47 protein-coding genes and 2 tRNA genes (1 of these 49 running past the window's edge) are annotated in these 57,671 nt (G+C 48.7%); 16 read left to right on the forward strand and 33 right to left on the reverse strand.

Features of this window, described 5'->3' with window-relative positions; genetic code table 11:
* The 4 genes from JI741_RS00005 to JI741_RS00020 all read right to left on the reverse strand — a co-directional run.
* Positions 1-721 (reverse strand): efflux RND transporter periplasmic adaptor subunit (locus JI741_RS00005; RefSeq protein ID WP_202006554.1); only part of this gene is annotated, 721 nt, incomplete at its 3' end.
* Positions 722-730: 9 nt separating this feature from the next.
* Complete coding sequence (locus JI741_RS00010) at positions 731-2,047, reverse strand: TolC family protein (protein ID WP_202006555.1); 1,317 nt, start codon at positions 2,045-2,047, stop codon at positions 731-733.
* Positions 2,048-2,169: 122 nt separating this feature from the next.
* Complete coding sequence (locus tag JI741_RS00015; protein WP_202006556.1) at positions 2,170-3,036, reverse strand: sigma-70 family RNA polymerase sigma factor; 867 nt, start codon at positions 3,034-3,036, stop codon at positions 2,170-2,172.
* 68 nt (positions 3,037-3,104) lie between these two features.
* A complete protein-coding gene (locus tag JI741_RS00020; RefSeq protein WP_202006557.1) occupies positions 3,105-3,353 on the reverse strand; it encodes a hypothetical protein in 249 nt (82 codons plus the stop codon).
* Between the two features lie 373 nt (positions 3,354-3,726).
* On the opposite strand from JI741_RS00020, the gene JI741_RS00025 reads away from it, so the two are divergent.
* Entirely contained in the window at positions 3,727-4,455 is a 729-nt protein-coding gene (locus tag JI741_RS00025; protein ID WP_202006558.1) for a Crp/Fnr family transcriptional regulator, read from the forward strand.
* 154 nt (positions 4,456-4,609) lie between these two features.
* Here the strand turns inward: JI741_RS00025 and JI741_RS00030 are convergent, their stop codons facing one another.
* The 5 genes from JI741_RS00030 to JI741_RS00050 all read right to left on the reverse strand — a co-directional run bounded on the left by JI741_RS00030 (position 4,610) and on the right by JI741_RS00050 (position 17,147).
* On the reverse strand, positions 4,610-6,076 hold the full coding sequence (locus tag JI741_RS00030) for a cellulase family glycosylhydrolase (protein WP_202006559.1): 1,467 nt from the start codon (positions 6,074-6,076) through the stop codon (positions 4,610-4,612).
* A gap of 84 nt (positions 6,077-6,160) precedes the next feature.
* On the reverse strand, positions 6,161-7,657 hold the full coding sequence (locus JI741_RS00035; RefSeq protein WP_202006560.1) for a glycan-binding surface protein: 1,497 nt from the start codon (positions 7,655-7,657) through the stop codon (positions 6,161-6,163).
* Positions 7,658-7,668: 11 nt separating this feature from the next.
* The gene (locus JI741_RS00040) at positions 7,669-9,321 is read right to left on the reverse strand and encodes a RagB/SusD family nutrient uptake outer membrane protein (protein WP_202006561.1); all 1,653 of its coding nucleotides are present in this window, start codon (positions 9,319-9,321) and stop codon (positions 7,669-7,671) included.
* 43 nt (positions 9,322-9,364) lie between these two features.
* A complete protein-coding gene (locus JI741_RS00045) occupies positions 9,365-12,550 on the reverse strand; it encodes a SusC/RagA family TonB-linked outer membrane protein (RefSeq protein ID WP_236675800.1) in 3,186 nt (1,061 codons plus the stop codon).
* Positions 12,551-13,013: 463 nt separating this feature from the next.
* Positions 13,014-17,147 carry a two-component regulator propeller domain-containing protein gene (locus JI741_RS00050; RefSeq protein ID WP_202006562.1) on the reverse strand — a complete coding sequence of 1,378 codons (4,134 nt, stop codon included), beginning with the start codon at positions 17,145-17,147 and terminating at the stop codon, positions 13,014-13,016.
* 923 nt (positions 17,148-18,070) lie between these two features.
* Between JI741_RS00050 and JI741_RS00055 the strand changes: the two genes are divergently transcribed.
* From JI741_RS00055 to JI741_RS00070, 4 genes are all read left to right on the forward strand, one after another.
* The gene (locus JI741_RS00055; RefSeq protein WP_202006563.1) at positions 18,071-19,162 is read left to right on the forward strand and encodes a PAS domain-containing sensor histidine kinase; all 1,092 of its coding nucleotides are present in this window, start codon (positions 18,071-18,073) and stop codon (positions 19,160-19,162) included.
* 622 nt (positions 19,163-19,784) lie between these two features.
* Positions 19,785-20,777 (forward strand): SDR family NAD(P)-dependent oxidoreductase, encoded by a 993-nt coding sequence (locus JI741_RS00060; protein WP_202006564.1) that lies wholly within the window; start codon positions 19,785-19,787, stop codon positions 20,775-20,777.
* A 22-nt stretch (positions 20,778-20,799) separates the two neighbouring features.
* The gene (locus JI741_RS00065; RefSeq protein WP_202006565.1) at positions 20,800-21,528 is read left to right on the forward strand and encodes an SDR family NAD(P)-dependent oxidoreductase; all 729 of its coding nucleotides are present in this window, start codon (positions 20,800-20,802) and stop codon (positions 21,526-21,528) included.
* Positions 21,529-21,615: 87 nt separating this feature from the next.
* Entirely contained in the window at positions 21,616-22,416 is an 801-nt protein-coding gene (locus tag JI741_RS00070) for a helix-turn-helix domain-containing protein (protein ID WP_202006566.1), read from the forward strand.
* A 20-nt stretch (positions 22,417-22,436) separates the two neighbouring features.
* Here the strand turns inward: JI741_RS00070 and JI741_RS00075 are convergent, their stop codons facing one another.
* The 11 genes from JI741_RS00075 to JI741_RS00125 form a co-directional block, all read right to left on the reverse strand.
* Positions 22,437-25,718 (reverse strand): ligand-binding sensor domain-containing protein, encoded by a 3,282-nt coding sequence (locus JI741_RS00075; RefSeq protein ID WP_202006567.1) that lies wholly within the window; start codon positions 25,716-25,718, stop codon positions 22,437-22,439.
* Positions 25,719-26,425: 707 nt separating this feature from the next.
* Positions 26,426-26,496 (reverse strand) — tRNA-Cys (locus JI741_RS00080).
* A gap of 151 nt (positions 26,497-26,647) precedes the next feature.
* The gene (gene rpsA / locus JI741_RS00085) at positions 26,648-28,651 is read right to left on the reverse strand and encodes a 30S ribosomal protein S1 (RefSeq protein ID WP_202006568.1); all 2,004 of its coding nucleotides are present in this window, start codon (positions 28,649-28,651) and stop codon (positions 26,648-26,650) included.
* 398 nt (positions 28,652-29,049) lie between these two features.
* On the reverse strand, positions 29,050-30,402 hold the full coding sequence (locus tag JI741_RS00090) for a TolC family protein (protein ID WP_202006569.1): 1,353 nt from the start codon (positions 30,400-30,402) through the stop codon (positions 29,050-29,052).
* An 8-nt stretch (positions 30,403-30,410) separates the two neighbouring features.
* Positions 30,411-31,097, reverse strand: a complete 687-nt coding sequence (locus tag JI741_RS00095) for an ABC transporter ATP-binding protein (RefSeq protein WP_202006570.1) — start codon at positions 31,095-31,097, stop codon at positions 30,411-30,413.
* Between the two features lie 346 nt (positions 31,098-31,443).
* Positions 31,444-31,863: an OmpA family protein gene (locus JI741_RS00100; protein WP_202006571.1), complete on the reverse strand. Its 420-nt coding sequence runs from the start codon at positions 31,861-31,863 to the stop codon at positions 31,444-31,446.
* A 112-nt stretch (positions 31,864-31,975) separates the two neighbouring features.
* On the reverse strand, positions 31,976-32,965 hold the full coding sequence (locus tag JI741_RS00105; RefSeq protein ID WP_202006572.1) for a potassium channel beta subunit family protein: 990 nt from the start codon (positions 32,963-32,965) through the stop codon (positions 31,976-31,978).
* Between the two features lie 687 nt (positions 32,966-33,652).
* The gene (locus JI741_RS00110) at positions 33,653-35,230 is read right to left on the reverse strand and encodes an ATP-dependent DNA ligase (RefSeq protein ID WP_202006573.1); all 1,578 of its coding nucleotides are present in this window, start codon (positions 35,228-35,230) and stop codon (positions 33,653-33,655) included.
* Complete coding sequence (locus tag JI741_RS00115; protein ID WP_202006574.1) at positions 35,227-36,264, reverse strand: ligase-associated DNA damage response exonuclease; 1,038 nt, start codon at positions 36,262-36,264, stop codon at positions 35,227-35,229. The genes JI741_RS00110 and JI741_RS00115 overlap by 4 nt, the downstream gene beginning before the upstream one ends.
* A 76-nt stretch (positions 36,265-36,340) precedes the next feature.
* Positions 36,341-36,841 carry a SixA phosphatase family protein gene (locus JI741_RS00120; protein ID WP_202006575.1) on the reverse strand — a complete coding sequence of 167 codons (501 nt, stop codon included), beginning with the start codon at positions 36,839-36,841 and terminating at the stop codon, positions 36,341-36,343.
* 6 nt (positions 36,842-36,847) lie between these two features.
* Positions 36,848-37,345 carry a hypothetical protein gene (locus tag JI741_RS00125; protein ID WP_202006576.1) on the reverse strand — a complete coding sequence of 166 codons (498 nt, stop codon included), beginning with the start codon at positions 37,343-37,345 and terminating at the stop codon, positions 36,848-36,850.
* Positions 37,346-37,486: 141 nt separating this feature from the next.
* Between JI741_RS00125 and JI741_RS00130 the strand changes: the two genes are divergently transcribed.
* Together JI741_RS00130 and JI741_RS32725 are read left to right on the forward strand one after the other, a co-directional pair.
* Complete coding sequence (locus tag JI741_RS00130; RefSeq protein ID WP_202006577.1) at positions 37,487-38,638, forward strand: tetratricopeptide repeat protein; 1,152 nt, start codon at positions 37,487-37,489, stop codon at positions 38,636-38,638.
* A 251-nt stretch (positions 38,639-38,889) separates the two neighbouring features.
* Positions 38,890-39,018, forward strand: a complete 129-nt coding sequence (locus tag JI741_RS32725) for a hypothetical protein (RefSeq protein ID WP_255534505.1) — start codon at positions 38,890-38,892, stop codon at positions 39,016-39,018.
* Between the two features lie 93 nt (positions 39,019-39,111).
* On the opposite strand, the gene JI741_RS00135 is transcribed toward JI741_RS32725, so the two are convergent.
* Positions 39,112-39,651, reverse strand: coding sequence for a thioredoxin family protein (locus JI741_RS00135; protein ID WP_202006578.1), 540 nt, complete (start codon positions 39,649-39,651; stop codon positions 39,112-39,114).
* Positions 39,652-39,894: 243 nt separating this feature from the next.
* Between JI741_RS00135 and JI741_RS00140 the strand changes: the two genes are divergently transcribed.
* Positions 39,895-40,083, forward strand: a complete 189-nt coding sequence (locus JI741_RS00140; protein ID WP_202006579.1) for a hypothetical protein — start codon at positions 39,895-39,897, stop codon at positions 40,081-40,083.
* Here JI741_RS00140 and JI741_RS00145 read toward each other — a convergent pair.
* From JI741_RS00145 to JI741_RS00165, 5 genes are all read right to left on the reverse strand, one after another.
* On the reverse strand, positions 40,075-40,641 hold the full coding sequence (locus tag JI741_RS00145) for a hypothetical protein (protein ID WP_202006580.1): 567 nt from the start codon (positions 40,639-40,641) through the stop codon (positions 40,075-40,077). The genes JI741_RS00140 and JI741_RS00145 overlap by 9 nt on opposite strands.
* A complete protein-coding gene (locus tag JI741_RS00150; protein WP_202006581.1) occupies positions 40,625-41,194 on the reverse strand; it encodes a YkgJ family cysteine cluster protein in 570 nt (189 codons plus the stop codon). Before JI741_RS00150 ends, JI741_RS00145 begins: the two co-directional genes overlap by 17 nt.
* 40 nt (positions 41,195-41,234) lie before the next feature.
* Positions 41,235-41,747, reverse strand: a complete 513-nt coding sequence (locus JI741_RS00155) for a nuclear transport factor 2 family protein (protein ID WP_369411706.1) — start codon at positions 41,745-41,747, stop codon at positions 41,235-41,237.
* A gap of 62 nt (positions 41,748-41,809) precedes the next feature.
* Positions 41,810-42,277, reverse strand: a complete 468-nt coding sequence (locus JI741_RS00160) for a VOC family protein (RefSeq protein WP_202006582.1) — start codon at positions 42,275-42,277, stop codon at positions 41,810-41,812.
* A 19-nt stretch (positions 42,278-42,296) separates the two neighbouring features.
* Complete coding sequence (locus JI741_RS00165) at positions 42,297-42,749, reverse strand: GyrI-like domain-containing protein (RefSeq protein ID WP_202006583.1); 453 nt, start codon at positions 42,747-42,749, stop codon at positions 42,297-42,299.
* 446 nt (positions 42,750-43,195) lie between these two features.
* Here JI741_RS00165 and JI741_RS00170 point away from each other — a divergent pair, with 446 nt between their 5' ends.
* Positions 43,196-43,891 carry a hypothetical protein gene (locus tag JI741_RS00170; RefSeq protein WP_202006584.1) on the forward strand — a complete coding sequence of 232 codons (696 nt, stop codon included), beginning with the start codon at positions 43,196-43,198 and terminating at the stop codon, positions 43,889-43,891.
* A 295-nt stretch (positions 43,892-44,186) separates the two neighbouring features.
* On the opposite strand, the gene JI741_RS00175 is transcribed toward JI741_RS00170, so the two are convergent.
* Positions 44,187-45,035: an aminotransferase class IV gene (locus JI741_RS00175; RefSeq protein WP_202006585.1), complete on the reverse strand. Its 849-nt coding sequence runs from the start codon at positions 45,033-45,035 to the stop codon at positions 44,187-44,189.
* A 459-nt stretch (positions 45,036-45,494) separates the two neighbouring features.
* A tRNA-Arg gene (locus JI741_RS00180) sits at positions 45,495-45,571 on the reverse strand.
* A 139-nt stretch (positions 45,572-45,710) separates the two neighbouring features.
* On the opposite strand from JI741_RS00180, the gene JI741_RS00185 reads away from it, so the two are divergent.
* Entirely contained in the window at positions 45,711-46,445 is a 735-nt protein-coding gene (locus tag JI741_RS00185) for an outer membrane beta-barrel protein (protein ID WP_202006586.1), read from the forward strand.
* A gap of 282 nt (positions 46,446-46,727) precedes the next feature.
* Here JI741_RS00185 and JI741_RS00190 read toward each other — a convergent pair whose 3' ends face one another.
* On the reverse strand, positions 46,728-47,717 hold the full coding sequence (locus JI741_RS00190; protein ID WP_202006587.1) for a phenylacetate--CoA ligase family protein: 990 nt from the start codon (positions 47,715-47,717) through the stop codon (positions 46,728-46,730).
* A gap of 33 nt (positions 47,718-47,750) precedes the next feature.
* Between JI741_RS00190 and JI741_RS00195 the strand changes: the two genes are divergently transcribed.
* Positions 47,751-48,629: a hypothetical protein gene (locus tag JI741_RS00195; protein WP_202006588.1), complete on the forward strand. Its 879-nt coding sequence runs from the start codon at positions 47,751-47,753 to the stop codon at positions 48,627-48,629.
* A gap of 91 nt (positions 48,630-48,720) precedes the next feature.
* Here the strand turns inward: JI741_RS00195 and JI741_RS00200 are convergent, their stop codons facing one another.
* Positions 48,721-51,126 carry an alpha-ketoacid dehydrogenase subunit alpha/beta gene (locus JI741_RS00200; protein WP_439647546.1) on the reverse strand — a complete coding sequence of 802 codons (2,406 nt, stop codon included), beginning with the start codon at positions 51,124-51,126 and terminating at the stop codon, positions 48,721-48,723.
* A 71-nt stretch (positions 51,127-51,197) separates the two neighbouring features.
* Positions 51,198-51,575, reverse strand: a complete 378-nt coding sequence (locus tag JI741_RS00205; protein ID WP_202006589.1) for a gamma-glutamylcyclotransferase — start codon at positions 51,573-51,575, stop codon at positions 51,198-51,200.
* A 93-nt stretch (positions 51,576-51,668) separates the two neighbouring features.
* Here JI741_RS00205 and ald point away from each other — a divergent pair, with 93 nt between their 5' ends.
* From ald to JI741_RS00225, 4 genes are all read left to right on the forward strand, one after another.
* Positions 51,669-52,784 carry an alanine dehydrogenase gene (ald, locus tag JI741_RS00210; protein WP_202006590.1) on the forward strand — a complete coding sequence of 372 codons (1,116 nt, stop codon included), beginning with the start codon at positions 51,669-51,671 and terminating at the stop codon, positions 52,782-52,784.
* 260 nt (positions 52,785-53,044) lie between these two features.
* The gene (locus tag JI741_RS00215) at positions 53,045-54,187 is read left to right on the forward strand and encodes a chromate transporter (RefSeq protein WP_202006591.1); all 1,143 of its coding nucleotides are present in this window, start codon (positions 53,045-53,047) and stop codon (positions 54,185-54,187) included.
* Between the two features lie 91 nt (positions 54,188-54,278).
* Positions 54,279-54,731, forward strand: coding sequence for a hypothetical protein (locus JI741_RS00220; RefSeq protein WP_236675802.1), 453 nt, complete (start codon positions 54,279-54,281; stop codon positions 54,729-54,731).
* Positions 54,732-54,743: 12 nt separating this feature from the next.
* A complete protein-coding gene (locus JI741_RS00225; RefSeq protein ID WP_202006593.1) occupies positions 54,744-55,466 on the forward strand; it encodes a superoxide dismutase in 723 nt (240 codons plus the stop codon).
* Positions 55,467-55,491: 25 nt separating this feature from the next.
* On the opposite strand, the gene JI741_RS00230 is transcribed toward JI741_RS00225, so the two are convergent.
* On the reverse strand, positions 55,492-55,935 hold the full coding sequence (locus JI741_RS00230; protein ID WP_202008065.1) for a type I restriction enzyme HsdR N-terminal domain-containing protein: 444 nt from the start codon (positions 55,933-55,935) through the stop codon (positions 55,492-55,494).
* A 118-nt stretch (positions 55,936-56,053) separates the two neighbouring features.
* Between JI741_RS00230 and JI741_RS00235 the strand changes: the two genes are divergently transcribed.
* Positions 56,054-56,821, forward strand: a complete 768-nt coding sequence (locus JI741_RS00235; RefSeq protein WP_202006594.1) for an AMP nucleosidase — start codon at positions 56,054-56,056, stop codon at positions 56,819-56,821.
* Position 56,822: 1 nt separating this feature from the next.
* Here the strand turns inward: JI741_RS00235 and JI741_RS00240 are convergent, their stop codons facing one another.
* Positions 56,823-57,671, reverse strand: the 3' portion of a protein-coding gene (locus JI741_RS00240; protein WP_202006595.1) for an MFS transporter. 483 nt of this gene lie beyond the right edge of the window; only the last 849 of its 1,332 coding nucleotides appear in the window; its start codon lies off the right edge, out of view; it ends in the stop codon at positions 56,823-56,825.

Here is a 57,671-nt window from a genome sequence, read left to right on the forward strand (position 1 = left end):
TTGCCTTTAAAAATCTCCCTATAGATTCAATGATGATCTCAGCATCGGCTCCGACCTTAACAAGATCAATGTCCGATTCAGTCACCGAAGTATTGACCTGAAAACTTCCGTATTGTTCAAGGATCAGGATCGGCATCCCAGGATTGGCCATGCTACCTGCATCTGAATTCTTTTGTACGACCACGCCGGTAAAGGGTGCTCTAAGATCCGAATAGGCGAGCATGGCGTCTGCCTCATTCTGCATTTGACGAGCTGCCTCCGCTTTTGCCTTTACCGAGTTGTAATTGAGGGTTATGTTTTCCAACTCCTTTTGCGAAGCACTTTGTTGCTTGAAGAGTTCGGTATAGCGCTCATAGTCCTTTTGTGCATCGCGCAGCGCCGCTTCAGTTTCCGAAACTATGGCGCGCGCCTGCGCGCGTTTGGCAAGAATGTCGTCATTGCTGATGGTAACCAGCAGCTGTCCCTTTTTCACTTCATCGCCAGGTTTTACTTTGATGTCCGTTATGAAACCCATCATACGTGTACTGATCATGGCCGTTTCACCGGACACAACCTGCCCGCTACTCTGAACGGAGTGGACGGACTGTTTTCCTGCCGTGGTCACGGTCACGGTTACGGGCCTATCCTTTTTCCCATCGTCTTCCCGCTGATCATGCGAACAGGAAGAAAGAATGACAAGAGATACAAAGGCAAGGTTAACAGTGTGAATATATCGTTTCATGGTAATCGTTTATTTTACGGATGTCGTGGTCAAGAAAAGCCGGTACGCGGCGGTTGTATTGTATTGATAAATAGCCTGCGCGAGCAGCAATTTTTGTTGTGCGAAAAGGGATTGTGACTGTAATACATCATTCGTTGTCACCAGCCCTTGCTGAAATCGGTTTTGAACAATGCGAAGGGCCTCCGCCGATTGACTGGCGGCAATTTCCTGTCGCTGTATCGCGAATAGAGCGTCCTGCAATTGGCGTGCAGCCTTGTTCAGCTCCAGTTGAGCCTGCTCCTTTTGCAGGGCGAGTTGCTCCACCGTCTTATCCCGTTCGATGCGTTGCTCCGAAATTTTATTGCGGGTAGTTGTGCCATTAAATAGTGTCCATGATAGCTGTGCGCCCACCAAATAAGAATTAGACCCAAAACCGAAAGCCTCACGGTCGTTGATCATATACTCGCCAAAAGCATTTAGTTTCGGCAGGTACGCCATCTTACCGGAACTGATCATTTTTTCGTGAGCGGTCACTGCAGACTGCATGGCTCTGAAATCGGCGCGATCGACAGGTATCTCTGCCGGCGTGTTGTCGATCGGTGTTATGCGGGCAATGGAGTCAACCTGATAAATGACACCTGCTTTAGCGCCCATCAACAGCCCCAGGTAGTCAGAAGCATTTTGAATATTGCTTATTGCTTCGGCCAGCTTGTTTTCGGCAGACTTTACCTGAACCTCAACCTGCAGGACATCTGACTTTTGCAAATAGCCTTTTTCGAAGCGATTAGTAGTGGCTGTATAAATTGCATTAATGGTTTGAACGGCATCCTTCAAAACACTTTTGGCCTGATGTGCCAGTTGCAACTGTGCATAAGCTCTTTGCACTTCGAAAGACACGTACTCTTTAGTGCGTTTTGTTTTAAACGCATAGGCCAGTTGTTGCTCCTGCGCGGCCTGGCGCATCGCCCACATATCCAGGTTCAGGATGGGTTGAAGCCATTCTGCCTTCGTCACAAAATTTTGTGTAGCCGATGGTTCGTTTAGCAAAGACGGATTAAAGTCATTCTGGGTAATGGCCTGTTGCTGGAGTTTAAACCCAAAAGCATTTAACGGGTTGTTGCTGCTCATGCCAGTATAGCTGAGTTTGATTTGCGGTAGAAATACCGCGTTGGTTTGTCCATACTTGGCTTCCGCCGCGGCTTCATCGAGCGTTGCCAGATGTATCTCCTTGTTGTTTTTGAGTGTGGCCTCCAATGCCTGATCCAGGGACAGCGGCGCGACCTGACCTTGGACTGACAGGGCGCATAGAATGCTCCAGACCAGTGTCCCCAATACTACTTTGTTCATGTGTCATAGAATTTGATACAAAAGTAGCGGGAGGGCAAGCCCCGGACTGTGACTTGGGTCACGTTCAGATTTTTTTTACTATTTTTTACAGGTGCCTGAGAAGATGAATCCGCCCTACCCTGCTATTTACCAAGGTAATGCTTCAATATTTTGCTCCTGGATGTTTGCCGAAGACGGCGAATACCTTTTTCCTTGATCTGTCTCACGCGTTCCCTGGTAAGACTGTACATATATCCTATTTCTTCGAGGGACATGACGGGACGATCGTTGAGGCCATAATAATGGGAAATAACATCGGACTCTCTTTGCGTCAATGTAGATAGAGAGCGCTGCACATCACGGCGCAGGGAATTATCGATCAGCGTCGAGTCGGGAGTATCCTCCGAATCATCTGCCAATATATCAAGCAGACTATTTTCCTCGCCCTGTACAAACGGGGCATTGATCGAAGTTTGACGTGCTCCCATTTGCACGGTGTCTCTAACCTCTTCCGGGGCCAGTTCCAGAGCCTCGGCCAGTTCCTCCGCAGAAGGGTCGCGCTGGAATTTTTGTTCCAGGGTGGAGAATGTCCGGTTAAGTTTGTTAAGGGAACCTATCCTATTTAAAGGAATTCTAACAACCCTGGACTGTTCGGCAACAGCCTGCATGACGGATTGCCTGATCCACCAGACCGCGTAGGAAATGAATTTGAAGCCGCGGGTTTCATCAAATCGCATCGCGGCTTTCACCAATCCGATATTGCCTTCGTTGATCAGATCTCCCAAAGACAAACCGAGATTTTGATATTGTTTAGCTACCGAGACCACAAACCTGAGATTGGCCTTTACCATCTTTTCAAGAGCGGCCTGGTCACCGGCCTTGATACGTTGTGTCAGCTTCACCTCTTCATCGGCCGTAATAAGATCAACTCTTCCGATCTCCTGTAAATATTTGTCCAACGATTGAGTCTCACGATTCGTGATCTGCTTGGTAATTTTAAGTTGCCTCATGTTGTTTTTCTGATTTTTTTAATGGACCCTGTGACAGAAACTGAGTACTGTTCGTTTTTCGGGTGCCCTTAAGGTCTTTGAAGTTTCTGGAACATACCGATGGCGATATCCATATTTTGTCCGGCTTTTTCAGACATACCCTCCATCTTTGCCTGATAGAGGGTCTTACTCATGACAATGATGAAGCGCTGAATGATATGGCCGTTTATGTTCCTGGACTTCAGCCGCTGAATGGAGCGATCAATTACATTTTCAATCTCGTTCTCATCCGAAGCCAATTTGATCTGGTTGAGAATGGTCTGTCTGAAATGGAGCATAGCGTTTAAAAATATTGTACGAAGCCATTTCGGCTACCGAAACCAACTCCTCCTTGCGATAGGAGCCGCTATCCAGCCCTTCCTTCAGTTCTACGAAAGCCGTTCAGAGTTGACTCCACGTCCGAAAACGTGTGTACTGCTGTTCGAATAATTCTGAACATGAGAACAGGCGCTGGCGTGGTATGTGAGTCACCTGTTTTCCTTCAGGCGTGCTTTCATGGCCTCATAATCCTTTCCCTTCTAAGAGGGCAATTTAGGACCCATAGAAATATATAATATTGAAAATGCTCAAGCATCTTGTTGACTTAAATCAATACTTATATTGATTTGATTGACGAAAATTGACACCTTTATCCCATACCAGTGCACAACGATGCCTAGAAATTTCCTAACCGAAAACGCGCGACTCAAAACGGACCAACTCTTTGAAAGCCTTACAAAAGCGGAACAGGAGTTCCTGACGGGAGCCGGCGTAACTCATCACTACAAGAAGGGAGAGATTATTTTCAGAGAAGGAGGCATTCCAACAGGAATATTCTATGTAAAGGCAGGAAGGGTAAAAAAGTACCGGACTACCGCTAAGGGAGGGGAGCAAATATTCTATTTATGTGGCAAAGGAGAATTGATAGGCTATCATGCACTCTTGAGCGAAGAGTTCTATCCAGACTCGGCTGCCACCACTGAGGACGCCCAAATCACCTTTGTGGCTAAGGATGATTTCTTAAAGGTACTACGTAATTCAACGGTACTCTCAAACACTTTATTAAAAGCCCTTGCCCATGAGTTCAGCGTATACATCAATAGCATCACAAATCTTGCCACCAAGTCAGTACGAGAAAGACTTGCAATCAATTTATTAATGCTCGACGAAAATTTTAAAGCCCCCACCCGATCGGATGGGCCGGGTGAAATAAAACTTTCACGAACTGATCTTGCCAATATGGTTGGAACAGCGAAGGAGACATTGGTCAGACTGTTACAGGATTTCGGACAAGCCGGCCTCATTGAAAAACATGACAAAATAATCAAAATTATTGATCGACCAGGAATGGCAAAAGAAGCCAATCTGATGGGATTGAACTTGAAGAAATCTCAACCATAACGAATGCTAAATTGAATATTGCTTGCATGGCAAATTTGTTTACTCCAAACATTTGGAGCACCGACCGGAAAAACAATCATTAATAATGCATTGCAGCAAACTCGCATCACCGGCATACCCACCTTCCTCGCTTAAACCGAAACGCCAGTTAAAATTACTGGGCTCCGGCCATAATAGCATCAATCGTACGTTGATCTTTTACGGTAAGGTTTGACCTATCCAGCGCGGCGCCTGTATCCCACCAAAATGGGACCATGCCATTTGTCCTTGCCTGCTTAGTTACAAGCGTTATCCAGTAATCCACAGCGTTGTTATGTGTTACCAGATCCTTAGGCTCGTTTTTCTGACCATCTCTTCGGTATGCACCGTATTCGCCAATCAAGACAGGAATACCTTTATCTACAAACGCCTCCTTCACGAGCTTGAATTGGTTAAGTTGCGCAGCTTCGTTTCCCCAATCCCAGGCTTCTAAAAAATTACGATCCGGCTCTATGGAGGACTGATAGTCTTTACCCCAGTAGTAGGCCATTTTACCCCAGCTCACGTCTTCCGCAAGAAAGCAAAACTGTGACGGCGAATAGTTATGCACTTCCACCATCAAGCGATTAGCCACCGGGTCCTGAGGAAGTTTGCTCATCAGTTGAGGTGTCAATGTCATGGATGTCGAAGGTCCCTGCAGAACAAGAACACGGTAGCTGTTCCTTCCACCTGTCGACCGAACAGCGTTAATAAACGTCTGGTGATACGATGCTAAAACTTCTGTCTTCTCCGCATTATCAGCAGCCGGTTCATTGGCACTGGCAAACATGAGATGCTCATCAAAGTCGCGCATGGTGGTAGCGATTTGCTCCCATAATGCTTTTTGCTTAGCATTGACAGAATCCTGCTTTACTTTACTAATGTTATTCTCCAGCCAACCACCATCCCAATGGATATTCAGTAAAACGTACACATCATTGTTCACACAATAGCCAATCACTTCTTTAACCCTGTTGAGCCATGCCTGATTAATACGCGCGGTTTTCGTGTCGTCCAGGTGATGCCAATCCCACGCACAAGGAATACGAATGGCGTTAAAGCCATTCGCCTTCACAAACTTCACATAGTCTTCTGTGATTTGAGGATTACCCCAACCGGTTTCACCACCAGACGCCTCCATCGTATTCCCTATATTCCAACCCAGTTTCATTTTCGCTGCAAGTTCAACAGCGTTGCTACCCATGCCTGTTGCATCGGGTGCTTTAGGCGATGTATTGTAAGATGGATATATCGTAGGCTTCTGAGAAATCGAAAGGCGTCGGGCCTGACCATTGTTCGAGTTGATTGTCAAAACACTGGAGCGTAAACTACCCGTGGAATTTCTATTTACAGTGATTTTAATCGTAGTGCTGCCGCTGTTACCGGACGTTTGGCTCAATTCCAACCAAGTATCAGCAGCATTCGTAATGGTCCAGCGATCGTTGGTGGCGATAGAGAATTCCGATGTATCACCCTCCGCATCAAGCGCAAGCTCCAGTGGCGTTACCGTAAGTTCAGGTGTTACATCATCTTTCTTACAGGATATAAAAAATACAATTGTGATAAAAAATACCAGAAATTGAAATCGACAGCTAATCTTCATTTTTGTTGTTTTTTTATTATAAACGTTTCTTGTTATTGAAAGAAACCTGCAGGTTTCTTTCGGTTCTCGATCATATCAATTTTCCTATTTGATTTTTACAACTCTGATATTGTCGACAGCTGCCTTTAAGCTGGTGGCTGAATTTGAGCTGGCTATGTTCATGGTCTGAATGGCAAAACCACAGCTTTCAGTATTCCCCAAAAGATCTTTTAGGTCAGTTGGAGGAATTGTACCTCCCCATCCCTTTCTGAAAAGGGAAAACGGAAGTGTTATTGTTTGCCATCCTTCGGTTTTAAACTTGAAGGTTTTTCCCGTTGCATCTTTCCACGGCTCATAAGTGATCTTGTAGTCATTGTTTTCACTTGAAACGAAAAGTGAATTACCATTCCATGCGGCAGGCACATTGATCTCAAACTTAACAGCCCACAAGTCAAGAGCATCAGCTTCATTTGCAGCTGGAATCCATTTCACTTTGTCAAGAATGATAATGCGTCCACCGTTCCAAGCTTGCCAATCCCAGGGAGGAACGATGTCGTTTTGGAGGACTGCATATTTACCCTTGTTGCCTGGAAAGTCAGCACTATTATCCGACACCGTTGCGCCAGAACCACCCCAGCCTATAGGACTTATGTCATCAAAGTTGCATAACGCTCCAGTGGTGGCATCATTAACATTGAAAATTGTTTTGAACTTTCCGCCAGGTGTTGCTACCATGAACGGCCCACTTTTCGTCAAATTTGGCACAACAAATTTCAGAGTACTTCCATCCGGTGAGGCTTCAAAATCTGAAATCAATGTTCCTCCAAACTTTAAACTGTCTATTGACACAAAATTGTAGCCTTGAACGTAAACGGTAGATCCCTCACTCGGATTTTCACACGAAATATTGGTAACCAAAGGAGGGCCTATAATTCCTATATGGAAAGCAACAGTTCCCAGTGGTGTAGTGTAGTTGATCATATTGGCAAGTGTTATATCCGCGTTTGAAAAATCGGAGGGCACCTGCACGATCGCGCTCGAGTCGGTATACACGACACTGGATAAATCAGCTTCAACACCTTGAAATGTAATTTGTGTAGCACCTTTAAGGTTATATCCAACTATATTTATTTGTTGATCGGGAAAGATTGCATCAACAATTGCGTCATCGGGGGAAGCTGCATTATTCCTTATGTGAGAAACAATCGGTGCACCAGTGACATTAATTTCGAAGGAAGCCATGCCGGTGCTGTTGGCGACCGTAATTACATTCAGCTTATCTTTAGGAACGGATGGAAATGGTATGGACGGAACTTGTATAACTATACTCTGATCGGTGGAGTACGTAGAATTGATCGTAGCAGGAATGCCACCAAAAAGCACTTGAGAAACGTCACTTAAATTGCTTCCCATGACAACAACCCACTGCCCTGCTTGTATGGTTTGTACTACGGTGTCATCAGGCGATGCAGCATAATTTCGGATCTCGGTTATAACAGGCACACTTACTTCGTCTTCATCTTTGCAAGCAGACAACACGAAGGCTGCCGTCACGCCACAAAGCAAAGCGTTATATATATAGGTCAATAATATTTTTTTCATATATACTTTAACTATTTAAATGAATAAGGAACAGGAGGTTCTGCCAATTTTGGATTTGCCGTTACCTCAGAAGGAGGCAACGGAAACCTGAATGTACCAGCAGATGCATCGGTAATATCTCCAAAGGGATTGCCTTGCGTTGCTGTATGCGTGTCTGCGTTATAGGTGAATGTGACACGTCTCTCTTTTTGATCGTTCAGGAAATCAATAGCCTTTTTGCTATTATAGTAATAAAGCCTTACAAGGTCATACCAGAAATGGCCTTCCGCTGCAAGCTCAATTCTTCTTTCCTTAAACAACATATCAGCCGTAAGTTTGTCCGTTGCATTGTTTAGTGTATCTAGACCAGCTCTCCTACGAACTTTGTTAAAGTACTTAATCGCTTCCATATCTACTGTTTCGGTATCGTTGCCCATAATAGCTTCGGCATAAAGAAGGTATACATCGGCAAGCCTTAACAAAGCATTATGTTCTGGAGACGAAGTGTGCGTCATCGTTGGTGAACTGTTGTCAGCCCTGGTACCAACAATGTGTTTCTTTAAACCGGCATCACCCGCGTAGGTAAAACCACCCCCGGCAGCATTTAGCTCAGGGTAGTTATCACCCCTGTACATAAATGTTGCTTTGCGTCTTATGTTATCTCCTTCCGAATATTGAAGATACATATCGTATGTTGGGCTGATACTAAACCATCCAGCAGTTCCGCTCGCCGATATCTCCTGCCCTCCCGACGAGTAAAGCTGTAGCATGTTTCCGCTTAACCAGTCCGAAGTACTGGGATGCCATTGAAGGGAAAATAATGATTCCTGGTTGTCGTTGTACTGCGTCTTGAAAAGATTCGAATAGCCAGAAGGATCGATTACGAGCTTGCCCTGACCATCGAACGAAAAACCCAACAGCATTAAACCGCTGCCGTTACATACATTACCTGCATGTAGTTTGGCAAGATCGAGGAGTGCCTGATCACGCTGTCCAATACCCGGTGATTTAAGCGCTGCCCACGTCAAATATACTTTTGCCAGCATACCTTGTGCTGACCAGGTGGTAGCCCTTCCTTTATCTGCTGCGGGAAGATTCCTCGCTGCAAAATTCAGATCGTTTACAATAAATTGATATACGTCATTGACTTCATTTCTCGGTACCAGCGGTGACGTAACCAGCAAGGTATTATCTTCAATGATTGGCACATCTTTCCACAATACGGCCAGATTGAAATAGGCATACGCACGAATAAACCTTGCTTCGGCGAGCGCTGCGTTTTTTATGGCATCGGAAATCGTGCTGGGCGATTTTTGTGTAATACCATTAATCGTGGCATTGCAATGCGCAATTACCTTGTACATCCCTTTCCAGGTGGCGGTGAGGCCGCCGTTTGCGTCCGTCACTGAGAATGTGTTGAACTGAACCGCATCGCCGTTATAGCCCAGCACCATGTTTCCGCTCAACACATCGCCCACCGGCAGATAAGCCGCATACGTCCACTCGCCCCAAGGGCCTCCCGAGTATAATGCTGCCGTTGCCAGTCTTAGTTCGTCAGGAGTCAGATAAAAGTTATCGGCATTTAATTCTGACAGTGAGGGACGATCCAGAAAATCATCGCTGCATCCTGTCACTAACAGTATTGCAAAAAGTGAAGTGTATAATATTGTACTGAATGATTTCATAGTCATACATTTTTGATTCATGGTAAAATTGCTGGCGTTCTTCTTACTTAGTCAATTGAAGATTTGCCCCTATTGTAAAGACGCGCGGTTGTGGATAGTAACCGTTATCATACCCTGCACTCAGCGCATTCCATGAACCGATTTCAGGATCGATACCACTATACTTCTTTATCAGAAATGCATTGGATACATTGACATATACCCGTAGAGAACTGATGTGCGCTTTTTGCAGCAGTTTCTCTGATAAAGTATACCCTAAGGCAATAGTCTTGCAGCGAACGAAAGATCCGTCCTCCAGGTAGCGATCGGATGCTCTGTCATTGCCATTCGTGTTGTCATTTCTCAGGCCTGGTATTTTAGTGTCAGGATTTACAACGTATACATTGCTGGGGTCTGAAGCAGAACCGGACGGATCGACAAGGGCAAGCTTCGCATAGTTCTTCAAGGGCTTGAAATAACCGTAGCTGGTGCCGGGCGACTCACCCTCAATGCGCAGTTGATTATATACCTTGTTACCAAGGTTGGCGGTGAAGAATATATTCAAATCAAAATTCTTATAGGTAAATGAATTGTTCAGACCGAGTTGAGCCTTTGGAATTGGAGAGCCGAGATAAGTCTGGTCGGCTGTAGTAATGATACCATCACCATTCAGGTCCTTAAACTTCAGGTCGCCATACCAGATACTTCCCGATGCCACCCCAACCGGATACATCTCACCCGCACTGTTAACAGGCCGGGCATGGGGCTTGATTCCGTTCTGTTCATCACCGAAAAATTCGGTCGGTGATGCAAAAACGCCTTCTACCTGGTAACCATAGAATTCACCAACAGACCTTCCCTCAACGGTTTTACTATTCGACACCATTAATGAAGCTCCGTCCGTATTAAGCTTAATGATCTTGTTGATATTGCGCGATACTGTTAAGTCCGTTCTCCATGAAAATTTGCTCGTCTTAACATTGGTGGAACTGATTCTGAAATCGAATCCTTTGTTGTTCATCGTCCCCACGTTTACATAGGGCGCTTCCAATGATCCAGGAGACCAGTCTGCAGCGCTGCCGCTATACATCGGCAGAGGAACCTTAAGCAGCAGGTCATCGGTGCGCCGGTTATAAAAATCGACAGAGAAATCGATACGCCAATTGAAGAGCGTTCCATCAAGACCAATTGAAGTATTCTTTGTTTTTTCCCACTTCAGACTCGGGTTACCCATAGTACGCGTTAGTTGTGCTATACCGGTTAAACCGGTAGGCACTGTCATAAATGAAGATGTATAGGAGTAATCAGGTATACCCTGGTTATTGGTTAAACCATAGGACAATCGTAGTTTCAATTCATTTACTTGTCTTACAGTCGTCAGGAATTCATTTTTGATTTTCCAGGCCAGGGCTCCGGAATACGTATTCACCCAACGATTTCCCGCTATGAATTTTGATGAACCATCGGCACGTGCATTGATGGTAAGCAAGTATTTGTCATTGTATCCAACATTCAATCGCCCGAAATATGACTCAAGCGCGCTGTGACCTTTGCTGCCGCTGTTTTTTGCTGTGGCAGGATCACCACTGCTAATCACTTGTACATTTTCGGATGGAAACGTTTCGCGGCTCGCGCTTACGTTTTCCGATTTGTTCAGTTGAGCTTCATGTCCAATCATTAAGTTTGCATTGAACTTGCCGTTGAACTCATGGGCATACGTTGCATAGTTTCTTAGTGTCGTGTAAGAGGTCTGTCCGAAATAGTAGAAACCGGTATTGTTATTGACGGACGATCTACCCATCGCTAATTTTGGATTGAACCGGTCTTCCGTAGCCGTGGAAAAGGTTCCGTTCACTTCATTTCGAAGCGTCAGGCCTGGCAGGAAGGTGATCTCTGCATATATATTCCCCAACACTTGGTTACGGTTAATCTCATCTTTATTCATCAACGCAACGGCGTACGGATTTACGGTCGGGTTAACCCAACCATTAGGATTCACATTGCCTCCCCAGCTACCATCCGGATTTGTTACAGGTACATCAGGCGTTTGTCGGAGTGCTTCTCTCACGACACTGGATACGGTAGTATTTACCTTCTCCTGAATATTTGCCAATTGAAGGCTGGTACCGATTTTTAACCAACTGGTCGTTTTGTTATCCAGGTTGAGTCGTACGGACATCCTTTTAAACCCGGAGCCGAGCGCAATTCCGTCCTGTTTGAAATGAGACACGGAGAACAGGTATTGGGTTCTATCATCACCTCCACTCACAGTGACGGTGTGATTGGTCATCGGGGCATTTCTGAACAACTCATGCTGCCAGTTGGTACCCTTCCCTAAGTATTGCGGGTTGGCAAACGCGGGCCGGGCATCAAATCCCCAACCCGGAGCGTTATTTCTTTCATTAATGAACGTAGCAAACTCCTGGAGATCCATGGTAGGAAGTTCTCTCGGAATTTGCTGAAAACCTGTGTTGAAATCGTAGGAGATGCGGGGTGTTGCCACCTTCCCTCTTTTTGTGGTTATAATGATGACACCATTCGTGGCTTGTGATCCATATATAGCTGTGGCAGACGCGTCTTTTAACACATCGATAGATTCAATTTCCCAGGGATTTATACCGGCCAGCGGATTAATGCTCTGGTTGACTGCCCCTGCCTGTGGCACACCCGCCGTTCCCCCGACAATAACGCCATCGATTACATACAAGGGGGAGTTATTCGATTGTAAAGAAGATATACCACGAATTTGTATAGAGACACCTCCACCGGGCTGCCCGGAGACTTGCTGTACAACCATGCCGGGTATCTTTCCCTGCAGGGCCTGATCGAAGGTAACGGGATTCAACTTTGTGAGATCTTCACCGGATACCGAAGATATGGCTCCCGTAACATCTTTTCGTTTCGTTTCCCCATAGCCAATAACAACTATTTCATCAAGTGACTTTACATCTTCAAATAATGTAATATCGAGCCTGGTCTGTTGGGTGATCAGAATTTCTTCACGCTTGTAGCCGATAAATGTGAATACGAGCGTTTCATCAGGGTTTGCATTAACAGAAAACGTCCCGTCAGCGTCCGTTACCGTGCCAATGGCAGTACCTTTTACAACTATACTGACGCCTGGCATGGTGTTTCCAGATACGTCTTTTACGGCTCCTGTTATAGATCGCTGCTGCGCCGTGGACTGAAGGCACCCTAGCATCAGGATCAATACAGAAATACCTAAACATCTGTAGAGTTTCTTTTTCATATGATTTAGTTTAGAGGTTAACGTTTACCGACTTGACCCGGAAACGAGCCTATCGGACCAGTTGGGTCCGCATCGCTAACGATTTCTGAGTCGCTGTCCTGTAATCGTTTGCGGTAAATTTACGGTGGGATGCCCGCTATGGACGGTATTGATTCGTCTTGGACACGGGGATATAGAGTCTAAGCGGGTATTCGAAAGTCTCGAAAGTGGGTATTATTTGATGGGTGCAATTCGTATTCTTAGGGAGCTACGGCATTCGCAACTCGCTTTACACCATAGAAATGATCAGTATAAAGATGGAAATGATCAACACATACATGGTCATTTCAATAAAAAGCAGCATTCTTAGTTTTCGCTTCAAACCGGAATATTTTGTTCAGCAAAAATAGCCAGACGCCATTCCGGCGAGCGTAACAAATCATCCTAAAGGTGGGCAACAAATGTCCAATGTAAGGGCTCCAGGCTAACTTCTTCGCTTGCCACTGGCGTAAGCAGACGGCAATACGTGATACATGTCCTTGAAATGACGAGCGAAATATTTGGGGTTATTGAAGCCAACGCGATAGGCTATTTCCGAAACAGACAGCTGGCTTTTCTCCAGAAGTTGCGCGGCATGTTGCAAACGAATGGTGCGAATAAGTTCTAAGGGGGATTTGTTGGTAAGTTCCTGCACCTTCCTGAAAAACTGAGCCCGGCTCACGCCCAGTTCGCGACTTAAATCCATCACCGTCAGTTCACTGTCGGATACGTTGTTTTCAATTGCCTGGACCACGCGATGAATAAATTGTTCGTCGAGCGAGGTAACCTGGATTTCACTTGCCTTGATTCCGTTCTTCCTGGCAAACAATGCATGCAGATTTTTCCGGGCTGAGATCAGATTCCGGATCCGCGACTCCAACATCGCGAAACTGAAGGGCTTTGGGATATAGTCATCGGCCCCTACTTCAAACCCTTCCAGCCGCTGCTCCTCACCCGAGCGGGCAGTAAGCAGGATCACGGGTATATGCGATACACGCTGATCGGATTTAATTTTTTTGCAAAGCTCAATTCCATTCATGCCCGGCATCATCACATCGGTTACGATAAGGTCCGGGTATTGCAAAATCGCCATTTTCCAGCCGTCCTCTCCATTCGCAGCTTCAACAACAGCATACCATGTTTTAAGATTATCCCTCAAATAGAGACGAAAGTCTTCGTTATCTTCTATCAACAGGACCAATGGCTTATCTCCTGACTCCAGTATATCGTCTTTTGGAGCATCGATCGCTGCATTTACGGGCACACGTATTGTTTCATAAACAGCGTGAACCAATTTCCTCAGCGGCAACACCACGATAAAGCAACTTCCTTTCCCCACTTCACTTTCCACCCGGATCGTGCCCCCATGGATGCGCACAAATTCCTTTGTGATGGCCAGGCCGATGCCACTCCCCTGGTTCGCAAGAGAGTTGGGTAAGTCGTCTTGAAAGAATCGTTCGAAGATCTGCTCGTGTTTCTCGGCAGGAATACCGATTCCCGAGTCCTTCACAGTGATCTCTACAATACTGTTTTCGGACGCATCGTTAACCTCTACAACTACTGCAATCACGCCGGCGTCCATGGTAAACTTGAAGGCATTCGAAAGGAGATTAAACAAGATCTTTTCGACTTTGTCGTGATCGAAGACGGCGTCAAGGGAAGAGGTGTTTGATTCGAATGTGAGTCGGATACTTTTTTTCTCAGAGAGATCAGCAAAGGAAGAAACCGTTTCACGAACAAACCGGATGATATCACCCTCTGACGGATGAAAGCGAATATCACGAACCTCCATTTTTCTGAAATCGAGAAGTTGATTGACGAGATTCAACAATCTCTTGGCATTTTTCTGAATGAGATCAATATTTCTCCGCTGTGCCGGGTCAACGACCTGTTCGCTGAGTTTTTCCAGTGGAGAAATAATCAGCGAAAGTGGAGTTCTGAATTCATGACTCACATTGGTAAAGAACTTGGTTTTTATTCTATCTAATTCACGCGACTGCATGGCCTCTTCCTGTTGTTGCTTAATGGCCAACTTCATTCGCTCACGTTGCTGAATAAGATTACGCGCTATGGCCAGAAACAACAGCAGAATGAGCAGGTAAACGACAATAGCCTTTGTGGATTTCCAGAGCGGTGGAAGCACTTCAATGGGAAGTGAAATGCCTTCCTCATTCCAGAGCCCGTCATTGTTTGAGGCCATAACCCGAAACACATACTTACCTGCATCCAGGTTGGTAAAGGTAACTCTCCGATTGCTTGCGTCTGCTACCAGCCAATTCTGGTTAAATCCTTCCAGTTTGTATTTATACCTGTTTTTGGAGGGCTGTATAAAGTTGAGCGCGGCAAATTCTATCGAAAAAACATTGTCACTTGCCCTCAACACGATGGTAGGATTGGTCGTGATAGAAGACGACAACACGAAGTGTTCACCATCCGGACTTCCCGGCCGGATGCTTCGGTTGAACAATTGAAAATCGGTCAGGACAAGCCGTGGTATCGTTTTGTTATGCCCAATGTCTTCTGGTCTGAAAATATTGAATCCATTAACTCCGCCAAAGACAAGCTCTCCACTTCTCGTCCGGATGGAGGCATCTTCATTGAACCGCTGCCCTTGCAGACCGTCGAGTTCGGAGTAGTTGGCGAACTCAAGCTGGATGCGACCGTTTTTAGACACTACCGTAGCACACGACAGTCCGCTCGGTGTTCCCAGCCACAACCTGCCGGCTGCATCCTCTTGCATAGACATGATGGCATTATGAGGCAATCCATCTTTCTCGCTAAAGCTAACAAACCGATTGGCCTCCTTCTGCCATAGACTAAGTCCCCCCTGCGTTCCTATCCAGATCCTCCCCTTGGAATCTTCCAATATACCTCGAATCGCATCGCTTCGAAGGGATGCAGGATTATTGCGCTCTGATCCTAAATGCATGATACTTCCGGAATCCTTCATGAGCACATCAATGCCGACGGAGGTTCCAAACCAAATGTTGCCCTTTGAATCCTCAAAGATCGTTGAGATGTATGGCGAGTAAAGGGCTTTTTGCCCGGGGTGATAGAAGCGGGCAAAGGTGCTGTTTTTTCTGTTAAAGAGGTTAAGACCCCCATCAAGCGTGCCAACCCACAGCCGGTGTTCTGAATCTTCAAAAACTTCCCACACACTTTTACCGGAAAGGCTTGTGGAGTCATCGGCATGGTGTTGGTACCGGGTAAATGTCTTGCCATCATAACAATCTAATCCACCAAAGAAAGTTCCTATCCAAAGCTTGTTCTCGTGATCCAGACACAAACTAACAACAACATCGCTACTCAGGCTATGAGGGTTATTTGGATCGTGTTTGTAGCTGGTAAAGCGTCCGCTATGCCTGTCAAAATAGATCAACCCGTCACCGTTTGTCCCAAGCCACAGGTTACCTTTCTTATCTTCAACAAAACGATTGATATCTTCAAAAGGCAAAGCATACGGTTTTGAGTGTCGACTATAAGTCGGGAAACGCATCATGCTTTCGTGAAAGAAGTTCACACCTGTTTTATAGGTGCCCACCCAGATTATACCATCTTCATCTTTAAACATAACGGCTGTCGAATTCTCGCTCAGCGTTTCGTTCGTTTCTGAATCATGCAAAATGTTTTCTGTTGCAAAATTCTTTTTGTTGAGAATATCGATGCCCTCGCTGCCATAAGAAATCCAAATATTGCCTTTATTATCCTGAACGAGGCCAGTTATCAAGTCGTCTCTTAGTGCTACAGGTTTGGATTTTTTTTCAAAGTGGCTTACGCTACGTTGCGCTGCGTTATAATAAAACACCCCTTCATCTGTATTGGACCGATAACACCAGATATCTCCATCTTTGTCGATCATCAATTTACATTGAAGATACTGACCTTTACCGGATGACTCCAATGGAGAAAAAGAGATTCGATCAACTACGATAAGTTTCCCTTTTTCGAACAAAATATGCTCTGCAACTCCATTGGAATGCGCTATCCAGTAACTTCCATCAGGGTGAGGCACAACCGAAGTGACGTTGTTGGTCATGATGGTGGCCGTATCGTCATCAAGATGCCGGAACGATCGCGTAGTTTTTTTTTCCTCATTGTAAAGCACCAGCCCATTATCCGTTAAGAGAAACCAGTAGTTACCTGCTTTGTCATGAACGATACTTATGAGGGAGCGCGGGTTTGCAATTGAATATCTCCTGAGGAATCGAAAATCCGTTGAGAACGTTTCGGTCGCAGGATTATAAAAGCAAAGTCCAACGGATGTCTGGACGCCAAGCATTCCACCGGGTGCTTCGTATAGCTGCACCACATCATCGTTAAAAAGAGAAGTAGAGTCGGATGGATCGTTTCGGTATACTTTTAGCGAATAACCGTCGAAACGGTTGAGACCAGACTCAGTTCCTATCCACAGAAAACCGGCCCTGTCCTTATAGAATGTTTTTACATAGTTGTGTGACAAGCCCTTCCGATCATCGATGCGGACAAAGCGATTTTCTTGTCCAAATGATTTAATAGCCGGGTGAATCACCAGAAATATAGAGGCAAGCAACACTGCCCCAAAAAAAACACGCTCTCTCACGACTTCACTTGAATGGTTGGTTAAATCAAAATAAATGTAAATTGATATACGGCGACGGCCTTACATCAATATTTGAACGGAACTCCCCTATCGATATAGCTACCCTACCAGGGAACGACCAAAGAGCCAGATCGCTGGTCCAAAACCGATTCGATACATCAAAATCGGAGGCGAACAAGGCTATCGTATCCAAACACTTTCCTGGGTAGTACCTGGATTTTTTTGGCTCTAAGTAAAGATACAACTTAATGTCATTCAACCCTGAGGATCCCGAACGGAACAGAATTCCAATCGAGCAAGAAATCCATTTTGAATTTGCCGCATCCCAACGGGTAAGCGCCTCCAGCATCTGTGCGACAGTAAATATCGCCTGATGTTTTATGACTTATGATTCCGGTTACAAAACCGCCACCCCCCAGCGCTACGTTGCCCCAGGTATAGGTTTCCGTTTGAGACCGTCCTGCCAGCGGAGAAACTAAGAAAAGTAAAGTAAATTGATTCCGCACTCATGTGGGGGTTCCAAAAATCCCGGATTAGGTCATGAAAAGTCTACCACAAGGCAAACAGCAGTTTTTACACCGATTGCAAAAATATATTCTGACGAAATACCAGTACTATAAACAACAGACAGCAGCATACCGAATTCAATGTCAGAGTCTGGCCCAAGTCCTGTCAGCTTGGCAATGCTGAATGTAGCACCCGCACAGCACGGAGAGCCCGTCACGGTTGGCGCATTTACAGCACAACAAGACCTTAAAAGTGTGAAGCAGTATAAACATCTCGCTGTATCCGGTGAGCATGATCGCTCATACCGTCTTAGGTCACAACCAAAGACAACGCCCAACTCAGAAATTTCAAAAGATATCGATTATTCGCCCGTAAAAAATGGCTATATTCGATAGCCCACCCAATCGTCCATAGCTATGCAAAAAGGATCTATCGAACTTTTACCTGTGATCGAAGAAATCGCCAAGATTGGATGTTATGAGACTGATATGGAAACTGGTACTTGGATCGGATCTGAAAACTTCATAGAACTCTTCGGGCTAGAGAAGAAACCAAGATATAGTGTCGAAGAATTTCAAGCCCTCGTCCATCCCGACGATTTTCAATGGGTGATGGAATATTTTTCCGACTGTCTTAAAAAGAAAATTGATTTCAATTGCCAATATCGCTGCATTAAAAGCAATGGCGAAATTATTTATGTCAATAGTAGAAGTAAAATCTATTACAAGCCTGATGGCTCCCCTGAGAGAGTGATCGGCGTAAAACAGGACATTACTGCAAGCAAACAAAATGAAATAAGGCTTCACCAACTTAACGAAAACAACAAAAGAAAAAATGAAGTCCTCAGCATGGTGGCTCACGACCTGAATGCTCCACTGAATAGGTTAAGCGGGCTGGCCAAAATATTCCAAGATGTTCTTGACACTAGTTATAGCGAACTGATCGACCTGCACGAACAGATGTGTGTGTCGGCCAAAACGATTATTGCGGAATTGATTGAAATAGCCGAATTGGAAGATGAGTCTTACACATTAAAAAAAGAACGCCAAGACATTAACAAAGTCATTCTTCAATCGATTAATATATTTAAGGCAATCGCAGAAGAAAAAAAAGTAGGTATCGTAACGGATTTCACTCCCCAGTGCGAAGCAATGTTCTGTGCATCCAAAATCGCCAGAGTAATCAACAATCTTCTTTCAAATGCAATTAAATTCTCTCCGGAAAATAAGAGTGTCCATATAACGACTCGTAAAAATGAAAAATCGGCATTCATCATCATAAGAGACCAGGGAATTGGAATAAGTCGCGAGCACCTTCCCTTTGTTTTTGAGAAGTTCTCAAAAAAACTTCGCAGACCGGGTACGAAGGGAGAACAATCTACCGGTCTGGGTCTAAGCATTGTCAAACAGATTATCGATTTACACAATGGTGAAATACAAGTGACCAGCCAGGAGAATGACGGTACCACAATAGCAATTCAGCTTCCATTTTCTGGAGACGGGGAATAGAAACATTTTGCCCCATTTTGAATCATTTATGTCAATATGCAGTGAAGTATATCAGCAACATCAAGAAGATCGTCAATATCTGCTTGAAAAATGGATGGCTCGACAGAGGACCCATTCATCGGCTACAAGTTGAACAAACGAGAAGGTTCCGGGAAATTCTAACGCAAGAAGAGTCTTGGCTGATTTAGGTTTTGGAGCTGCCGCGGCTTTTCAAACCGGCTCCGACTTAGACTCGGATTTTGGAAAGTGTGTTTTGTGGGTGGGCGGAGTACCGAGACGCTGATTTAGCTTTTCGAAGTACAGTTGATTACTTTCCGAATGGTGTCGTTAACTCTGATAGGTGTCCCACGAACTTCCATTGTTGGTACTCTTAACCACAAACTCGTGACTCTTGCGCAATGTATCCGCACGAGACGAAGTTCCTATTCGTTCAATCTTCGAAAAGTAATTTCTGTCTGAGATCATACCCTCGGTCTTGAAGACGAAAGGTTTTCGTCTCAACCGGCACCCATTTTCTAGCCCCATAAGGCTGGACTTTTAAACAAAGCATTTTCGGACTTTTAAACAAAGTCGAGGGCTTTGAGAGCTTCTACTTTTGTCTCAACAAAAACGAATTAACATCATGAGACAAAACAATTATCAGGGAGCGATGCAGAAACCGGTGGTTTCTGGGTTTAACGCCAAGTCAACAACAAATGAAGTAATTAACGGCATCGACCTTACAGGAAAAATCGCCATCGTCACCGGAGGTAATACCGGCATCGGGCTGGAAACGACGCGAACATTGGCAGCCGCTGGCGCCACGGTAATCGTGCCTGCAAGGGACATTGAAAAAGCAAAGCGTAATCTCAATGGCATTGCCAATGTAGAATTGGATGCAATGGATTTAATGAATCCTGATTCCATTGATGCCTTTGCTAAAAAGTTCATCGCTTCGGGCAGACCACTTCACTTACTCATTAATAATGCTGGCATTATGTGGGTTCCGCTACGCAAAGATATCCGTGGCATTGAATCGCAGTTAGCAACAAACTACCTGGCTCAGTTTCAACTTACAGCCAGATTATGGCCTGCACTTACAAAAGCAAATGGTGCGCGAGTTGTAAATGTTTCTTCGCATGGTCATCAGTTTGCACCGTTCAACTTTGATGATCCGAATTTTACAAACCGGGAATACGAAACATTACAAGGATATGGTCAATCCAAAACAGCTGTTAACTTGTTTTCGATGGAGTTGGACAGTCGTGCACAATCATCCAACGTAAGCGCCTACAGCGTACATCCAGGCTCTATCGCAGGAACCGAGTTAGGAAGAGAAGCATCATTGGAATTATTTCAGAAAATGGGATTCCTCGATGCAGATGGAAACCTCTTGCCAGAAGTCGCTGCCTCGTTAAAAACTATTCCCCAAGGTGCCGCCACCACCGTGTGGTGTGCCACGACTCCAAAGCTTAACACGATTGGAGGTGTTTATTGCGAGGATGGTGAAGTTGCTGAATTAGCTTCTGATACCATGATGTCTGCCGGAGTAAAATCATATTCATTAGACGAAGCCAGTGCCAAGCGCTTGTGGACATTGAGTGAAGAACTCACCGGCATCACATTCAAAATTTAATCACCTTCTTGACGACACTACTATGACAGGTTTTAAAAATAAAGTTGCTTTGATAACAGGCGGCAATAGTGGAATAGGATATGCAACAGCCAAAGCTTTGCGTGAAGCTGGAGCCGACGTGATCATCACAGGTCGAAGAAAGGAAGCCATTGAAAAAGCTGCCCATGAATTAAACGTAAATGGTTTAGTGGCAGATCAGTCCATATTGCCGGACATTGAAAAGCTGGCAGCAGAAGTTGCGCAGCAATTTGGTAAAGTGGATATATTACTGATCAATGCAGGTATTACAAAATTCGCAACCATCGAGTTTATGACGGAAAGCATGTTTGATGAAATCATGGATGTCAATTTCAAAGGCGCCTATTTTACATTGAGTAAACTCATTCCTTTATTGAATGACAACGCTTCGGTTATACTATTATCCTCCACGTCTGCCACCATTTCTCCACCAAGTGCATCGGTATATGCAGCAAGCAAGGCAGCATTGAATGCCGTAATGAAAATTGCTGCCCTTGAGTTAGCTTCGCGAAAAATTCGTGTAAATTCCGTCAGCCCTGGCCCTGTGGCTACGGAGATTATGAATAAAATTGGCCTGGATAAAAGTGTAGAGGAACAAATGATTGGCAGCATTCCGTTAGCGCGGTTCGGAAAAGCCAGTGAAGTGGCAGACCTGATCACATTTTTATCAGGAGAAAATGCCTCATTTATTACGGGTTCTAATTTTCTCATTGACGGAGGCCAATCCGTGTAACATAAGACTGCTGGGACCGGAATGAGCAGATAAGAATTGACTATTCACTTGCAGACATTGTTTGCTGAACATTAACTGAAAGACAAAATGGAATTTAAAGCAAAGTATATAACCGATGACATTAAACTTTCCTGGTATGAGGATAAGTTCTTTAAATCGGACATCATGTTCGATCATCACATGCTGGTCTGGTTTATCTCGGGGGAAACTAAAATCGTACAAGCCGATGCCTCGTACATTTTTAAAAAGGGAGACATCTTCCTGATTCCCAGAAACCAGTTGGCCACGATTATCAATTATCCGAAAGATGGTAGCCCCCATAAGACTGTTGTCATGCACCTCTCTACAAACAGGTTACGCGAATTCTATGCGAACCTGAATGTGAAACCAAAAGTATCAGAACAGCGAATTCTTCATTACAACAATCATCCGCTATTGGAAAGCTGCCTCTCATCTCTCATTCCTTACTTTGATATGAAAGAGCTGCCAAAGGAAATTGCTTCTTTGAAGATCACCGAGGCCATTAGCATTCTGAGAACCATCGATAAACGAATTGATAATGTGCTGGCGAATTTTGAAGAGCCTGGAAAAATTGATCTGGTTACGTACATGGAGAAAAACTTCATGTTCAACCTGCCTTTGGAAAAATTCAGTTATCTCACAGGAAGAAGTTTGACCACGTTCAAACGGGATTTCAGTAAGGCATTCAATACCACTCCTCAGCGATGGCTTACGCAAAAACGTTTGGAACTGGCACATTACCAGTTTGTAGAGAAGAAAAAGAAGCCAATCGAAGTATGTTACGAGGTGGGCTTTGAAAACCTCTCGCATTTTTCGCATGCATTCAAAAAGCAGTTCGGGTATGCACCCTCTGCACTGGTCGGCTAAAAGTTGAATAATCCCGAAGCCTACCATGCGCAGGGAATTCTAATGGTAAAGGTTGTCATGACATAAGGTTCGCTGCTGATCTCCATGGTACCCTCCAGTATTTCCAATGCTTTTCTAACCATAAATAGTCCAAGGCCATTGCCAATCGACCTTTCCGAACCGCGATAAAACATGTTTGATATTTGATCGATGGCCGATGGCGGGATGCCGGTCCCGTTGTCTACGACATTTACAACAAGGTGTTGATCATCGACGGCCAGTATACATTTGGCAAAAGCGTTGGCTTCACTTCTGAAAACAATGCTGTTCTCCATAAGATTGGTAATAATGCATTGCAGCAAACTCGCATCACCGGCAATGACCGACCCGACTTTATTTTCGAATTCAATATTTACAACGCCGTTGGTGTTCAGTCCCTCAATGGAGCTTTTGATTTCACGAATCAGGTCATCAACGTGAATATTTGCCAACGTACGCTGTGCGCGAAAAAGCGAACTCGTTTGATCCAGCCTTTTGAGAAGTCTCAGCATACGCGTTGAAGTCTTCTCAATACCTGCAAAGTACAGCGTCAATTCGTCTACGTCCTGTTGCGCCTTACCCAGGTGAGCCAAGCCGAGTATGGTGGCGATAGGCCCTCTGAGATCGTGACTGGATCGATAAAGAAATGTTTCAAGCCCTTTGTCTGTTTCAATAAGCTTCTTAATGGTGAGGGTTAACTCAGCCGTTCTGCTTTCAACCTGTTTTTCAAGGTTTGAATTGACCCGGCACAATTCTTCATTTGTAGAATTTACTTCTTCATAAGCCTGCTCCAGCTTAATATTCTTATCCTTGATTTCTTTCTTTTGCATCTCCACCAAATTGGTGCGTGCTTCAACGAGCCGTTCGAGTTTTATCTTTTGTTTGAGTAGCATTTTTGTACGGAAGTGAATAATAAATACGGTGAGTATAATAAGAACTATAGCGGCTCCGATTTTTGTCTCTAATCGTTCGTACCACCTGGGGATAATTATAATTTGGATGCTGGCTGCGTTTTCATCCCACTGTCCACTTCTGTTCAAAACACTTACTTTCAATGTATAATCACTTGCCGGCAGATCGGTATAGGTAGCCGTGCGACTAGCGTTCGCGTCGTTCCACGCTTTATCGAACCCTTCCAGATAGTATCGATACTTGTTTTCTTTAGGGAAGTTGAATTCAAGACATGAAAATTCAAGCGAGAAAACGTTTTGGTCTGCCTGCAGGGTTATTGATTCCGTTTGCGATATACCTTTGGTGAGAAGCCCGGTCTTGTCGTTGACTTTGACAGGTATATTAAAAAGACTTAGTTGTGTAAACACGACCCGTGCTTTGGTAGTGTCGTCCGTTATTTTCTCAGGACGAAAAATATTTAACCCATTGGTGCCGCCCATATAGAATGTACCGTCTGAGCTTTTCAGCCGGGCTCCTTCGTTAAATTCAGTTCCCTGCAATCCATCGGTTATCGTGTAGCTATACCCTACTGATGTTGACGGATCAAATTTGTGCATGCCATCACCGGAGGTAAACCATATATTGTGTGAATCCTCTTCGAGTATACTTGTGATCTTTTTTCCTTTGAAGCTATCATCGATTTGTTTGAAGTCAGACTTTTCAGGATCGAATAAAATCAATCCCTTATTACCAGTAGCTATCAAAAGCTTTCCGTCAGCGTTTATCTGGAAGTCTATGATTTCGTTGGTTGGTATACTTGTAGAGTCTTCCGGTATATTTAAAAATGGTTTGAATATCTTTGTTCGAGGATCGTAGCGGTAGATCCCATCCAATCGCGTTCCTATCCAAATGTTTCCTTTTCTGTCTTCCTTCAGACAATAAACCGGAGGGGTGGGTTTCGAGCCTCGGACAAGAAGAGGTTTAAATTCTTTTTTATCCCGGAAGAATTCATCCAGTGCTGCTAACTGGCCCGCATATATTCTATGGTGGCTATCTTGTAAAAGTGACCAGACGTGGTTCGTGCTTATGCTTGTTTTTTTGCCGGGTACATGCATATAGTGAGAGAAGCGTTCTGTTTTGGTATCAAGGTAATTAAGCCCCCCTCCAAATGTACCTGCGTATATGTTGTTCTTTTCATCTACCAGCAATGATTTTACTACGTTGGAGCGTATGCTGTTTTTATTGGTTGACGAATGCCGGTACGATGTGAATGATTTTGATTCCGGATCGAATTTATATAGCCCGGAGCCATCTGTTCCAATCCATATTTTTTGATGTTGATCTTCTGCAATTGCCAGAACTGAATTTTTTCCAATACTTTCCATAGCAAGGTCGAAGTATCGGTAGTGCTCGAAGCGCCTGCTGCCTCCATAGACAACTTGTATACCACCGCCATATAGGCCTAGCCAATATGTATTTTGCTCGTCCACAAATATGTTTACTATATTTCCATTGTGAAGGACCCTGTTTTGACTACCAAGAATCTGTCTGAATGTTCCGTTATCATCCCGTTTATATATCCCCGCACCATCGGTGCCAATAAGAAGTTTTCCATCTTTGTCTATGGCCAATGAGCTAATAATATCAGTGCCAAAAAATGGTTCGCCAGGGTCGTATGTGAAGCGATCGAATGTCGTGTCATTTTCGTCATCTAAGCGAAGTACTCCGTTGCCGTTCGTACCAAAGTATATAGCTCCTGTATGGTCTTGAACCATACAGATGATGGCATCATCAGGAGGCAAACCCCCTCTGGTTTCACTAGGGTATATAGTACGTTCTATACCTGTTGAACCCATAATGCAAATGCCATTGCGGGTAGAGGCCCAGATTTTTCCATTTCTATCTTCGAATAGTGCACCGATGGTAGAAAGTCCGGTACTGTCGCTTCGATGATCATATTTTGTTATGCTAAAGGTTTCAATATCTATTTTATAAATTTCACCAAACGCGCTGACCCAAAGTTGACGATGGTTGTCCTCCAAAAGATGAAGTATTGTATTGTGAGTGGCGCTCTTGTGAGACGGTTCTATCAGAAATCTTCTGAATGTTTCCGTTTTGCTATCATAAAGATTTAGACCATCGTATGTACCCACCCACAGCCTTTTCTTACTATCAAGAAACATGTTTTGAATGGCATTGTTGCTAATACTGGAAGAGTCATCATCAGAATGATTGAACTTGACAAATGAATACCCGTCAAATCGGTTAAGACCATTGCCGGTAGCAATCCACATGAAGCCCTCACTATCTTTGATTACGCACGCGATACTGTTTTGCGAAAGTCCGTTTTCCGTGGTTAAGCTATAGTTATAGGCGATAATGGGTGTAGCCAATTTCTCCTGGCTATATGCGTAGTGGGGTGATATAAACACAATCGATGACAGCAGTACAAGTAATGGGAGTGTAGAAATCTGTGGAGGCATTTACTAATTTATAACAAATTCCTCTACCCCGTATCTCTGTTAAAAGTCATTCGCAATGCGGCAGTCCAAATTTTATTCTCGCTTCGGGAGAAATCCTTGACACGCTATCGATACCGAATTTGCAGAAAACAACGGGGAATCTACATCGCACAAAGACTCAAAAAAACTAAAGTTAGGGGGATCCCTTGCCTGCGGCTTTATAGTGGTCTATACTGATAGCTTGTTACACGTTCCAACAAACTGGCGATTGGACTTCGTTTTAAAGGACAGGGAACGTGTATAGATTTAGGTTCTTATATATTCCTATACATCTATTTTTATACCTCTGAGAAAATTGGTTAGCCTACAGGTTGGGACACTGGAAAGATTGACCTGCGCACATTATTTTCTGATGTACAGTATTTCTTAAATTCTCTTAAGGCGCCGCGAGTAATAGCCAATATCGTTTACTAGTAGTTTACTAATGAAATAAAAAGCCTCGAATCAGAGTATATTCAAGGCTTTCCGAGGCCTCACGCGGACTCGAACCGCTGTAGAATCCGCCAGCTGACGGAAGAGCTCTGCCTCAATGACTATAAACAAAAAAAGTCATCCGCATTAGCAGATGACTTTTTCCGAGGTCTCGAGCGGATTCGAACCGCTGTAGAAGCTTTTGCAGAGCTCTGCCTAGCCACTCGGCCACGAGACCATTTTGCCGCTCGGGGCGCCCGGGTCGTTACCCGCCGCGTTTTCCCAAACTGTGTGCAAAACTAAAAAAAACGGGGGTGATTGCAACGGGGGTAGTAAAAAAGAAAGGTGACTAATTCAGTCACCTTTCCCTTCATTCTATCAGAAAATCCTTATTCGGCTTTCGCGTCGCCGCTGCCGCCCGACATTTTCTCTTTCAGGGCACTCAACGCTTCCAGGTCGCCCAACGTCGATTTCTCAGACTGTTGGTTGATGCTCTGGATGGTGTTGCCTTTTGCAGGGGCAGGCTTCTTCTTCGCCACGCCGCCAGCTACCGGCTTCTCTTCTTCGGCCGACCAGATTGCCTTGTGCGAAAGCACAATTCTTCTGTCGTCTTTCGAGAATTCCAGCACCTTAAAGTCGAGCGATTCGCCCACTTCGGTTTTCGAATTGTCTTCTTTGGCGAGGTTTTTCGCAGCGCAGAAGCCTTCAATACCGTAGGGGAGTTCCAACACGGCTCCTTTGTCGTTCTTGCTGATGATGGTACACTTGTGTACGGAACCAATTGTGAAGATGGTTTCGAAAGTGTCCCAAGGGTTTTCTTCCATGTGTTTGTGGCTCAGGGCCAGTCTGCGGTTTGACGCATCCAGTTCCAGCACTTGCACTTCCATGGTTTCGCCCACTTTCACAAACTCCGAAGGGTGTTTGATCTTCTTGGTCCAGCTCAGGTCAGACACGTGCACAAGGCCGTCGATGCCTTCTTCCAGTTCGATAAACAAACCGAAGTTGGTCAGGTTGCGAACAATGCCTTTGTGTTTGGTGCCTACAGCATATTTGCTGAGCACGTCCTGGCGTGTCCAAGGATCTTCGGTCAGTTGTTTGATGCCGAGCGACATCTTGCGCTCGTCGCGGTCCAGTGTCAGCACAACAGCTTCCACTTCGTCGCCAACCTTCATGAAGTCCTGAGGATTGCGCAGGTGTTGCGACCAGCTCATTTCGCTCACGTGAATCAAACCTTCCACACCGGGTTGCAGTTCGAGGAACGCTCCGTAGTCGGCCACGTTCACGATCTTGCCTTTCACTTTCGATCCTACCTGGATCTCTGTAGGCAGAGCATCCCAAGGATGAGGCGTGAGTTGCTTCATGCCCAGCGAAATTCTCTTCTTGTCGCCATCGAAATCGAGCACCACAACCTTAACCGTTTGGTCAAGCTTGAGCACTTCTTCAGGATGGTTAATACGTCCCCAGCTAATGTCTGTGATGTGGAGCAATCCGTCAACACCACCCAAGTCGATAAATACACCGAAGTTGGTCATGTTCTTGATCACACCTTCCAACACCTGACCTTTTTCGAGGTTGGTGAGGATCACTGCTTTTTGCTGCTCGAGATCTTTCTCGATCAGGACTTTATGCGATACTACCACGTTGTCGTTGGTGTAGTTGATTTTCACAACTTTCACTTCAATCGACTTGTTCACATAGATATCGAAATCGCGGATAGGCTTCACGTCAATTTGTGAACCGGGCAAGAATGCTTCGATTCCAAACACGTCAACGATCAGACCACCTTTGGTTCTGCGTTTCACAAAACCTTCAATCACTTCGTCCTTGTCAAGTGCAGTTTGCACATATTCCCAGCCCTTCACGAGTTTCGCTTTTCTGCGGCTCAACACAAGCTGGCCCATAGCGTCTTCGCGTTCTTCGATGAACAGATCAACTGCATCACCGATTTTCAGGTTGGTCATTTCCTTGAATTCAGCCAACGGCACAAGACCGTCCGACTTGAAACCGATATTGAGGATCACATCACGGTCGTTGATGCCTACCACAACACCTTTCACTACTTCGCCACTGTTCACCGACGTCACTGTGCCGGAGTACATTTGCTCCATTTCGGCACGCTTGTCTTTCGAGTAGCCTTCGCCAAAACCTTTCGAATCGAAAGCATCAAAATCAAATTCACCGGGAATTTGTTTTTCATACTTCGCTTTCTTCAGTTCAGAAACGGGGATGGCTTCTGTGGAGATTTCTTCTTTTTGAAGCGATTTGATTTCAGCCAAAGGATCTTCTTCGTCGATGTCGATCTTTTCGCCTTTAGCCTTCTTCGCAAGACCCTTAGCGTCGGGCGATTCCACCACTTTTCTAGGTCTTTCGCCTGGTTTTGAAATTTTTGCCATACTTGATTGTTTGCCCTTCCATACATGCTGCAGCCGGGCCCGCTGCACCACTTTAGTTTTACGTTACTGGCGCCCGTTTCCCGACAGGTCGGGAGGATGCACACAGCCCAGCTCGTTCGAGCGGGGTCGCAAAGGTAATAAGAATCAGCGAAATTTCAGCGTCAGCATCTTGAATATGTGGGCTTTAACACAACTTTTTTGCGGCCTTCCGCCAGTTTCCAACTGGCGGAACCGCGCTATCCACTGCAAGTCCGCCCCTCGCCCACCCCACCGCACTTCGGGCTTTCCGTTGCTATCGCTGGCCGGGGGCTCCAATGAAAGCTTCCCCAAAAGCAAAAAGTCCCCGTTTCCAGAGACTTTCGGCCATTGTGTGGGTAATGGTAATGTGGGGTTTGGTCTTAAGGAATGTCTTCCTGCTGAAGAGTGCCCATGGCATAGTTAATGAGCAGCCGCTGAAACATGAGGGTGAATTTAGCATTCTGAAAATCGCCCTGGGCTTTCACATAGGCCTGGTTGGCCGTGGTGAACTGCACAATGTTCGAAATGCCCAGGTCATAGCGCTCTTTCTCCATGTTGTATGACATCTCGGCGGCCCGAAGCTGCGCGCCCGACGACTCGTAGTTTGTCTTGGCATCGCTAAAGTTTTGATAGGCCCGCAGCACATCCGACTTCACGGTCACTTCTGCGTTTTTATGACGCACTTTCGCATTTTCATAGCTCACTTTTTGAAGCGCCGTCTGAGAGCGATAAAGGAAGCCGTTAAAGATGGGAATGGTCACATTCAAACCATAGCTCAACATGGTGTTGTCCTGTCTGAACTGTTCGTTAAACGAGCGGTTGTCTTCGCCATGGATGTAGTTGTAGCGTGAGCCATACGACGCCCCCGCATAGATGCTGGGATAGTAGTTTCCTTTCTGCGCCGAATAGCCATAGTGCGCGGCGCGTTCGGCAAACTCAGCCTGCTTCAGGTCACTTCTCCGGCCCATCGCCGTGCTATACATTTGGTCCAGGGCAGTGCTGTCGGCCACCAGGCTGTTAATGTCCCACTCCACGTTCTCCACTTCAAAGTAGAGCGATGGGTCAATCTGCAGGGTCAACGCCAGGGTGGCCAGGTCGTTTTTCAATTTGTTGCGCGAGCGCACCAGCAACAGCTCGGCGTTCTTCAGTTGATATTCCTGGTTAAACACGTCGGCTTCGGCCTTGCTGCCCAGGTCGGCTTGCGCCTTAATCTGGTCGCGTTGGGTGGTCTGGGTCTGCACATTTTCAAGGTCGATCTTGATCAGCTCCTGATCCAGCAAACACGTCAGGTATTGATTCGACACGTCGCGAATAACGTCCTGGTTCGAACGGTTCACCTGGTGCAGCTGGGCTTCGTTTGCGCTGTTGGCTTGTTTAAACTGGTTCACCACGCGAAAGCCGTTAAACACCGGAATGCTGGCGCTCACCGAGCCGTTCACGAAGTCAATCACCCCGTTCACCACCTCGCCTTTGTTTTGGTTAAAGGAGTTACCATCGTTTCTGTAGGCACTTCCGTTGCCCTGCACGCTGGGGCCAAGCTGCAACATCATGGCCGTTTTGTTCACCTGTGTGTAGTCCAGCTGATTTTTCTGTTGCTTCAGGGTCACGTTGTTCTCCAACCCAATCTTCACGGCTTCTTTGAACGACAATTTTGCAACCTTCGGTTGCTCTTGTGCCCGGGCCATATTGAAGATGGCACCGGCCATCACAAACGATAATACAATTTTCTTCATGCGTCTATTTAAACATTAACCGTTACACGTTCATCCGCCACAATCGCACCGTCGCCTACGCGCACAATGCGTTTGCCATAGCGGGCATTCTCTTCCGAGTGCGTCACCTGAATGATGGTGATGCCTTCGTCGTTCAGCTTTTTGAAGATCTCCATAATTTGTTTGCCCTGGTCCGAATGGAGATTTCCGGTGGGTTCGTCGGCCAGCAACAGTTTGGGTTGGCCCACAATGGCGCGGGCAATGCCCACCAGTTGTTGTTGACCACCGCTCAGTTGTTCGGGAAACAAATCTTTTTTGGCCACCATGTTAAAGCGGTCCAGCAGTTCGGCCACCATGCTTTTGCGTTGGGCGCCGCCCACACCTTTGTAGAGCAGGGGGGTTTCTATGTTTTCATACACCGTCAGTTCATCAATGAGGTGGTAGGCCTGGAAAATGAAACCGATGTAGTTTTTGTGCATGTCAGACTTTTGCTTCTCTTTCATCTTGTGCACGGGCTCGTCAAAGAAGTAATATTCTCCGGCCGAGGGTTCGTCCAGCATGCCGATAATGTTCATCAGCGTAGACTTGCCCGCGCCGCTGGGGCCCATAATGGTCACAAATTCGCCCTGTTCAACCGTGAGGTTAACGCCTTTGAGCACGAACGTCCGCTGAAACCGGGAGTCCACATACTTGTCAATGTCCTGTAGTTTAATCATGAAGTTGGGGTTTGTTATAAACATCGAATTCACCCCTCGGGCAGGCAGAAGCCAACAATAATGCCAAGGGGTTTTGTAGCCTCAGACGTGCAAAAAAGGCGCTTCCTGCGCGTTCACACGTCCGCTTGTGCAAAATGGTGTCCTTTTTCGGACAAGGCAACTTTGTCTGTGGTTTATTTGAACCCGCGGGCCATTGTCCCGGGACGCACCGTTCAAAACGGCCTTTTATGCTCCTTTCTCCTCCGTTTTTCCAAGGCTGGTCTTCCGACGATCTTACGACCATCTTTCGACGGTGTACGACGGTCGTTCCACTACCCTCCCGTTCCCGGGAAGCAGGGCTGAATGTTCAAAAAATGATGGGATAAAGAATCACGTCCACCCGGCGGTTCATCTGCATGCCCTGGTAGGAAGTGTTGCTGTAGACCGGGTTGTCGAGGCCCCAGTCTTTGATGGTGATCTTTCGTTCGGGAATGGCTTTTTGCAACAGGATCTGCTGCACGGCCTCGCTCCGCATCTTCGACAGCCATTCGTTATATTCCTTGCCGCCAATGGGGTCGGTGTGGCTAATCAACTGGATGTCGTATTTGTCCAGCATGTTGGGAATGGAGTCGAGCCAGGCATAGAGTTCGTCAATCTGGTTGTCGTCTACATAATAGCTGCCGCCACCAAAAAAAATGCTTTTGCGTATTTCGTCCTGCTGCTGCTGCGCCAGAAGCCTGCCCGAGTGCACGCATATCAACACGATGAGGAGAAGCCGCGATACCATACACTAAATTTAAGCAAGCACCACAACAAATGAAACGCCGCCGCCCGCGATTCTTGCCGGTTGTCAAAAAACGCAAGCTAAACGTTGCCGCGTTGTCGCCCTGCCCCTGCTATCAGAAGTCGCTGCGTTTGGGTTTGTTCTGCAAGATCAGTTCAATCTTGTTCATCACCTCGGGTGTCAGTTTTTCGCGGGCGTCCAGGGCTTTAAAGTTTTCCTGCAACTGCGATGTCTTCGAGGCGCCCATAATCACGGAGCTCACGTGTTCGTTCTTCAAACACCACGCAATGGCCAGCACGGGCATAGACACGCCCAGCTCTTTCGAAAAAGCGGTCAGCTTGCGGGCGCGCTCCAGGTTGGCCTGGGCCAGGGTGCGGTCTTTCAGCCACTCCAGGCCTTCAATGCCCAGGCGGGTTTCTTTCACAAAGCCTTCGTTGTATTTGCCCGACAGCACACCGCTGGCCAGCGGCGACCACACGGTGGTGCCCAGGCCCAGCACGGTGTAGAGGTGGTGATATTCCTCCTCCACCTTGATGCGCTCCAGCATGTTGTATTGCGGCTGCTCCATGGTGGGCCCAATCAGCGAATACTGCCGGGCCACGGTGTGGGCTTCCATAATTTCGGGCGCGCTCCACTCGCTGGTTCCCCAATATAAAATCTTGCCTTGCTGAATGAGGTTGTGCATGGTCCACACGGTTTCCTCCACAGGCGTTTGTTTGTCGGGACGATGGCAGAAAAACAAATCGAGATAGTCCAGCTGCATGCGTTGCAGCGATTGCTCGCAGGCCTCCACCACGTGCTTGCGGCTCAGCCCTTTTTGTGTAGGGCGCAGGTTGTCGCCCCCCAAACCAAAAAACACTTTGCTCGACACCACATAGCTGTCGCGTCGCCAGTTTTTCTTTTTCAAAATCTCCCCCATCACAATTTCGCTTTGCCCCCGCGAATAGATTTCGGCATTGTCAAAGAAGTTCACGCCGTTGTCATAGGCCACCGTCATCAGGTCGTCGGCCGTGGTGTCGCCCACTTGCTTGCCAAAGGTTAGCCATGAACCGAAGGAGAGGATGCTGAGTTGGAGGCCTGACTTGCCCAGTCGTTTGTATTCCATGATGGTTTGTTTTTGGATATGGGAAATTGGTGGTTGTTGGGATGTGGGGCAAGGGTTATGTCATAAATATTGTTCTTTTTGAAATTGATTGGCGCGGCGTTGTGTGTGATAGACGAGGGTTACTTGTTGGTTTTTTTGCGCATTTCATAGCCCGCTCAAGGGCCGCGGGGGCCCCGCATATTGCCATCAGGGCTAGATCCGATCCGCACATGCCACTGCCAGGCCAAAGATAGGATCAGGCCCTGATGGCAATATGCTGAGAGGGGGTGTGGGCATGCGGTGTGAGCGGTGCGGGAGTGGGTGTGAAGTGTGGGTATTGTAAAATATAAAACTTTCAAAAGCAACGCCCCAGCCACCCACGTCACATCCTCACTCAAGTCAAACGCAGTTTTAGGTGGTCTACCTGATTGGGTGTGTGGTGTAGCGTCTCCGATCGGGAGCGGGTTGAGTTGACTCACACACCACACTCCCAATTACGCACTCACACTCACACACTCCCCACACAACATGCCCACACCTCTCTCAGCATATTGCCATCAGGGCCTAAGCCTGTCTTTGGCCTGGTCATGGCATGTGCGGGCAGGGTTAAGCCCTGATGGCAATATGCGGGGCCCCGCGGCCCTTGAGCGGGCTATGAAATGCGCAAAAAAACCAACAAGAAAAACCCTTCTATTCCACCGAAAAAACTCATCCCTCCAACAGCAAAAGCAAATCATCCAACGTATTCGCTTCCCGAGCACCCTTATCCTTCCGCCAGCGATATATCCGCGGAAACCTCAACGCAATCCCCGACTTGTGTCGCGAAGACTTCGCAATCCCTTCAAACGCAATCTCAAACACCAACTCCGCTTTAACACTCCGCACAGGCCCAAAGCGCTCAAGCGTATTCGCCTTCACCCATCGGTCCACTTCACGAATCTCTTCATCGGTCAACCCGCTATAGGCCTTGGTGAATGGCACCAGCTGATCTCCCTGCCACACTGCAAAAGTATAGTCCGTAAAAAGGTTAGCGCGGCGACCATGCCCGTTCATGGCATAGATCATCACAGCATCTACCGTGAACGGATCAATCTTCCACTTCCACCAGTCTCCACGCCGTCGGCCGTCGCGATACACCGAGTTTTTCCGCTTCAGCATAATGCCCTCACTCAAAAACTCGCGCGAGCGCATCCGCTCGCGCCGCAGGTCTTCCCATGTTTCAAACGCCACCACCGGCGACAGTTGAAACACCGGATGATTTTTGGAGGCAAGTGTTTCCAGCAATGCTCGTCTTTCCGTGAGTGGCCACTCGCGAATATCTTTCCCCTCCCACTCCAACACATCATAGGTCACAAACGCCACGGGCACTTCGTTCAGAATTTTTGGAGTAATTGTTTTTCGGCCGATGCGCGTTTGCAGTTGATTAAACGAAAGCGGCATGCCGTTTTTGAACGGCAGTATTTCACCATCCAGCACAGTGCCATCGGGCAACAAGTCTATGAAGGCCGCATACTCCGGATATTTGTCGGTCACCAGTTCTTCGCCGCGCGACCACACAAACAGTTCGCGTTGGCGCACAATGATCTGGCCGCGAATGCCGTCCCACTTTCGTTCGGCCTGCCAGTCGGCGGGGTCGCCCAGGGCTTCTGCGGTGTCGTCGAGGGCGTAGGCGAGATAGAAGGGATAGGGGCGCGAAATGTCCTGGGTGTCTTCGGCCAGCACCAGGTCTTCGAACGTGCTGGTTTCGGGCAGCCAGTTGCCCATGAGGCGGTGGGCCACTACATTCTCTTTCACGTGTGCATATTTCGCCAGCGCCTTCACCATCAGCGACTGCGACACGCCAACGCGAAAGCTACCGGTAATCAGTTTGTTGAACACAAAGCGGTCCACCACGTCAAGCCGTTGCCAGGCCCACACAATCTTTTCTTTCTTCGCTGCAATGTCGAGGGGTTCGAGGCTTTTTATAAAATTTATCCAGTAGGTCAGCGTCTCGTCCGACTGTTCTTCTGGTGCAGGCAGCACCAGCGAAATGGTTTCGGCGAGGTCGCCCACTACGCTATACGATTCGTCAAACAACCAGGCGGGCAGGCCTGCACGTTCGGCGGCCCATTCGCGCAGCAGGGTGGCGCTCACGGTGCGGCGGGGGCGGCGGTGCGAAAGAATGGCCATGGTCCAGATGCGGTCTTGCGGGGCGGCCTTTTCGAAATACGAAACCAGCGCCTTTATCTTGTCGAGCGTTTTGGTGGTTTGATCCAGTTCGGTGAAGAGTTGGGCAAAGCGTTTCATTCTTCTGCGGTTTTGTCTTCCACACCTGCCGATGCTTCGGCCACTTCGCCCAGCTCGCCTTCATATTGTGTTTTCACTTCGCGGGCCACTTTGCCATTTCCGTTCAGCCACTGCGCAAAAATTTCGGAATAGCCGTGCGTCACAAACACATGCTCGGCGCCGGTTTCGTTCACGGCCTGGTTCAGCTCGCGCCAGTCGCAATGGTCAGACAACACAAAGCCGCGGTCGGCTCCTCTTCTGCGCCGTGCACCACGCAAGCCCATCCACCCCGACGCAATGCCCAGCGAGTAGGGCTCGAACTTGCGCAGCCACGCCGACCCTATTGCCGACGGCGGACACACCACCAGGGCGCCTTCAAAATCTTTTCGTTTCATGTCGGGCGTCACGCGTGTGGTGGGTGGAAGTGCCAACCCTTGTGCACGCAAAATGGCCGTCACGTTTTCGATGGCGCCATGCACCAGAATTTTTCCGATGCCCGCATCAACGTTCTTCAAAATGCGCTGACTTTTCCCCAACGAATAGCCCGCCACAATCGAGACCTTGCCTTCTTCCTGGTTCTTGCGCCACCATGCATTCATATCGTCAAACACCTCTTGCTGAGGCTTCCAGTTGTAGATGGGCAAACCGAATGTAGACTCGGTAATGAACGTGTGGCACTTCACCGGCTCAAACGGTTCGGAGATGTTGTCGTGCTGAAGTTTATAGTCGCCCGTGAACACCCACACTTCGCCGCGATGCTCCACGCGAATTTGTGCCGAGCCGGGAATGTGGCCCGCGGGGTGAAACGAAAACTGCACGCCGTGAATGAGAATTTTTTCACCAAACGAAACCTGCTGCACATTGTCGGTGAGGCTTAGCCGGTATTTAATGACGGGCGCTGCCGCCGCGGTGCACAGATAGTGTTCATGTCCAAACCGCGCGTGGTCGGCATGACCGTGTGTGATCAATGCCTTCTTCACCGGCTGCCACGGATCGAGATATACGTCGGCGGCGGGGCAGTAAATTCCTTTGGCCGTAAAATCAAGCAATCCCATGGGCAATCGTTTTAGTCATGTCTCTTCACTAAACACAACCGATCCGCAAAAGGATACGACCGATTCAAAAATAAATTCAGTAGGTGAGCCACGTCACCTTCGTGGCCTTTCCGGTTTCCACCACCGAAATAATGATGAGGTTGTTATAGGCTGAGTCGTCAAACTCTGCAAACTGCTCCTTGCCAATCAACCGGTTGGCCATGCGCGGCACGGTGTTGGAGTGGCCACACACCACCAGGGTGCCGCCGACATGTTTCTTCACCAGGTTGTCTATCTCGTCGGCCTTCTTCGGATCGTAGAGCTGCACCGCCACGTTCTTTGCTTTGGCCAGGGGCATCACGGTGTTTTGCGTGCGCTTGAAGGGCGTGGCATAGACACCATCAATGTCGCTGTGTTGCAGCACCTCGGCCAGGTGGGCGGCGCGCGCCGTGCCTTCCGGTTTCAGTTCGGGGTCGTCAGAACCGTCGGCCACTTTTTCGGCGTGGCGCACCAGAATCACCGTGGTGATTTTTTGTTGGGCCATGGCCACCGGCGACAGGGCCAGTGCGCACAACAGCATGATCATATTTTTCAGCATGCCTCGCTAAGGGTTATGTTTTTGTTGGATGGCTTTTGGAATGTTGCACGGGGTGGTGCGGCGTGTATCGGCCAGGTGGAAAATTTTCCAGCCGTCTTTTCCTTTGTGCAATTGAAACGCATCCACACCACAGTGGCTAAAGGTGTTGCCGAGATAGAAGGCATAGTCGCACCACACCTGTGCAAGGTCTCCATCCAGCTGCACCTTCTCATCCCATATTTCTTCATACCAGGTTTGCGGATGAGGTGTGCCAATGGCGTTGAGGAATGGCTGAACAGACGCTTCGCGTTGCAGCACGGGTGCGCCGGCTTTGTCGCGCTTCACGGTGGCCAACGTCACGCTGCTGGCAAACGTGGCGTGGGCCATGGCACTGTCTCCTTTTTGCATGGCGGTGAAGAGCTGCGCAATCACGTCGCCCGGAGTGGGCCCGGCGGGTGTCTGTTGAGCGTTCACGCCCAGGGTGCCGAGCAACAGGCTGGCGACGAAGAGGGTGTGTTTTGTCATACGGGTTTGGGGTTCATTAGCGGTTCGGGTCGCCGTGGCCGCGAGGCCCGAAGCAAGGGTTGTGGCCCCTGCACCTTTTGGCACCGGCATGCTAAATATGGAGAATAGTTTATTAATTTTAGACTCGACATTTTCCGAATCATGATTCCAAACGTCCGCTGTTCGTTCTTTTTTGCCTTGTTCCTGTCCATGTCAGCCTTTGGTCAGAAAATCGACAGCCTTGAGGCTGTGCTCGACACGGCCAAAAACGATCATAAAGTTAAGACGCTCAACGAATTGTTCCGGGCCAACCTGCGCACCGATCCCGTCAAGGCCCTGGGCTACACCCGCGAGGCCCTGAACCTGGCCACCGAAATCGGCGACAAAAAAGGGATGGCCGCGTCCTACAACAACCTCGGCATCATCTACCGCAACCAGGGCGCGCTCGACAAGGCGCTTGACTACTACATCACCTCCCTCAAAATCTACGAAGCGCTCAACAACCAGGAGGGCATTGCCTCCACCAAAAACAACATCTCCACCATCTATTCCATCAAGAAAGACTATGGCCAGGCCATGAAATACCTGGAAGAATCATACGATCTTTTTGTGACCCTGAAAGACGAACGCAGAATCATCGGCTCCATGAACAACCTGGGCAATCTCAACATCGAGATCCAGCTCTACGAAAAGGCCATGAAGTATTTCTCGCAGGCGTCGCAGCTCAGCGAAAAGCTCGGCATCAAGTTCGCCGATCCGCTCAGCAACATGGGCAACATCTATTTCAAGCAGAGCAACTTTCCACGCGCCATCGAATTCTACGAGAAGGCACTGGCCATTGAACGCGAAAACGACAACCGGTTGGGCATGCTCAGCATCCTCACCAACCTGGGCATCACCTACGCCAAAGCCAAACAGCCCGCACCCGCACAACGCTATCTCGACGAGGCCACCACCCTGTGCGAACAACTGCAAGCCTATTCGTTTTTGCCATCCCTCTATAAAGCTCAAGCCGAAAACGCCTCCACCCAAAACAACTGGAAGGTAGCCTACGACATGATGCTGAAATATGACGATGCCCGCGAGAAAATCTATGGCGAAGAAAGCTCGCGCAACATCGCGCAAATGGAAATGGTGATCGACTTTCAGGAGAAGGAAAAGGAATACGACATGCAGCGTCAGCAGTCAGAAATCACCAAGCTTGAGCTTCACAACACGCGCCTGTTTGTGTTGCTCATCATCCTGGCCATTCTCGGCATTCTGGGCGCGCTCAATTTCTTCTACGTAAAGAAAAAAGCCCGTCGCAAAAAGTAATTCACCAGGCCTGGCCGTTTCCCGGGTTGGATGAGGATGCGCGTGCTGCCGGTTTTCGGAGGCTTCACATCACCATCACAACAACCATCGTCGCGATAGTGGCCAGATCCTGTGGGCGGCGAACATTAACACGGGTTAAATCGATTGCAGACAAACGGCAGAAAGAAGCGTTCGTTCACTAATAATTAATGCGAATTTCTTTCACGAATTCACCTCAACATATACCTTTGTCGAGTAAACAATCTACTCACATGTTTCATCAATTCATCGGAGACGGCGCCAACATTTTCATCGCCATCGTAGCGGTTCTCGTAGGATTTGCCACAGCCCTCGGCTATGTCGACTTTATTAAGACTAAAAAGGCCGGCAAGAAGGATTAATATACACTGCAAGCAATACCAATAAAAAAGCCTTGGCAGTTCACATGTCAAGGCTTTTTTGTTAAGAGCGGTGTTTATCCTGTGCAGCAGGCTTTAATAGGGCGATTTGTAACGACTTTGCCATGCTTCCCACTTTTCGGTTTTGTAGTGGCCTTCGCCAATAAACTGGGCCATCATGTGAAACTCCGGAGCCTTGCGGTAGCCGGGCAACGGTTGCAGCATGTTAAACTCTTCGTCCAGAAAAACCACCGTGGGGTAGCTCAGCTGATTGTTGAGCAGCGCCGCCGCCAGCTGATGATAGCCATTCTGGCCGCTGGGCACAAACTTGAAGGTGTTGCCCTTAAACACAATGTCTTCGTGTTGCTCGGCATTAAATTTCACGGCATAAAACTTCTCGTTCAGCAACTTGGCCACCTGCGGATCGCTGAACGTGTTCTTGTCCATCACCTTGCACCAGCCGCACCAGTCGGTATATACATCAATAAAGATCGGCCGCTTTTCGGCTTTCGACTTCTTCAACGCTTCCTCAAACGACATCCACTTCACGGGATTTTCTTCCGGCGTTCTCAACGTCATGGCCGTGATGAGCAACACGCCGAGGGCTGCGGGAATCATTACCAGTAGTTTCTTCATGGTTTTATGTTTTTACCTGACTATCCTGATTTTAAACAAATCTACGGAGAAAAGAGGTTCGCCGCGTTTGTCTTAATCTTTTCCACCCACGGGTTCGTAACCTCCCCGACCAGCGGCAGTATTTAGTGTACGAATCGCCAATGCTTCATGTTCACAACCGAACAACATATTGCCCCAAAGCCCCCGAAAAACATCATAAAGCACGTTTTCGCGCTTGGCACACCATTGGCAAAGCCTTCCCGCGTGAAGCAACGATTTACCTATAAAGAACTTTCCATCCTGTTGGGCATTGTGGTGGCCATCATCATCGCCATCACCTGGTTTGCCACCCGACCCGAGCTCACCGCGTCGCTCACACAGAGGATGCCCCTTCCGCAAGGTCTTGCGCTTCGCGAATCCGTATTAAAAATTATTGTACAGGTGTTATTTTGACCGCTTGCGCGGCGCATCCTTCAGATCGAAGTAGTAGGTGTTGAGGTTAAACACCAGCGAGAACCGGTTGCGCGACACATTGTTAAGCTCCTCGCCCAGCGGAATGGAGTAGCCATAGAACAGGTTGGCAAACCCCAGAATAGACAGCCCTATTTTCGGCGTCGCCACCCAGGCATTGTGCACGCCCCCTTCGCCGCTGTGATCCATAAAATACGTAACGTCTGCTGCCACGCCAACTAGCCCGGCCGTGAACTCGTAGCCCACCTTCGGGCCAATCAATGCATTGTTGTCTTTAATGAAGAGGTCCACCGTGCAATAGGGACCTTTAGACACCAGCGTGAGCGGGTGTTTGTAGATGGAATGCCATTGTATGCCGATCTCTGCAAAGGCCCGGTCCTGAAAGCCGGCGCCAAGCTTGGGTATGAAGAGCGGCTTTGTCCAGTAGCGAACGAAAGGCCTGTTGCTGGTGGTGTCGTTGGTTTGCGCGAAGAGACCGGTAGCCCCTAAGAGACAGATGCCACACAAAAATCCCCGCCAAATTCTACTCCCTGTACGCATAGTAGTGCAATATAACCTCAATTGCCCGCTTAATGGCTTCATTGATGGGGAAAAATTCGCGTGTCAACTCAAAATCAATCGCATGCAGTTGCATGTAGAATTGATTCATCACCGGCACCGGCTCCCCTGCCGCCACGTTGGCTTCGGCCTTCAGGAAATTTTCGGTTTGTTCTGTTTTAATGATCTGACAAGTCACCAGTTCGCGTGTGCCATATTTGTTGGTGCGCGCCGAGTAGCCAAACAACCGGCAGATGAGACCGCGGTGTTTATACTCGCTGCAAAGACCGGCGCCGGCCTGGGTTGGATTCAGGATGTGGCATAGGGCAGCATCCGACCCGTTGATTTTGTCGAGCCACTCAAACGCCAGGTTGTTGGTGTAGAGATAGTGAGCAAAGGGAAGAAACTCCAGAATGGTGGCTTCAATGTCGGGCTTGAAACAGCATTTGCCACAGCCCCACCCGCAGTGCAATGCCGTGGCGGTTTGAAAGGACGCAATCTCCTGGTCCAGTTTTTCAAAAACCTCTTCTACGGCCCGCACTTTTTCTAGCAACATGGGGCAAAATTAACACAAAGGGTCGGTTCTTTTTTGTTGCTTATTGATTTTCGGGCTTGCGCATAAACTTGTCGAGCGCCTTTCGGGCGGTGAAGCGCACCTTGTTTTTTACCACCGAGGTCCAGCCCAGAAACAAACCCGACGTCCCCAAGGCCTGCCGCGACCAGCGCCAGAAATCGAACGTGTCGTGGTGTCTGAAAATTTTGCCGTCCTTAAATTCGAACGCGGCATGAATGCGGTTGTGCACCTTGCGGCCTGTGCGTGAAAAAGTATACCACGCGTCCCATTGGCAACCGCCGCGTGTGCCGTCAGCCGTCACGTTGCTAAAGGTCACTTCAAGATCTTTCGACGAGGTAAGCAACATTTCCCACATCGCCTTCACTTCCTTGCTGGAAAGCCCCTCAAACACAGGGTCCGAAAACGTAGCCTCCGGATGATAGAGCTCCTGCATGGTCACATAGTCCTTGTTGCGAAAGGCGGTGTAGAATTGGCTAATCAGGTTTTCGTGTGGGTGCATGGCGTGGCGAATGATGCCACAAGATAACGAAATCACGCCGACCATTTTCACACCCCGAAACACAAAAGCCCTCCCCTACTACACCACTGTAAAATACGCTAAGGTCGATGATACGTCACGATGTCTATGTTCACCCCGTTGGGATCGGTAATGGCAAAGTGGCGATCGCCCCACGGCTCGTCGCGCAGCGCAATGGCAATGGGAACACCCAGCGATTTTATGCGCGCATATTCCTTGTCCACCTGCTCGACCTCAATGGTCAGGTAAACTCCGGCGCCGGCAAACGCCGGTTGAAAGAGCGGTTGCTGCGAGGCGTGGTCTGGCAACAGAAAGCTGATCTCGGCCGTGTGTCCCGGCGTGTGCAGCAGGAGGTAGAATTCATTTTCGAAGGTCACACCAAAGTTCAGCACGCGGGTGTAGAATGTTTTCGATGCCTCGAGTTTGGGGGTCACAATTCCGGCGTTCAGTTTCATGGCAATGGGGTTTGATTGACTGCGGGCCGAGAAGGTCACCAGCAGGCTCGCCAGTCCAACCAGCAGGCCAATGATGAGCACGATTCGTTTCATAGTGGTCATGTCTGTTTTATTATTCAACACCCATCTGGATCATGGTCACATTTGCCGCGGGTGCATGCAAATCGGAGTTGATGTAGATTTCGCGGGTCGCGCCGTTGGGCTTCAGCTTGTTGTCGTGCATAAATTGGATGAGGCGGCCATAGGCATCGGGCAACGTTTGCCAGTTTCCTTCGTGCACCGTAACGGCGCTTTTGAAAGGCTCTGTGCGTTTGATATGGAAAACGCCGTCATAGTCAGCAGGAGCTTCCGAGATGGGCAAGGCCACCTCGAGGGTGAAAGGTTTGTCGGGCTCTCCGGTGAAACCAAAGTAGTGCCAGTGGATGGGACCGGTGATGAACAGCTTTTGTTTCACTGCTTCCTGGAAGAGCTCCTGCCCAACCGGAATGAACCGGCCAAGTTCGTTGAGGTGGGTTTCTGTTTTGAAGAACAGGAAGGTGGTGGGGGATATTTCTTTGAGTTGCATGATGGTTTTTTTTATAAAGGAAGGTGGGTGGGGTGACAGCCCTATGTCATCAGGAAAAAAAACTTTTTGTTTTTTTTGATTGAGCGGGTTGTGAGATAGAAAGTGGTTTTTCTTTTTGTTCGGTCGCATTTCATAGCTCCGCTCATGGCCGCGGGGGCCTCGCATGTTCCCATCAGGGCTAGATCCGATCCGCACATGCCATTGCCAGGCCAAAGATAGGATCAGGCCCTGATGGGAACATGCTGGAAGGGCGGTGTGGGTGGGTGGCCTGGGTGTGGGGTGTGAGGGTGTGGGGGGAGATTTTCGGCTTGATGCTTGGGTGGATGTTTGGTGGGAAGTTTTATTTTTAGGAATACGTGGAAAATCGGCCGTTGAGAATTCTGGGGGTGGTGATGAGGGGTTGGCCGGGGTAACTTGGACAAAACTCACGTTGACGAGTGACTGTTATGAATAGGGATCTTGACCTTCTTATCGCGAAATTAGAGGAAGAGCAGGCCAGTCTTGAGCGGCTGATAAAGGATGCTGTTGTTTGTGAAGAGTATTTGAGTGCCCACTACCACCGTGAGGCTCTTGAGCGCGTAGGCCGGCAACTTCACACATTAAGGGTTTTGGATGATCCCCTCTTTGACAGAAAGCAAATGCTGAAAGCTTTCATCCGCAGCAGCGGGAAACTGATCTCGCCTGGGGGCAACAACGTTGTTAGCGAGTATTTTAAAAACAAAATCCTGGAACATCACCGGGAACTAAAACACCTGGATGACCAAGGGAAACCAAACCGACCTGACAGTGAAATCGTGGATCAACATCTGCAACGCTTGATGCAGCGACTCCTAAAAGGTGTTCGGATTGTTCTTAAAGAAGGCGTATCGATAAACATTAGAAGATACAAAGCAGGTCTGAAGATGACCATACCTGGCCTGAGTGCTCTTCTGAAAGAAGACATCATTGCCAAGGACGACTTACCTTGCCTTGCGGGACTGGGATTCACAATCACAAAACGAGGTGATCAGTTAACGCTTGTTATCTCGATGGCCGACAGAGCCGCATTGTTGCAGCGCGCAAAAGCAATTCTCGCCATTGTCGCTTTAGACATCTTCAGTTCCAAGGATTTTAGAGGACAGAGTTACATTGAGGTTTTTTAGTAGCACCGTACAGACAAAAAAGCTAGCGCACCATATCGATCACATACACTCACCACACACTCACTCTCACACTTCCCACACCGGCACCCACACCATCTTCCAGCATATCCCCATCAGGCCTGATACGATCTTTGGCCTGGCAATGGCATGTGCGGATCGTATCTAGCCCTGATGGGGATATGCGAGGCCCAGCGGCCATGAGCGAAGCTATGAAATGCACAAAAAAAACACGCAAAACACCAACCTATCTCACCAAACCTTCAAACAGAATTCCTTCTTCGAACAGAAGCCCCCTCTACCCCCTCTCAAAATCCTCCACCTCCAACGCCTTCAACCCCTTCAAAAGCAACAACGAAACATCCCCAGGCTTCCCTGCCCCAATAACCCGATCGTTCACCTGAACAATCGGAACAATCCGCTTCGTTGTGCTGGTGAGAAACGCCTCCTTCGCACCATAAACATCCTCCAAAGAAACATCCCCTTCGCGCACACGCCATGGCTTACCATCGAGACTAAGAATATTCTTACGCGTAATCCCCCGAAGAACATTCCCCACGGGCGTTACCACCGTATTGTCATGCTTCACAATAAAAAAATTACACCGCGGAAATTCCGAAACTTTGCCATCGCGATGATAGAGCACATCCGCTGCCTGCTGCTGCATAATTTTCTCAATGAGCCAGATGCCCATCGAGTAGTTAATGGTCTTCACTGCTGGAATGTCCCGAACAAAATCGTGTGTAATAATTTTGACTCCTTGCTCCACCTGTGCCGGTGTGGGCAACGTGAGCGCTTGCTGTGTGAGCACAAGGTTTGGTTCAAACGGCTGGTAGCCATCGGGTGAGTAGCCGCCCGTAAGAATCATTTTTATGCCCGACGATGGCACATTGTTTTTGGCGATCAGCTCATGGATGATGGCGGTGAGCGCAGCCCGATCGCAGGGAACTTCCAGCCGCATCACCGCGGCCGATGCATAAAAGCGATCGAGGTAGTCGGAAAGAAAGTATGGATGCCCGTCCTGAATTTTGAAGAAGTCGAAGATACCGTAACCGCGCTGGATGGCGAGATCACTCACGTGGAGAACGGCCTTTTCGGCAGGCACAATTTCGCCACGAACAAAGATGTAGGGTGCTAGTGATGACATGACCGCAGAAAGTTCGTGCAAACCTCGCGAATAAAACAATCCTTTGATCGGGAAACTTCAGCACACCAACAATGGCTTTTGTCTGCTTTATAGTATTTCACCAAAGGAATCTGACACAACCCTAAAACTAAATACGCCCAGCCTCCATCCCATAGCTGAAACCGACATAGGAAAAACTGAATGCGAATGAATGATGATCCTTCCAATAAAAAAGATCGTCAGACGTTCTAGGTACCTTGATTGTTTAGGGGAGTTTTGGAGGGGGCGCCCCTCGTGATCCCAAACTTCGGAGACGCCGAAGCAAAAAAAATCCCGATCAACGTTTGTCGATCGGGATGCTGGTGGGCCTGCAGGGATTACTCGTACGCGCATAGCATGCCGCACGGCCCCTCGTGATCCCATGGCATTGGAGTAGCTTTGACAAAAAAAATCCCGATCAACGTTTGTCGATCGGGATGCTGGTGGGCCTGCAGGGATTCAAACCCCGAACCTTCTCATCCGTAGTGAGATGCTCTATTCAGTTAAGCTACAGGCCCAAGTAAGGGACATTTGCGTGTGTGGGTGTGAAAATTGGAGTGCAAATGTAAAGAATTATTTCACTCAACAAAATAAAACGGTTTTGCTCTGCCAACAAAAAAGCTATTTTTGAGCCTTTATTTACTGAAAAACTTATTCATGATTAAAAAATTAGCGTGTATCGTCATTCTTTCGGGAATTTCCTTTGCGGCCATCAGCCAGGTCAACACCGCGACCAAAAAGACGGCCCGTCCGGATATACCCGGCGCCTTTGTTCTGGAACTGGGTTTGAATCGCGGTCTAAGCGCTCCTGGCGACTTCAGCCTTGGTCTTTGGGGCTCGCGCACGCTCAATGTATATTATCAGTATGAGTTCCGCATTCTGAAATCGAAGTTCAGCTTTGTGCCCGGCGTGGGCTTTAGCATGGAGCGCTATAAATTCAAGAATAGTTATGTGCTGGACTATGCCAACGCGACGGCCCCTGAGCCTTCTATGATTGCGCCTGCCAACGCAGGCTATCCGTCCATCAAGAACTCGAAGCTCATCACCAACTACTTCGAAATCCCTGCAGAAATCCGGTTCACGCTCAATCCCGACGACCCTGCACGCAGCTTTAAAATCGGCGTGGGTGGACGCATTGGTTATTTGTTTGACTCTTTCACAAAGATCAAATACAGCGAAAATGGCGAAACCAAGAAGATCAAAGACAAGCAGGATTTTAACCTCACCAAAATTCGCTATGGCCTCACGGGTCGCATAGGCTTTGGCAACTTCAGCTTGTTTGGCTATTATAATCTGACACCGTTGTTCGAGAAAGGCAAAGGCTTGAAAGACAGCGGCACGTTCAACGACTTCAATACGATGACAATAGGCATATCGCTCGCCAGCTTCTAAGAGCGAGCCTTCAATTTCCTACCGAGAAAAGTCTTAAGAATTACAAGAATAAAAGGAAACCGGAACAGAAGATCAGATCTTCTGTTCTGCGTTCTTTTTAGCAGGTACGTCCTTTTTAGTGTACGTAGGGCAGGTGTACTGGCTGCATGCAGAGATGAAAGCTGCTAAAAGCACGAAGGCTACAATCTTTTTCATTTTAATGGCTTTGGTAAAACAAAAATAGAATTCTTCCTAAACAAAACAAATCCGCTACCCTAGAATTCAGGCCTCCTGGCGACCGTTTCACTGGATCAGGAGGTTGCAGCCGCGCACATCGCTGTTGTCCATCCGTCCCAGAATTTCGAACGAACCGTCGGGGTATACTTTGCCGAGGTCTTCTGTTTCGATGAATGCCACGCTGTGTATGTTTGCCAGGTCGATGACATTAATGCCGCAGGTTTCGTGAAGTAACCCCTTTTGAAGCGGATCGGTGAGGTCGCGCCCCACCACTTTCAGGGCTGGCGGGCACCAAAACGTGTTTCCGCCCCGCGTGTAGCCCTGCGACAACAGCTCGGTCATGCCGTATTCGGAATAGATTTTATCGACACCAAACGCCCTGGTGAGCCGGGTGTGCAGCTCGGCCCGGGTCATTTCCTTTTTCCGTCCTTTCATGCCCCCGGTTTCAAAAATCAGGAACGGGCTCAGGTCGCGGGGAAACTGTTCGGCCAAATCGAGCAGCGCAAACGATACTCCCCAAAGAATGGTCTTTCGTCCATTGCTTCGCAGGGTGTCGAGGTCGCGCAGCATTTTGTCTACGTCGTGTAGGTAGAATGCCGACCACGGCGACGCGCTCTGGCGGATGAAGTGGTCCATCATGGCAATGAGCGACGAGCCCTTGCGTTCGAGATAAGACGGCAACAGCGCCAGGAAATTATAGTCGGTGAGCGGCCCGAAGAACGATTCGAAACACCGCTGTGCATGCGCGAGATAGAAGTTCAGATCATGAACATCATGCCGGCTGGTGGCACTGCCCGTGGTGCCGCTGCTGGTGAATATCGCTTCGGGAGACCACTCCCCCGTTTGAAGCAATTGCGATTTAAAGAACGCGATGGGCAGAAACGGTATGGCCTCGAGCGTGGTCACCCGGTTGATGTCGATCGCCAGGTGGGTGATAAACGATCTGTAGATTGGGTTATGAACCGCTTGGAAACGAAACAGTTGCAACGCAATATCCGCGAACGATTCGTCGTTTAGCGTATATAATTTTGATTCAAAACTTTTAAAAGTCTCCAAGCGTTACTTAACTTGACCGGGTCAAATGTACAGATGAAAGCAATAAAAGGGGCATTATTATTTGGGTTTTCGGCGTTGATCGCGGGCGCTTGTTTCAGTCCGCCAGATCTGCCTATCGCTCCTCAGATCACCTACGAGGGAGACATTTATTTCGTGAAGGGTCAGGGCGTGCAGGATTCGCTGGTGGTAACGATCAATTTCAAGGATGGCGACGGCGACCTCGGTCTTTCGTCGTCGGCGATCGGAAGTCCATACAACGACATCAATCTCTATCTCGCCAACAACGGCGACACCATTGCACTGGGCAAGAACGCGCTCTACGACAACCTTCCTCCCCTGGTGGAAGTGCCCAACGGTGCCACCGGAAAATTAGTGAGCGTGCGCACGCCGAAAGATCCGGCCTATGCCTACCTGCCCAAGTTTAACCCGGCCGCCAACTGCCCGTTCGAAAACTTCACCTACGACACACTCTATGTGAACGAACCCGACCGCGCCATTTTCGACAACAAAAACTATAAAGTGATCGATACGCTAACCAGCGCCGACCCACGCTTCCCCCGCATCTTCCTGCTGCTCGACACATTCTACTATCGCCAAAACCCCAACTATGCAAACATCGAAGTGGCCTTCTATGTGCGCGTAGACAACACCGGCGACGAGAACACCGACTATCAGATCTACGACTGGCGCAAGGAGTTTTGCAGCATCTCATTCAACCAACGCTTCCCTGAGCTGTCGTCAAAGAACGGACCGCTGGAAGGCAAGCTCACCTATGCCATGGTCAGCGCGGGCATCTCGTCTATCTTTGCGGGCAAAGCCCTCAAACTTAAGATACGCATTCGCGACCGCGGCCTCCACACCAGCAACATCATCGACACGGGCGACTTCACGCTCACAGACATCAGTCGATAAAAAAATATTCGTCAACAAAAAAGAGCCCCGACAGGTCGGGGCTCTTTCATTTTATAGCGTTTCAGTTTATCTCCGCGCGTGCAGACAGCTATCAATACAGCGAAGGGAACTTCCCAGGATCCACTTCCGTCATCATGGCGTATACTTTTTCAAGCACCTCCTCGGGGTTGGGCTTCGAAAAGTAGTCGCCGTCTGACGCATAGGCCGGGCGATGTTCTTTAGCTGTGATGGTTACCGGCTTTGAGTCGAGGTATTGATAGGCATCCTGTTCTTCCAACACTTTCTGCATCATGAATGCGGTGGCGCCACCGGGCACATCTTCGTCGGCAAACACAATGCGGTTTGTTTTCTTCACCGACTCCACTATGGCGTGGTGCAGATCGAAGGGCAAGAGCGTTTGCACGTCAATCACTTCGCATTGCACACCAAAGCGTTCGAGCTCTTCGGCAGCTTCCATCACCACGCGGCACATAGAGCCGTAGGTAACAATGGTGACGTCGCTTCCTTCGCGCAGAATTTCAGGCACGCCCAGGGGCACGGTGAACTCGCCGATGTTGTCGGGCAATTTTTCTTTGAGACGGTAGCCGTTCAGGCATTCAATGATCACCGAAGGATCGTCGGAACGCAACATGGTGTTATAGAATCCGGCAGCCTGCGTCATGTTGCGCGGGGTGATGATGTACATGCCCCGCAGTGTGCTGAGCAGCATGGCAATTTGCGAGCCCGCATGCCACACGCCTTCCAGACGGTGACCACGTGTGCGCACAATGAGCGGTGCTTTCTGGCCACCTTTGGTTCTGTAATACAAACACGCCAGGTCGTCTGACAGGGTTGGCAGGGCGTAGATAAAATAATCGAGGTATTGAATTTCGGCAATGGGTTTCAGTCCGCGCAAGGCGGTGCCGATGCCCTGGCCAATGATGGTGCATTCGCGGATGCCGGTGTCGGTCACGCGCAGCTCGCCGTGTTTGGCTTGCAGACCGGCAAAGCCCTGGTTCACGTCGCCGATGCGGCCCACGTCTTCGCCAAAGGCGAGCACGCGCGGGTCGCGTGTGAGGGCAGCGTCGAAGCAGGCTTGCAATATTTCGCGTCCGTCGATGAACGACGACGATTCGGTGTATGTGGGATCTACCCGTTTCACTTTCAACGCCGACTCTTCCGACACACTGTTGATGTGCGACGAGTAGCGATCGTGATTGTCGGCTTCCGAGTTCTTGAGCCATTGCACCAGTTCTTCTTTGGCCGCCAGGTTTTCGCGGTGTATGAGCCGCAGCGTTTGCTTGGCGGCGCGCATGGTTTCGAGTCGTGTGGGGTTGATGGCCTTGGCCAGATCTTCGAGCACGCGGGCAATTTCTTCGCCGTGGTGGGTGCTTTGTTGTGCTGCACGCTCCAGCATTTCGGTCACCACGCGCTGGTCTTTCCGCACGTCGTCCATAAACGCTTTCCAGGCGCGTTCTTTGGCTTGCTTGGCCGACTGTCGTGCTTCGCGTTCGATGTCGTCTATTTCTTCGGGAAGAATCATCACATCCGAGATGATCCACTCACGCATCTTGCGGATGCAGTCGTGGTCGGCTTCCCAGGCGAGTCGTTCTTTTGTTTTATAGCGTTCGTGCGATCCGGAGGTAGAGTGACCTTGTGGTTGTGTCATTTCATAAACATGAAACAACACGGGCACGTGTTCTTCGCGGCAGATTTTTTCTGCTTTCTGATAGGCTTCCATCAGGGCCGCATAGTCCCAACCTTTCACGGTAATGATCTCGAAACCTTTTTCGGTTTCGGTGCGCTGCAACCCTGCGAGGGCTTTGGAGATGCTGGCTTTGGTGGTGTGATATTCCTGTGGCACCGAGATGCCATATTCATCGTCCCACACCGAAATGAGCATGGGCACTTGCAACACGCCGGCGGCGTTCACGGCTTCGAAGAACATGCCTTCGGAAGTAGACGCGTTGCCGATGGTGCCAAAGGCAATTTCGTTTCCGTGATCAGAGAGTGTTGTGAATTCGCGAAGGCCTTCGTTCTGCCGAAACAGTTTTGAGGCATAGGCCATGCCCAGCAAGCGTGGCATCTGCCCTGCCGTGGGTGATATGTCGGCGCTGCTGTTTTTGTTTTCAACCAGATTTTTCAGCTTGCCTTCGTCGTCCAGAAAGCGCGTGGCATAGTGGCCATTCATGAGCCGCCCGGCAGAGGCAGGATCGGCCACCACATCGGTGTGCGCATAAAGTTGTGCGAAGTATTGTTGCACGGTCAGTTCGCCAATGGCAAACATGAACGTTTGGTCGCGGTAGTAGCCCGCGCGAAAATCGCCCTGGCGAAAAACTTTTGCCATCGCAATTTGCGCCAGCTCCTTGCCGTCGCCGAAGATGCCGAACTTGGCTTTGCCCATGAACACTTCTCTGCGCCCGATGATGCTTGCCTCACGACTCTCGACGGCCAGACGATAGTCTGCCAGAATTTCCTTCACCCTGGCCTGCGAGAATTTTACCTTTGCTTCTTTGATTGCGCTCAAATTTCTAGGGGTTGAAAGATAAAACAGTAGTTAAAATCAAAAATAGGCATTACCGTTTAGAATCAAAAACCAAAAGTTCTGTGGTAAACCACCCAGTCGCCGCCGGGCACATGCGCATCGCCTTCGCCTGCCGTAGCGAAGGTATAGATCCCGATTTTTCCTTCGGTCAAGGTGAGGGTTGAAAAAATATATCCGGCATCAAGTTCCATTTCGTGTATGATTTGTTTCGTCTGCAGATCCGCAATGGCAAAGAGCTCCACCACCAGCAGATCGTTGGGGTTGTCGGTTTTCACTGCATAGGGATAGTCGATCAGCGAATACAAGGCATAGCCCTTCACCACTGCTGTACGAATGTATTGGAGGTGTTCTGCATACACGTTATAGTTCTCCATGCCGCGTCGCAATGAACCATAGAATGCAAACAGGTCGGTTTCGGTCATGGTAATCGAAGTGGTTACTAAAAAAACGATCGCTCGTTCAAGCTTTGGCAACGCTTGTTGCTATATTTGCAGCCGTTAAAAAACGGTGTTATTATGATAATAGGTGTTCCCAAAGAAATCAAAAATAATGAAAACCGCGTAGCCCTCACGCCTGCGGGCACACAGGAGCTGGTGAAGCGCGGCCACACGGTGCACGTGCAAGCCACGGCCGGTGTTGGCAGCGGGTTCAGCGACGAGGAGTATGCTGCCGCGGGTGCAAAGCTCATTGCGGATGCTGCCGGTGTTTTTGCAGTGGCCGAAATGATCATGAAAGTGAAAGAGCCTGTTGAACAGGAATACAATCTCATTCGCAAAGATCAGCTGGTGTTCACCTATTTTCACTTTGCATCCTACGAGCCCCTGGCCAAAGCCATGATTGCGAGCGGTGCTGTGTGCCTTGCCTACGAAACCGTGGAGCGCATCGACGGAAGCCTTCCGTTGCTGGTGCCCATGTCTGAAGTGGCCGGTCGCATGGCCATTCAGGAAGGCGCAAAATATCTGGAGAAGCCCTTGAAAGGTCGTGGCATTTTGCTGGGCGGCGTGCCCGGTGTGAAGCCTGCCAAGGTGTTGATTCTCGGCGGTGGTGTGGTGGGCACAAACGCCGCCAAGATTGCCGCGGGCATGGGCGCCGACGTCACCATCATGGACCTCAACCTGAACCGTCTTCGCTACCTCGACGATGTGATGCCCAAGAACGTGCACACCATCGTGTCGAATGAATATACTATTCGTGAAATGATAAAAGATTGCGACCTCATCATCGGCGGTGTGCTGGTGCCCGGTGCAAAAGCACCCAAGCTCATCACACGCGACATGCTGAAGTCGATGCGTCCCGGCACCGTGCTGGTAGACGTGGCCGTAGATCAGGGCGGATGTATTGAAACGTGTCGCCCCACAACACACGAAGACCCCACGTTCATCATCGACGACGTGGTGCACTATTGTGTGGCCAACATGCCCGGCGCTGTTCCCTATACGTCAACCTTGGCGTTGACAAACGCCACTCTCCCCTATGCCATCCGCCTGGCCAACCAGGGCTGGAAAAAAGCATCGCAGGAAAACATGGAGCTGCGCAACGGCCTGAATGTGATCCAGGGCGAAGTGGTATACAAAGCCGTGGCCGATGCATTCTCCCTCCCCTATGTGGACGTGAAGAAATTCCTGCAATAACCGTTTCTATTCTATTTTTTTTGTTTTGATAAAGAAGGCTGTCTGCTCCGGTGGATGGCCTTCTTCTTTTTCAGCACCTTTTGTGTTATCGGCAATCCGCATTACCTTCATTGAGCAACGGAACCTTCACCCGAAAAAATCAAAATCTTTTGGCGAAAAGTAAATCCCGTACAAAAGGTAAATTTCATCCTATACTTTCGGTTGTGGTCTTTGTAGTGTTGTGAACCAAACCACACAAACCCTAAACGCTCTTCAACCCTATGGCTCCTACCTATTCGCTCAACGACCTGATTCTTTACTTTCTGAAACTTGGCACCTGGGGCTTTGGTGGTCCGGTGGCCCTGGTGGGTTATATGCACCGCGATCTTGTTGAAGACAAAAAGTGGTTTAGCGAAGAGGACTATAAAGAAGGGCTGGCCCTTTCACAACTTGCGCCCGGTCCGCTGGCCGCACAGCTCTCCATCTATCTCGGCTATGTGCACTATCGCTTGCTCGGTGCCACGCTTGTGGGTGTAGCGTTTGTGCTTCCGTCGTTCTTCATGGTGCTTGGCATTGGCTATGCCTATGTGTTGTATGGTGGCCTGCCGTGGATGCAGGCGATCTTCTATGGTGTGGGCGCGGCGGTGATTGGCATCATTGCTATGGGAAGTTATAAGCTCACCACCAAGAGCCTGGGAAAAGACAAATTGCTGTGGGCCATTTTCATTGTGCTGGCCGTGACTACGTTTGTCACAGAAGAAGAAATTCTGTGGGTGATCTTGTTGGGAGGACTGGCCGTTTGGTTTGCCAAGTCGCCACCAAAGTGGCTTAGCTCCGGAGTGAACGGCATTGTGCCTACCATCTTTCTTCAGCTTCAGCCCCTTGCCACGGAGTCAAAACTCTGGGAGATCGCGTGGTTCTTCACCAAGGCAGGCGCGTTTGTGTTTGGTAGCGGACTGGCCATTGTTCCATTCTTGTATGGCGGCGTGGTGAAAGAATATGCCTGGCTGAACGAACAACAATTTCTCGACGCGGTGGCCGTGGCCATGATCACGCCAGGGCCGGTGGTGATCACGGTGGGTTTCATTGGCTATCTGGTGGCCGGTGTTCCCGGCGCGTGTGTGGCTGCACTGGCTACTTTCTTGCCGTGCTATTTGTTCACCGTCATACCGGCGCCCTATTTCAAGAAGTATGGAAAACACCCGGCCATCAAAGCGTTTGTGGATGGCGTGACGGCCGCAGCCATCGGCGCCATAGCCGGTGCCGTGCTGGTGTTGGGAAAGCGCACGCTGGTAGATGTACCAACAATGCTAATCGCCCTTTGCACCGTGGCCATTCTCTTCAAGTTCAAAAAACTTCAGGAGCCCTATGTCATCCTGGTTGCCGCAGCCATCGGCATCCTGCTGAAACTTGTACTCTTCTAAACCGCTAAACAGTCTTGAAGCAAGTGCGCTGAAAATAGTATGACACTGTTGCCCGCAGCAGTAAGTATCCGAAAACCAAAACACCACGCTTATGAAAATGGTCGGAATTTTATGTCTCTGTATTTTCGCATCCGCCGCAGCACGTGCACAGACAAAGACCATCGTCTTTGTGTGCGAGCATGGTTCGGCCAAGAGTGTGATTGCCGCAACCTATTTTAACAAACTGGCGAAAGCCAAAAACATTCCATGGCAGGCCGTGGCCCGGGGCACCAACCCCGATGCCACCCTTTCGCCAAAGACCAAAACGCTGCTCGCCGCCGACAATCTTTTAGACAGCACCTTTGTTCCCTCCAAACTTTCACAGCAGGATGTGGACGCAGCACAACACGTTATTCTCTTCTACAGCTTTCCCCCAACGCTTCACGGCGATGGCAAAACTCTCAGCTGGCAACACGTGCGCGCCGCGAACGACGACTTCCAAATCTTGCGCGACAACATTCTCCTGAAACTCACACCCCTGCTCGATTCACTCTCAAAACACTAACCTTTTACCACTATGAAGAGGAATGATTTTCTAAAGACTTCGGCTATCCTTTCGGGTGCAACCCTTCTGCCCCAGAATGCCGTCTTTGCCCAAAGCCTGCAACAAACGGGACTCGATACATTAACCGACAAAGATGGCAACTTCGCCTTGCAGCCCCTGCCCTACAGCGAAACGTTTCTGGAACCTTCCATGGATCAGGAAACGCTTCACCTGCACTACACGTTTCACCATGGCGATGCCGTGAAAGCGGCCAACAAAGATCTGTCCATGATCAAAAAAGCGCTTGACGAAAACAGCCTCGACACGGTTGATTACTGGACAAAAAAACTATCGTTCCACCTGTCGTCGCACATCCTCCACACGATTTTCTGGACCAACCTCACCAATAAAAAAAGCGATCCATCGGGAGCCTTGCTGAAACAAATCGAAAAAGACTTTGGCACCTACGACAAACTTAAAGTGCTGATCGGCAAGACTGCGAAAGGCGTGGACGGCAACGGCTGGGGCATTCTGGGATATCAACCCTACACACAAAAGCTCACGGTGCTCCAATGCGAAAACCATGAAAAGCTGACGCAGTGGGGTGTTATTCCCATCCTCGTTATTGATGTATGGGAACATTCTTACTATCTGAAATACAGAAACCGCAGAGCCGAATTTGTCGACAATCTTTTTCCGATCATAAACTGGGACAATGCTGCCGCACGATTCAACCTGGCGCTGAAGCTCGTTTAATACACAACTTTTTTCTCTCAGTTTTCTATTCGTAGGCTGGCATTTCTGCCAGCACCTGCGTGGTGTTGTTTGTCCAGTCGGTAACGCAGCAGATGTGTTGAAGGCCGTTGGTGATGACCACGTATTGTGCGCGAAGGGTGTGGTTATAGACCGACGCCTGGCGAATGGTGTTTTGGCTGAGGGTGAGGTCGGGCGCCTTGCATTCAATGACCATCCAGGGATTGCCCTGGCGGTTGAACACCACAATGTCGGAACGCTTTTGCAGCTTGTTAAACTGCAGGCCACCCTCCACCTTGATGAGCGAACGCGGATAGCGCAGGTTCTGGATGAGGTAGTTCAGGAAATGCTGGCGCACCCATTCTTCGGGTGTGAGCATCAGGTATTTTTTCCGGATGATGTCGAGGATCAACACTTTACCTTCTTCCTGCTTGAGGACGTATTCGAAAGACGGAAGGTTGAGCTGGACCATGGGCACAAAGAAACCAAATTTTTATGCGCCAACCCATGCCGGCTGCGGCGCAGGATTTATTTTTTATCCCCGTGTGTTTTCCACCACTGGATTTCCTGCTTATTTATTACTTTAGACCATGAAGACGAAACAAGATATTGTAGAGAATTGGTTGCCGCGCTACACCGGGCAACCGCTGAGTCACTTTGGAGAGTACATCTTGCTGACCAATTTCGATAACTATGTGACCATGTTTGCCGAATGGCACAACGTTCCCGTGAACGGCCGGGACCGCGCCATGCGCAGCGCCACCGCCGAAGGCATCACCATCATCAACTTCGGCATGGGCAGCCCCAACGCCGCCACCATTATGGACTGCCTTAGCGCCATCAAACCCAAGGCCGCGTTGTTTCTGGGCAAGTGCGGTGGCCTGAAGAAAAACGACATCGGCGACCTTGTGCTTCCCATTGCCGCCATCCGGGGCGAAGGAACATCCAACGACTATTTTCCACCCGAGGTGCCTGCTCTGCCTGCGTTTGCCCTGCAGAAAGCCATCTCCACCACCATACGCGATCACAAACAAGACTATTGGACGGGCACCGTCTACACCACCAACCGCCGCGTGTGGGAATGGGACGAAGAGTTTAAAGCCTACCTGCGCAAAATCCGCGCGCTGGCCATCGACATGGAAACGGCCACTATTTTCTCAACGGCCTTCTCCAACAAAATTCCCACGGGTGCCCTACTGCTCATCTCCGATCAACCCATGGTGCCCGAAGGCGTGAAGACCGAAGCCAGCGACACCGTGGTCACCAGAAACTATGTGGAGCAACACCTCAAGATCGGCATCGACTCGCTGAAGCAGCTCATCAACAACGGCATGACGGTGAAACACCTTCGCTATTAGCTCACGCGCGGGCCGCCTGAATTTCTTTTGATTTCACGGTCACCAGAATGAGGAAACCTGCAACAAAAAACACGGCCAGGGCCAGCGCACTGTAGCGCATGCTGCCCGTGAGCTGGTCTACCAGGCCATACGAAAACGTTCCAAACACAATGGAGAGGTTGTAGGTAACGTCATAGAAGCTGAAGTAGGACGCGTGGTCTTGTGTGCTCTGCGGAATGAGCTTGGAGTAGGTGGCGCGCGAAAGCGATTGAATGCCGCCCATCACCATGCCCACCACAAAGGCCAGCGCAAAGAATTGATATTCGGTAGCGATGAAGTAGGCCGAGATGCATATACCAACCCAGATCACAATCATGATGAGCAACGCATTGCGATTGCCCGTGGTGCGCGACACGCGGGCAAACAGGTAGGCACCCACCGCCCCTACCAGTTGAATGATCACCACCGTGGCAATGAGGCTGTCGTCTTTTAGTTTCAACACGTCGGTGCCAAACAGGGTGGCCAGATACATCACCGACTGCACGCCCATGTTGTAGAAGAAGAATGCAAACAGATAACGTTTCAATTCCGGTTGCTGGTCGAGGCTTTGCCACACGGTGCGGATTTCTTCGTAGCCTTTTGTCCAGATGTTTCCGGTAGGCTTTCGGTTGTAGGGGTTGTCGGGCAACAGCCGGAAGGGTATTTGTGAAAATCCGATCCACCACAAGCCCACCAGAATGAACGATGTTTTTGTCGCCAGCAAACTCGCTTCGCCAGCCGTGCCGGGAAAGCCCAGCGCTTGCGCATTCATGATGAGGAGCAGGCAGATGATCATGAGCAGCACGCTGCCGTAGTAGCCCATAGAATAGCC

The organism is Chryseolinea lacunae, from assembly GCF_016735595.1.
Taxonomy (GTDB): domain Bacteria; phylum Bacteroidota; class Bacteroidia; order Cytophagales; family Cyclobacteriaceae; genus Chryseolinea; species Chryseolinea lacunae.

Bases quoted from the DNA above. Each gene is read 5' to 3' on its own strand.
- JI741_RS00010 (WP_202006555.1), bottom strand. From the start codon at position 2,047: ATGAACAAAGTAGTATTGGGGACACTGGTCTGGAGCATTCTATGCGCC.
- JI741_RS00015 (WP_202006556.1), bottom strand. From the start codon at position 3,036: ATGAGGCAACTTAAAATTACCAAGCAGATCACGAATCGTGAGACTCAA.
- JI741_RS00020 (WP_202006557.1), bottom strand. From the start codon at position 3,353: ATGCTCCATTTCAGACAGACCATTCTCAACCAGATCAAATTGGCTTCG.
- JI741_RS00025 (WP_202006558.1), top strand. From the start codon at position 3,727: ATGCCTAGAAATTTCCTAACCGAAAACGCGCGACTCAAAACGGACCAA.
- JI741_RS00030 (WP_202006559.1), bottom strand. From the start codon at position 6,076: ATGAAGATTAGCTGTCGATTTCAATTTCTGGTATTTTTTATCACAATT.
- JI741_RS00035 (WP_202006560.1), bottom strand. From the start codon at position 7,657: ATGAAAAAAATATTATTGACCTATATATATAACGCTTTGCTTTGTGGC.
- JI741_RS00040 (WP_202006561.1), bottom strand. From the start codon at position 9,321: ATGAAATCATTCAGTACAATATTATACACTTCACTTTTTGCAATACTG.
- JI741_RS00045 (WP_236675800.1), bottom strand. From the start codon at position 12,550: ATGAAAAAGAAACTCTACAGATGTTTAGGTATTTCTGTATTGATCCTG.
- JI741_RS00055 (WP_202006563.1), top strand. From the start codon at position 18,071: ATGCAAAAAGGATCTATCGAACTTTTACCTGTGATCGAAGAAATCGCC.
- JI741_RS00060 (WP_202006564.1), top strand. From the start codon at position 19,785: ATGAGACAAAACAATTATCAGGGAGCGATGCAGAAACCGGTGGTTTCT.
- JI741_RS00065 (WP_202006565.1), top strand. From the start codon at position 20,800: ATGACAGGTTTTAAAAATAAAGTTGCTTTGATAACAGGCGGCAATAGT.
- JI741_RS00070 (WP_202006566.1), top strand. From the start codon at position 21,616: ATGGAATTTAAAGCAAAGTATATAACCGATGACATTAAACTTTCCTGG.
- rpsA (WP_202006568.1), bottom strand. From the start codon at position 28,651: ATGGCAAAAATTTCAAAACCAGGCGAAAGACCTAGAAAAGTGGTGGAA.
- JI741_RS00090 (WP_202006569.1), bottom strand. From the start codon at position 30,402: ATGAAGAAAATTGTATTATCGTTTGTGATGGCCGGTGCCATCTTCAAT.
- JI741_RS00095 (WP_202006570.1), bottom strand. From the start codon at position 31,097: ATGATTAAACTACAGGACATTGACAAGTATGTGGACTCCCGGTTTCAG.
- JI741_RS00100 (WP_202006571.1), bottom strand. From the start codon at position 31,863: ATGGTATCGCGGCTTCTCCTCATCGTGTTGATATGCGTGCACTCGGGC.
- JI741_RS00105 (WP_202006572.1), bottom strand. From the start codon at position 32,965: ATGGAATACAAACGACTGGGCAAGTCAGGCCTCCAACTCAGCATCCTC.
- JI741_RS00110 (WP_202006573.1), bottom strand. From the start codon at position 35,230: ATGAAACGCTTTGCCCAACTCTTCACCGAACTGGATCAAACCACCAAA.
- JI741_RS00115 (WP_202006574.1), bottom strand. From the start codon at position 36,264: ATGGGATTGCTTGATTTTACGGCCAAAGGAATTTACTGCCCCGCCGCC.
- JI741_RS00120 (WP_202006575.1), bottom strand. From the start codon at position 36,841: ATGCTGAAAAATATGATCATGCTGTTGTGCGCACTGGCCCTGTCGCCG.
- JI741_RS00125 (WP_202006576.1), bottom strand. From the start codon at position 37,345: ATGACAAAACACACCCTCTTCGTCGCCAGCCTGTTGCTCGGCACCCTG.
- JI741_RS00130 (WP_202006577.1), top strand. From the start codon at position 37,487: ATGATTCCAAACGTCCGCTGTTCGTTCTTTTTTGCCTTGTTCCTGTCC.
- JI741_RS32725 (WP_255534505.1), top strand. From the start codon at position 38,890: ATGTTTCATCAATTCATCGGAGACGGCGCCAACATTTTCATCGCCATC.
- JI741_RS00135 (WP_202006578.1), bottom strand. From the start codon at position 39,651: ATGAAGAAACTACTGGTAATGATTCCCGCAGCCCTCGGCGTGTTGCTC.
- JI741_RS00145 (WP_202006580.1), bottom strand. From the start codon at position 40,641: ATGCGTACAGGGAGTAGAATTTGGCGGGGATTTTTGTGTGGCATCTGT.
- JI741_RS00150 (WP_202006581.1), bottom strand. From the start codon at position 41,194: ATGTTGCTAGAAAAAGTGCGGGCCGTAGAAGAGGTTTTTGAAAAACTG.
- JI741_RS00160 (WP_202006582.1), bottom strand. From the start codon at position 42,277: ATGAAACGAATCGTGCTCATCATTGGCCTGCTGGTTGGACTGGCGAGC.
- JI741_RS00165 (WP_202006583.1), bottom strand. From the start codon at position 42,749: ATGCAACTCAAAGAAATATCCCCCACCACCTTCCTGTTCTTCAAAACA.
- JI741_RS00170 (WP_202006584.1), top strand. From the start codon at position 43,196: ATGAATAGGGATCTTGACCTTCTTATCGCGAAATTAGAGGAAGAGCAG.
- JI741_RS00175 (WP_202006585.1), bottom strand. From the start codon at position 45,035: ATGTCATCACTAGCACCCTACATCTTTGTTCGTGGCGAAATTGTGCCT.
- JI741_RS00185 (WP_202006586.1), top strand. From the start codon at position 45,711: ATGATTAAAAAATTAGCGTGTATCGTCATTCTTTCGGGAATTTCCTTT.
- JI741_RS00195 (WP_202006588.1), top strand. From the start codon at position 47,751: ATGAAAGCAATAAAAGGGGCATTATTATTTGGGTTTTCGGCGTTGATC.
- JI741_RS00205 (WP_202006589.1), bottom strand. From the start codon at position 51,575: ATGACCGAAACCGACCTGTTTGCATTCTATGGTTCATTGCGACGCGGC.
- ald (WP_202006590.1), top strand. From the start codon at position 51,669: ATGATAATAGGTGTTCCCAAAGAAATCAAAAATAATGAAAACCGCGTA.
- JI741_RS00215 (WP_202006591.1), top strand. From the start codon at position 53,045: ATGGCTCCTACCTATTCGCTCAACGACCTGATTCTTTACTTTCTGAAA.
- JI741_RS00220 (WP_236675802.1), top strand. From the start codon at position 54,279: ATGAAAATGGTCGGAATTTTATGTCTCTGTATTTTCGCATCCGCCGCA.
- JI741_RS00225 (WP_202006593.1), top strand. From the start codon at position 54,744: ATGAAGAGGAATGATTTTCTAAAGACTTCGGCTATCCTTTCGGGTGCA.
- JI741_RS00230 (WP_202008065.1), bottom strand. From the start codon at position 55,935: ATGGTCCAGCTCAACCTTCCGTCTTTCGAATACGTCCTCAAGCAGGAA.
- JI741_RS00235 (WP_202006594.1), top strand. From the start codon at position 56,054: ATGAAGACGAAACAAGATATTGTAGAGAATTGGTTGCCGCGCTACACC.